Annotated in this window: 42 protein-coding genes; 14 read left to right on the forward strand and 28 right to left on the reverse strand. The window is 70.0% G+C overall.

Annotation, left to right across the window (positions count from 1 at the left end; translation table 11 throughout):
- Positions 1–66: 66 nt before the first annotated feature.
- The gene (locus tag AB0F70_RS24755; RefSeq protein WP_357454945.1) at positions 67–2,373 is read right to left on the reverse strand and encodes an immune inhibitor A domain-containing protein; all 2,307 of its coding nucleotides are present in this window, start codon (positions 2,371–2,373) and stop codon (positions 67–69) included.
- A 255-nt stretch (positions 2,374–2,628) separates the two neighbouring features.
- Here AB0F70_RS24755 and AB0F70_RS24760 point away from each other — a divergent pair, with 255 nt between their 5' ends.
- On the forward strand, positions 2,629–3,837 hold the full coding sequence (locus tag AB0F70_RS24760) for an MFS transporter (protein WP_357454948.1): 1,209 nt from the start codon (positions 2,629–2,631) through the stop codon (positions 3,835–3,837).
- Positions 3,838–3,844: 7 nt separating this feature from the next.
- Here the strand turns inward: AB0F70_RS24760 and AB0F70_RS24765 are convergent, their stop codons facing one another.
- Positions 3,845–4,384: a septum formation family protein gene (locus tag AB0F70_RS24765; protein WP_357454951.1), complete on the reverse strand. Its 540-nt coding sequence runs from the start codon at positions 4,382–4,384 to the stop codon at positions 3,845–3,847.
- A gap of 240 nt (positions 4,385–4,624) precedes the next feature.
- Between AB0F70_RS24765 and AB0F70_RS24770 the strand changes: the two genes are divergently transcribed.
- Both AB0F70_RS24770 and AB0F70_RS24775 read left to right on the forward strand, forming a co-directional pair.
- The gene (locus AB0F70_RS24770; RefSeq protein WP_357454955.1) at positions 4,625–5,923 is read left to right on the forward strand and encodes an endonuclease/exonuclease/phosphatase family protein; all 1,299 of its coding nucleotides are present in this window, start codon (positions 4,625–4,627) and stop codon (positions 5,921–5,923) included.
- Positions 5,924–6,013: 90 nt separating this feature from the next.
- The gene (locus AB0F70_RS24775) at positions 6,014–8,353 is read left to right on the forward strand and encodes a S9 family peptidase (protein WP_357454958.1); all 2,340 of its coding nucleotides are present in this window, start codon (positions 6,014–6,016) and stop codon (positions 8,351–8,353) included.
- Positions 8,354–8,372: 19 nt separating this feature from the next.
- On the opposite strand, the gene AB0F70_RS24780 is transcribed toward AB0F70_RS24775, so the two are convergent.
- The 8 genes from AB0F70_RS24780 to AB0F70_RS24815 form a co-directional block, all read right to left on the reverse strand.
- Positions 8,373–9,653, reverse strand: a complete 1,281-nt coding sequence (locus tag AB0F70_RS24780; protein ID WP_357454961.1) for a glycoside hydrolase family 3 N-terminal domain-containing protein — start codon at positions 9,651–9,653, stop codon at positions 8,373–8,375.
- Positions 9,654–9,712: 59 nt separating this feature from the next.
- Complete coding sequence (locus tag AB0F70_RS24785) at positions 9,713–10,816, reverse strand: beta-eliminating lyase-related protein (protein WP_357454964.1); 1,104 nt, start codon at positions 10,814–10,816, stop codon at positions 9,713–9,715.
- A 66-nt stretch (positions 10,817–10,882) separates the two neighbouring features.
- Complete coding sequence (locus AB0F70_RS24790) at positions 10,883–11,647, reverse strand: ABC transporter ATP-binding protein (RefSeq protein ID WP_357454967.1); 765 nt, start codon at positions 11,645–11,647, stop codon at positions 10,883–10,885.
- The gene (locus AB0F70_RS24795) at positions 11,644–12,465 is read right to left on the reverse strand and encodes an ABC transporter ATP-binding protein (protein ID WP_357455070.1); all 822 of its coding nucleotides are present in this window, start codon (positions 12,463–12,465) and stop codon (positions 11,644–11,646) included. The genes AB0F70_RS24790 and AB0F70_RS24795 overlap by 4 nt, the downstream gene beginning before the upstream one ends.
- A 178-nt stretch (positions 12,466–12,643) precedes the next feature.
- The gene (locus tag AB0F70_RS24800; protein WP_357454970.1) at positions 12,644–13,630 is read right to left on the reverse strand and encodes a branched-chain amino acid ABC transporter permease; all 987 of its coding nucleotides are present in this window, start codon (positions 13,628–13,630) and stop codon (positions 12,644–12,646) included.
- Positions 13,631–13,643: 13 nt separating this feature from the next.
- Positions 13,644–15,047 (reverse strand): branched-chain amino acid ABC transporter permease, encoded by a 1,404-nt coding sequence (locus AB0F70_RS24805; RefSeq protein WP_357454973.1) that lies wholly within the window; start codon positions 15,045–15,047, stop codon positions 13,644–13,646.
- Between the two features lie 391 nt (positions 15,048–15,438).
- Positions 15,439–16,716 carry an ABC transporter substrate-binding protein gene (locus AB0F70_RS24810; RefSeq protein ID WP_357454976.1) on the reverse strand — a complete coding sequence of 426 codons (1,278 nt, stop codon included), beginning with the start codon at positions 16,714–16,716 and terminating at the stop codon, positions 15,439–15,441.
- Between the two features lie 254 nt (positions 16,717–16,970).
- Entirely contained in the window at positions 16,971–17,825 is an 855-nt protein-coding gene (locus tag AB0F70_RS24815; RefSeq protein WP_357454979.1) for an aldo/keto reductase, read from the reverse strand.
- Between the two features lie 247 nt (positions 17,826–18,072).
- Here AB0F70_RS24815 and AB0F70_RS24820 point away from each other — a divergent pair, with 247 nt between their 5' ends.
- Positions 18,073–18,276 (forward strand): cold-shock protein, encoded by a 204-nt coding sequence (locus AB0F70_RS24820; protein ID WP_116677330.1) that lies wholly within the window; start codon positions 18,073–18,075, stop codon positions 18,274–18,276.
- A gap of 190 nt (positions 18,277–18,466) precedes the next feature.
- The gene (locus tag AB0F70_RS24825) at positions 18,467–19,201 is read left to right on the forward strand and encodes a hypothetical protein (protein ID WP_357454983.1); all 735 of its coding nucleotides are present in this window, start codon (positions 18,467–18,469) and stop codon (positions 19,199–19,201) included.
- Between the two features lie 114 nt (positions 19,202–19,315).
- Here the strand turns inward: AB0F70_RS24825 and AB0F70_RS24830 are convergent, their stop codons facing one another.
- A complete protein-coding gene (locus AB0F70_RS24830) occupies positions 19,316–23,242 on the reverse strand; it encodes a TM0106 family RecB-like putative nuclease (RefSeq protein WP_357454986.1) in 3,927 nt (1,308 codons plus the stop codon).
- Between the two features lie 433 nt (positions 23,243–23,675).
- On the opposite strand from AB0F70_RS24830, the gene AB0F70_RS24835 reads away from it, so the two are divergent.
- Complete coding sequence (locus AB0F70_RS24835; RefSeq protein WP_357454989.1) at positions 23,676–24,605, forward strand: excalibur calcium-binding domain-containing protein; 930 nt, start codon at positions 23,676–23,678, stop codon at positions 24,603–24,605.
- 169 nt (positions 24,606–24,774) lie between these two features.
- Here AB0F70_RS24835 and AB0F70_RS24840 read toward each other — a convergent pair whose 3' ends face one another.
- From AB0F70_RS24840 to AB0F70_RS24905, 14 genes are all read right to left on the reverse strand, one after another.
- Complete coding sequence (locus tag AB0F70_RS24840; protein WP_357454992.1) at positions 24,775–26,118, reverse strand: hypothetical protein; 1,344 nt, start codon at positions 26,116–26,118, stop codon at positions 24,775–24,777.
- A gap of 2 nt (positions 26,119–26,120) precedes the next feature.
- Entirely contained in the window at positions 26,121–26,918 is a 798-nt protein-coding gene (locus AB0F70_RS24845; protein ID WP_357454995.1) for a SigE family RNA polymerase sigma factor, read from the reverse strand.
- 159 nt (positions 26,919–27,077) lie between these two features.
- On the reverse strand, positions 27,078–28,487 hold the full coding sequence (locus AB0F70_RS24850) for a hypothetical protein (RefSeq protein WP_357454998.1): 1,410 nt from the start codon (positions 28,485–28,487) through the stop codon (positions 27,078–27,080).
- Entirely contained in the window at positions 28,484–29,059 is a 576-nt protein-coding gene (locus AB0F70_RS24855; RefSeq protein WP_357455001.1) for a SigE family RNA polymerase sigma factor, read from the reverse strand. The genes AB0F70_RS24850 and AB0F70_RS24855 overlap by 4 nt, the downstream gene beginning before the upstream one ends.
- Before the next feature lie 240 nt (positions 29,060–29,299).
- Positions 29,300–30,115 (reverse strand): amino acid ABC transporter ATP-binding protein, encoded by an 816-nt coding sequence (locus AB0F70_RS24860; RefSeq protein ID WP_357455005.1) that lies wholly within the window; start codon positions 30,113–30,115, stop codon positions 29,300–29,302.
- A complete protein-coding gene (locus AB0F70_RS24865; RefSeq protein WP_357455008.1) occupies positions 30,112–31,086 on the reverse strand; it encodes an amino acid ABC transporter permease in 975 nt (324 codons plus the stop codon). Before AB0F70_RS24865 ends, AB0F70_RS24860 begins: the two co-directional genes overlap by 4 nt.
- A 31-nt stretch (positions 31,087–31,117) precedes the next feature.
- Positions 31,118–32,044, reverse strand: coding sequence for an ABC transporter substrate-binding protein (locus AB0F70_RS24870; RefSeq protein WP_357455011.1), 927 nt, complete (start codon positions 32,042–32,044; stop codon positions 31,118–31,120).
- Positions 32,045–32,324: 280 nt separating this feature from the next.
- Entirely contained in the window at positions 32,325–32,501 is a 177-nt protein-coding gene (locus AB0F70_RS24875; RefSeq protein WP_357455014.1) for a methionine/alanine import family NSS transporter small subunit, read from the reverse strand.
- Positions 32,498–34,060, reverse strand: coding sequence for a sodium-dependent transporter (locus tag AB0F70_RS24880; RefSeq protein WP_357455017.1), 1,563 nt, complete (start codon positions 34,058–34,060; stop codon positions 32,498–32,500). Before AB0F70_RS24880 ends, AB0F70_RS24875 begins: the two co-directional genes overlap by 4 nt.
- 43 nt (positions 34,061–34,103) lie before the next feature.
- A complete protein-coding gene (locus tag AB0F70_RS24885) occupies positions 34,104–35,357 on the reverse strand; it encodes a D-arabinono-1,4-lactone oxidase (protein WP_357455020.1) in 1,254 nt (417 codons plus the stop codon).
- Between the two features lie 63 nt (positions 35,358–35,420).
- On the reverse strand, positions 35,421–35,780 hold the full coding sequence (locus AB0F70_RS24890) for an STAS domain-containing protein (RefSeq protein WP_357455023.1): 360 nt from the start codon (positions 35,778–35,780) through the stop codon (positions 35,421–35,423).
- 296 nt (positions 35,781–36,076) lie between these two features.
- Positions 36,077–36,544, reverse strand: coding sequence for a YbaK/EbsC family protein (locus AB0F70_RS24895; protein ID WP_357455026.1), 468 nt, complete (start codon positions 36,542–36,544; stop codon positions 36,077–36,079).
- A gap of 71 nt (positions 36,545–36,615) precedes the next feature.
- The gene (locus AB0F70_RS24900) at positions 36,616–36,945 is read right to left on the reverse strand and encodes a DUF2087 domain-containing protein (RefSeq protein ID WP_357455029.1); all 330 of its coding nucleotides are present in this window, start codon (positions 36,943–36,945) and stop codon (positions 36,616–36,618) included.
- A complete protein-coding gene (locus AB0F70_RS24905) occupies positions 36,942–38,771 on the reverse strand; it encodes a D-alanyl-D-alanine carboxypeptidase family protein (RefSeq protein WP_357455032.1) in 1,830 nt (609 codons plus the stop codon). The genes AB0F70_RS24900 and AB0F70_RS24905 overlap by 4 nt, the downstream gene beginning before the upstream one ends.
- 313 nt (positions 38,772–39,084) lie before the next feature.
- Here AB0F70_RS24905 and AB0F70_RS24910 point away from each other — a divergent pair, with 313 nt between their 5' ends.
- The 3 genes from AB0F70_RS24910 to AB0F70_RS24920 all read left to right on the forward strand — a co-directional run bounded on the left by AB0F70_RS24910 (position 39,085) and on the right by AB0F70_RS24920 (position 40,963).
- Entirely contained in the window at positions 39,085–39,360 is a 276-nt protein-coding gene (locus tag AB0F70_RS24910) for a hypothetical protein (protein ID WP_357455036.1), read from the forward strand.
- Positions 39,361–39,558: 198 nt separating this feature from the next.
- Entirely contained in the window at positions 39,559–40,050 is a 492-nt protein-coding gene (locus tag AB0F70_RS24915) for a hypothetical protein (RefSeq protein ID WP_357455039.1), read from the forward strand.
- A 235-nt stretch (positions 40,051–40,285) separates the two neighbouring features.
- Positions 40,286–40,963: an HNH endonuclease family protein gene (locus AB0F70_RS24920; RefSeq protein ID WP_357455042.1), complete on the forward strand. Its 678-nt coding sequence runs from the start codon at positions 40,286–40,288 to the stop codon at positions 40,961–40,963.
- A 23-nt stretch (positions 40,964–40,986) separates the two neighbouring features.
- Here the strand turns inward: AB0F70_RS24920 and AB0F70_RS24925 are convergent, their stop codons facing one another.
- Complete coding sequence (locus AB0F70_RS24925; RefSeq protein WP_357455045.1) at positions 40,987–41,547, reverse strand: hypothetical protein; 561 nt, start codon at positions 41,545–41,547, stop codon at positions 40,987–40,989.
- Positions 41,544–41,672, reverse strand: coding sequence for a hypothetical protein (locus AB0F70_RS24930; protein WP_357455048.1), 129 nt, complete (start codon positions 41,670–41,672; stop codon positions 41,544–41,546). Before AB0F70_RS24930 ends, AB0F70_RS24925 begins: the two co-directional genes overlap by 4 nt.
- A 351-nt stretch (positions 41,673–42,023) precedes the next feature.
- Here AB0F70_RS24930 and AB0F70_RS24935 point away from each other — a divergent pair, with 351 nt between their 5' ends.
- From AB0F70_RS24935 to AB0F70_RS24945, 3 genes are all read left to right on the forward strand, one after another.
- A complete protein-coding gene (locus AB0F70_RS24935; RefSeq protein WP_357455051.1) occupies positions 42,024–43,568 on the forward strand; it encodes a glycoside hydrolase family 76 protein in 1,545 nt (514 codons plus the stop codon).
- Between the two features lie 135 nt (positions 43,569–43,703).
- Positions 43,704–48,392, forward strand: coding sequence for a DUF3418 domain-containing protein (locus AB0F70_RS24940; RefSeq protein WP_357455055.1), 4,689 nt, complete (start codon positions 43,704–43,706; stop codon positions 48,390–48,392).
- A 127-nt stretch (positions 48,393–48,519) separates the two neighbouring features.
- Positions 48,520–48,717 (forward strand): PspC domain-containing protein, encoded by a 198-nt coding sequence (locus tag AB0F70_RS24945; RefSeq protein ID WP_357455058.1) that lies wholly within the window; start codon positions 48,520–48,522, stop codon positions 48,715–48,717.
- 15 nt (positions 48,718–48,732) lie between these two features.
- Here AB0F70_RS24945 and AB0F70_RS24950 read toward each other — a convergent pair whose 3' ends face one another.
- Positions 48,733–50,232, reverse strand: coding sequence for a hypothetical protein (locus tag AB0F70_RS24950; RefSeq protein ID WP_357455061.1), 1,500 nt, complete (start codon positions 50,230–50,232; stop codon positions 48,733–48,735).
- A gap of 200 nt (positions 50,233–50,432) precedes the next feature.
- Here AB0F70_RS24950 and AB0F70_RS24955 point away from each other — a divergent pair, with 200 nt between their 5' ends.
- Positions 50,433–50,621: a PspC domain-containing protein gene (locus AB0F70_RS24955; protein WP_357455064.1), complete on the forward strand. Its 189-nt coding sequence runs from the start codon at positions 50,433–50,435 to the stop codon at positions 50,619–50,621.
- Between the two features lie 148 nt (positions 50,622–50,769).
- Positions 50,770–51,443: alpha-amylase family glycosyl hydrolase (locus tag AB0F70_RS24960; RefSeq protein ID WP_357455067.1), on the forward strand; the 674-nt coding region annotated here is incomplete at its 3' end.

Raw genomic sequence — 51,443 nt, forward strand, 5'->3', positions numbered from 1 at the left:
GCGTTGAGATCTGCGGCTCGCTCACGATCGCCGCCGGCAAGGTACCCTGCTTCGCGGGTCCTGGGGTCAGTTGACCTGGATGGTCATGTGGCCCTTCTTGGTGTCCTGCGTCAGGACCTTGATGGTGGTGCCGGTGCCACCGACCTTCACCGAGTTACCCGGGTTGGCCTCGTCCCAGTACGCGTCCGGATCGGTGTCGTCGAACGTCGACACCGGCGGCTTCTTGCTCCTGACCAGCGTCGACAGCTCGGTCTCCGACACCTCGCGCTGCAGCGAGAGCGGGTCCGTCCGCTGCAGGCCGAACGTGGCATCGAACGACTGGATCCGGGGGCGGGCGATCGTGCCGTCCGACCACTTCATGGACTCCGGCTGCGCGTCGACCGGGAGCGCCTGGCCGTGGCCCGGGTGCTGCGACACGTTGTTGTCGCCGTACCGGCTGTTCACGTACCAGATCAGCAGGCCGTCCTGGTAGCGGTAGTGCTCCACCCGGCTGCTGTTGCTGAAGGTCCAGCCGAAGTTGTACGGGCCTTCCCTCAGCGTCACGTCGTAGCCACCGTACACACGGTTCTCGGCGACGTAGTAGTGCGAGAACTTGACCTCGTAGGTCCCGTCGGCGCCCACCGTCTGGAATCCGTCGACCGTCCAGTCGGCAGCGTCCTCGAAGTCCTCGGTCAGCGCGGTGCCCACGGCGACGTCGTCCACCATGAAGCCCTTCTCAGTGGTGCTACCGTCGGTCGAGTAGCGGAACCGGACCGACGCCGCCTGGCCGGCGTACGCGGAGAGGTCTGCCGTCAGGTCGACCCAGGCGCCGTCCGAGCTGCCGGTGATGCCGTTACCGGGATTGCTGCCGTTCGGGTCCTCGTTCGTCGAGAGGTTGGTCGGCACGGACGTCCACGAGCCGCCGCCGTCCGTGGAGACCTCCGCGAACGCGTAATCGAAGTCCGCCTCGATGGCGTACTGGACCTTGGCGGCGAGCGAGCCACCCGCCGGTACAGTGAACGACGGCGACGCGATCGTGCTGTTCAGGCCGTCAGCCTTGCCGGAGTAGACGAACTGGCCGTCGAACGGCGCCACCTCCACGTCCTCGTTCGCGACGCCCTCCGGCAGGTTCACGATCACAGCCTGCTCACGCGTCGTGGCGTGGTACGACGGGCCGAGCTTGACCCGCGCCCGCTCGCCGGGCTCGACGGTCTCGTGGTCGAGCCAACCCAGGAACAGCTTCTCGGTGGCGCCCATGTGGTCGGGCGTGGTGCCGATGGTGCCGTCACCGTGGCCCATCCACGAGCCGTTGCTCATGATGTTCCAGAACCCGGTGCCGTTCTCGCCGCCTTCGGTGTCGTAGTAGTCCGGCAGGCCGAGGTCGTGGCCGAACTCGTGCGCGAACACACCGAGGCCGCCGTTTTCCGGCTCCGTGGTGTAGTCGCGGATCCAGAGGTCGGAGTCGCCGATCTTGATGCCGCCGACCTTCTCGAAGCCGGCAGGGCCGTCCGTGCCGAAGCCGTCCTGGTTCACCGCCCAGCGGTGCGACCAGATCGCCGACCTGGGTGCGCCTGCCTCCTCGCCCTCACCGGCGTGGATCGCCTGGAAGTGGTCGATGTAGCCGTCCGGCTCCGACGTGATGCCGTCGCCGTCCAGGTCATAGCGGTCCCAGACGTCGAACGAATTGAGGTACGCGTCGATCTCCCCGGCGGTCTTGCCCGCGGCGACCTGCTGCTCGTACCAGGCATCAGCGGTGTCCTGGATGAACCGCGTCATGTCCTCGCCGGACTCGGTGGTGCCGTAGGACGCGGTGTTGTGCGGCACCGTGACCCAGTCGGACACGTCGCCCTGCAGGTCGAACCGGCCCGACGACATCTCGTCGTACAGGTCGTGGAACGACTCCCCGCCCTGGTCCTCCAGGCCGGTGAAGAACATCTCCTTGTAGTGCTCGCTGGAGAAGTCGGGCTCCCAGTAGGTGGAGTTGTCGCTCCGTACCGGCTCCGGGATCTCGTTGTGCACCGGGCCTGCCGGGGCGTCCGGGTAGCGCTCGTCGGCGTCGTCGCCAAAGTCCACGAGGATGCTGAAGAGCTGCGCCGTCTCCTCGACGCCGTACTCCACATACTCACGCGGCGAGATCTCCACGACCTTCGACGCGCGAGCGCCCTTGCCGCGGATCTCGACCTTGGCCTCGCCAGTGGCGACCAGGTCGACCGCGCGCTGCTTCTTCTGGGTCTGCTTCTCCGCGAGCAGGTCAGGACGGTTGTCCTCCTTCGCGGGCGCCACCTGCTGCGGCACCTCCTCGGCAGGGGACGCTGCCGAGGCGGTGATCGGTACGACGACTGCGGAGAGCAGCAGAGCGGCTCCCGCGCCGACAGCACAGATTCGTTGGTTCATATTTCCTCCGTGATGAGTTGCGGCGTCCGGGACGAGGAGGCAATTCGGGTCGCGGACCTGCGGGACACCTTTGTCCATGGAGGAGGTAACCAGGGAAATATTACGACAATGTTGCCTGGGACACACGATTGGGCCACGGTCCGCGTCTGGACCTGATGCATCGAATCGGTCCGACGCCGCGTAGGTTGGTCGCCGTCCGCCGGGCCCGTTCGTCGTCCGGGTGCACCCACGCCCGCCGAGCAGCCGGAGTACAGCATGACCTCGAGCAGACCTGTCGCCGCCGCGCGCTTCGCCGCGCCCCCGGTGGACCAGCGCCGGGCGGTCATCGCCCTCTTCGCGCTCTCCACGAGCGCGTTCACGTTCGTCACCGCGGAGAACCTGCCGGGTGGCCTGCTCACCCTCATCGCCCCTGACCTGGGCCGCAGCACGTCGGAGATCGGGCTGCTGGTCAGCGCCTACGCCGCCGTCGTCGTCCTCGCGTCGCTGCCGCTCTCACGTCTCACACGCCGGTTCCCGCGCCGCTACGTGCTCGCGGCGACCACCGCGGTGTGCACGGTCGGGACGCTGTGGTCGGCGGTGGCCCTCGGCTACGCCGACCTGATGGCCGCTCGCATGGTCACGGCGCTCGGTCAGGCGCTGTTCTGGTCGGTGGTGACGCCGGCGGCGGCGAGCCTGTTCGCACCCGCCGTCCGCGGCAAGATGATCGCGCGGCTCGCCATCGGCAACTCGCTCGCACCGCTGCTCGGCGTGCCGCTCGGCACCTGGGTGGGTCAGCAGACGAGCTGGCGCACCGCCTTCCTGACGTTCTCCGTGGTGAGTCTCCTCGCGTGCGTCGCGATGGTCATCGCCATGCCGAACGTCGACGCCGAGGAGAGCGGCACGGCCCGCGGCACGCACCCCAGCACACGCCGCTTCGTCGTGCTCATGGTGGTCACGGTGCTGCTGGTGACCGGCGGGTTCATGATGATCACGTTCGTCACCCAGTTCGTGCTGGAGACGGCAGGGTTCGCCGACCGGTACCTGAGCGTGCTGCTGCTGGGCCAGGGCGTCGCGGGCATGGCGGGGACGCTGCTGACCGGCCAGGTGCTCGACAAGCGGCCGTGGCAGACGATGCTCGTCGCGCTCGGCCTGCTGACCGGGTCGCTGGTGCTCCTGTGGGGCCTCGGGCACGTCCCGGCGCTCGCCCTGGTCGGGCTTGCCCTGTTCGGTCTCGCGTTCAGCGCGCTCCCGCCCGCCCTGTCGTTCCTGTCCATGCAGGTCGCCCCGGGCGCCACCGAGTCGGCGACCGCGATATCGAGCTCAGTGTTCAACCTCGGGATCGGCGGCGGGGCGGCGCTCGGGGCACTGGTCGTCGCCACCGTCGGAGTCAGCACGGTGCCCCTGGTAGGAGCGGTGTTCGTGCTGGCCGCACTTGCGGTGGTCGCGACGGACCTGCGGCTGACGGCGCGAGACGCCGCGTCCTGACCGAGTACTACTCCGCTACACCCTTGAGGCTGCCAGTGACCGGCTCCTCAGAGCTGACTACGCACTGCAGGGTGCGGTCGTCGAGCTGGTCCCAGGTGTCCTGGGTCGGGAAGAGTCCGGTGTACCCGTACACCGACTCGTCGTAGGACAGGCCGACGAACTTCTCGAACTCGGCGTAGCACCACTCGTCGAACTTCTTCTCCACGGCCTCGGCGCCCGGGAACTCGTTGCCCTCCATGATCAGCTCGGCGTAGACCTCACCGGTGTGCGGCTCGGCGCAGGGCACCACCGGCACCGACTCGACCTCGAACTCCTCACCCGCGGAGGAGTCGCCATAGCCTTTGAGCGCCAGCAGGTCTATGCAGTCGCCCTTCAGGATCTCGAAGGCGTCCGCCTCGGCGGAAGCCGTGATCTCGCCGCCGGGCTCGTCGCGCGGGGCGTCACCGCCCGACGTGATCTCGTCCAGGAGCGCTCCGCAGCCAGTGAGCATCGTGAGGGACACGGTCACGGCGGCGGTGGCGGCGGCGAAGCGGAAAACTCGGTTCATCGACTCTTCCTCAAGAAGCTGCGCGACGGCGAGCGCCGTCGCCGCGCGGCCGAAATGGCCGCCCCGGAAAACTACCGTTATGTACCCCCTGTGCAGGGCTGTTCATACGCAGTTCACCCGGTCGAACCGACTCGGCCCTACGGTGGCTGACGCGGACCACCCGCACAGATCCCTCGTGCAGGACCCTCATGCACGGCAACCGTGACATCGCGGAGCACGGCACCCGAAGAAGGAGCAGTCATGCGAGCCAGTACCCCCGTGCGCCTGACCAGCGCCGCCGCGGCAGCGGCACTGCTGGCCGGCGCGTTTCTCGCCTCGGCGGGCACAGCGTCGGCAGGCACGGCCACCGTTGGTGCGCCCACGGCCGGCGCGGACCGGTCGAGCGCCGGCCACCCCGGCGTCGGCCACCGGACCCTGCGCGCCGCCACCTACAACCTGTCGCTCAACCGGGCGACGGAGGGTGAGCTCGTCGCCGACCTGTCCACCGGTGACGACGCCCAGGCGGCGACGGTCGCCGAGGTCATCCAGCACGCGAATCCCGACGTCGTGCTGCTCAACGAGTTCGACTACTCGGGCGACGCCGACCCGTACGCCGCGGCGGACCTGTTCCGCGAGAACTACCTCGAGGTGCCGCAGGGCACCGGCAAGCCGGTCGAGTACCCGTACGCGTTCGTGGCGCCGTCGAACACGGGGATCCCGAGCGGGTTCGACCTGAACAACAACGGGACCGTGGGCGGTGGCGACGACGCCTTCGGCTTCGGCCTGTTCCCGGGGCAGTACGGCATGCTCGTGCTGTCCAAGTACCCCATCCAGCACAACCGGGTGCGTACGTTCCAGGACTTCAAGTGGCAGGACATGCCGGGCGCGCTCCTGCCGGACGACCCGGCCACCGCCGCACCCGCCGACTGGTACTCGGCCGAGGAGCTCGCGGTGCTGCCGCTCTCGAGCAAGTCCCACTGGGACGTCCCGGTGCGGGTCGGCCGCGAGACGGTGCACGTACTGGCCGCGCACCCGACCCCGCCGTCGTTCGACGGCGCAGAGGACCGCAACGGGCTGCGCAACCACGACGAGATCCGGTTCTGGGCCGACTACGTGCGCGGTGGCCGTGCCGCCAGCTACCAGTACGACGACGAGGGCTGCCGCGGCGGGCTGCGTCCCGGCTCGTCGTTCGTGATCGTCGGCGACTACAACGCCGACCCCGTCGACGGCGACTCCGTCGACTCGGCGATCGACCAGCTGCTGCGCCACCCGCGGATCACGGACCCGCAGGCGACGTCGGCGGGCGGGCCCGAGGCCTCCGCTCTGCAGGCCGGAGCGAACCTCGCGCACCAGGGCAACCCGGCGTTCGACACCGCCGACTTCGCCGACACGACGCCCGGCAACCTGCGCGTGGACTACGTGCTGCCCTCACGTGACCTGCGCGTCCGGGACGCCGGCGTCTTCTGGCCGGTAGCCGCCGACCCGCTGTCGCGGCTCACGGGCGTCTACCCGTTCCCGAGCAGCGACCACCGCCTCACCTGGACCGACCTGAGGCTCTGACCTCGTGAGTGCGGGATATTTGTCCTTCCAGGCCCGTCTGGAGGGCGGATATCCCGCACTCAACGATGCGCGCGCGGATACGCTTGCGCGGTGCCTGATGCCCTGACTCCTTCAGAGACCGCCCCCTCTACCGCAGAGTCCCCCCTGACGGCGCGCCGCCCGATCGAGCGCACCTTCCACGGCGACACCTTCACCGACGACTACGAGTGGCTGCGCCGCAAGGACGACCCGGACGTCGTCGCACACCTGGAGGCGCAGAACGCCTGGACGCTCGCCCAGCAGGAGCACCTCGCGCCGCTGCGGCAGACCCTGTTCGACGAGATCAAGGGCCGTACCCTCGAGACGGACCTCTCCGTTCCGTCGCGCGACGGTGACTGGTGGTACTACGCCCGCACGGTCGAGGGCCAGCAGTACCCGATCCACGCGCGCTACCGCGCCGCGGGACCGGACGACTGGACGCCCCGCGTGCTCGAGCCCGGCCAGCCGGTCCCCGGCGAGCAGCTGCTGCTGGACCAGAACGTCCAGGCCGAGGGCCACGACTTCTTCGCGCTCGGTTCGCTCGACGTGTCCGACGACGGCGCCCGGCTGCTCCACGCCACCGACACCGCCGGCGACGAGCGTTACACGCTGCGCGTCCGCGACCTGGCGACCGGCGAGGACCTCCTGGACGAGGTGCGGGAGACCGCTCCGGGCGCCATGTTCGCGCCCGACGGCGAGCACATCTTCTACCTCACCGTCGACGACGCCTGGCGGCCGTGGCGGGTGTGGCGGCACCGGCTCGGCACGCCGGCGTCCGACGACGTGCTCGTGTTCGAGGAGCCCGACGAGCGCTACTGGGTGGGTGTCGGTCTTTCCCGGTCGAAGAAGTATCTCCAGATCGAGCTCGGCTCGAAGGTGACGAGCGAGTCGTGGCTGCTGGAGTCCGACGACCCGACCGGCGACTTCCGCGTGGTGTGGCCGCGCCGCGAGGGCGTGGAGTACACGGTCGAGCACGCGGTGCTGCCCGCCTCGATGGTCGAGCCCTCTTCCCTGTCCGAGCCTCCCTCGCTCATCGACGCGCCCGCGCCGGACGCGCCCTCGCTGGTCGAGCCCGTCGAGCCCGTCGAGACCCGCGACGTCCTCCTGATCCTGCACAACAAGGACGCGCTGAACTTCGAGCTGGTCAGCTCACCGGTTCCCGCGCCCGGCGACACTGTGACGCCGGACGTGGCGACCGTCGTCGTGCCGCACGACCCGGACGTGCGGCTGGAGGGTGTGAGCGCGAGCGAGCGCTACCTGGTGCTCTACTACCGCCGCGGGGCGATCTCCCGCTCGGCGGTCCTGTCGTTGGTCGAGCCCGTCGGCACCTCGCAGGCCGAGCCCGTCGAGCCCCCCCGGCTCGCGACGCCCCAGGCCACGTGGAGCTTCCAGGAGATCTCGTTCGGCCAGCCGCTGGAGTCGGTCGGCGCGGGCGTGGGTGTGTGGGAGCAGCCCAACCTCAAGGTCGGCTACACGTCGTTCGTCACGCCCTCGTCGCTCTACCTGTACGACGTCGCCTCGGGCGAGCGCGTCCTGCTCAAGCAGCAGCCGGTGCTCGGCGGCTACGACCCCGGCGACTACGACCAGCGCCGCGAGTGGGCGACTGCCGAGGACGGGACCCGCATCCCGATCTCCCTGGTCTGGCGCAAGGACACTGTGCGGTTCTCGACCACCGAGGCGGGCGCGCCCGCCGAGCCCGCACCCCTCCTCCTGTACGGGTACGGCGCGTACGAGTCCTCGATCGACCCGTACTTCTCGATTCCGCGCCTGAGCCTGCTCGACCGCGGCGTCGTCTTCGCGATCGCCCACGTGCGAGGCGGCGGCGAGATGGGCCGCGCCTGGTACGACGACGGCAAGCTGAAGGCCAAGCGCAACACGTTCACCGACTTCGTGGCCTGCGGCCGGCATCTCGCCGACACCGGCTGGACGGCGTCCGACCGCATGGTGGCCGACGGCGGCAGCGCGGGCGGGCTGCTCGTCGGAGCGGCCACCAACCTGGCCCCCGAGCTGTTCGCGGGAGTGCTGGCCGGTGTGCCGTTCGTGGATGCGCTGACGTCGATGCTCGACCCGACGCTCCCCCTGACCGTCACCGAGTGGGACGAGTGGGGCGATCCCCTGCACGACCCCGAGGTGTACGCGTACATGCGCTCGTACACGCCGTACGAGAACGTGGCCGACGACGCCTCGCACTACCCCCGGATCCTCGCCACCACCAGCTTCAACGACACCCGCGTGCTGTACGTCGAGCCGGCGAAGTGGGTGGCCCGGCTGCAGGCGGCGGGCGCGCCGGCGATGCTGAAGATCGAGATGTCGGCGGGGCACGGCGGCGTCTCGGGGCGGTACTCGGCGTGGGAGCAGATCGCGTTCGAGCACGCGTGGGTCCTGAACGTGCTGAACCTGGCCGACCACTGACCGAAGGCAGTCGGGTCACTCAGAGGGCCGCCTTCGCAGCCACTACCCGGGCCGCCGCCGCGTCCACCTTCGCGGCGAAGTCCGGGTCGTCCCGCGCCGCCTTGATCAGCGCGTCCACCATCGCGGGGGCGACCGACGGCCGTGCCGAGGCGAGCACCAGGTCCACCCCTGCGTCCACCGCACGGACCGCACGCTCTCCCGCCGGCACGCTCGCGACCTGCACCGCCGCCGACAGATCGTCCGAGATGATGACGCCGTCGAACCCGAGCTCGCGCACCAGGCCCACCACGGTGGGGCTGAACACAGCGGGGGCGTCGGGATCGATCCGCGAGTAGATCGCCGACGACATCATGACCAGCCCGGACCCCGCCTCGATACCCGCGTCGAACACGGCGACCGACGGAGCGTCCGGGCCCGTGACCGTGTCGGTCACCCCCGCAGTGTCGTCGGTGTTGCCCGCGACCCGGCCCAGCCCGGGGAAGTGCTTGATCGACGTCTGGACGCCCGCATCGCGCTGGCCCTGCGCGAACGCGTTGCCGTGCGTGATGACGGACTCCGCGGTGTATCCGTAGTTCCGCCCGAAGAACCCGATGGGCGCGTTCGACTCCGCTGCGGCCTGCGGCACGAGGTCCAGCACCGGCGCCAGGTTGAGGTTCACGCCCGCGGCGGCGAGCTCATCACCCCAGACCTCGGACCGCTTCCGCAGCTCGGTCGCCGCGAGCGTCGCCTGGTCGAGCGCGCTCGGGATGTCACTGAAACCAGGGCCGCGGAGCACCTGCACGGCGCCGCCCTCCTGGTCGGTGGCCACGAAGAGGGGCTCCCGTTCCCGGGCCGCCGCGTCGATCGCGGCGTCCACCAGGTTCTTCACCGGCTGCCGGCCCGCCTTGGTGCGGCCGTGCAGGAACACGCCGCCGATCTGGCCGTCGCGGAGCATGTCGAACGTCGGCTGGAACGGGCCGGCGACCGGCAGCCCGACCATGAGGATCTGGCCGACCTTCTCCTCCAGGGTCCAGCCGTCCACCAGCGACAGGTCGGGCTCGCCCGGTGTCGGCTCCGGTGCGGGCCGCGCGCTTGGCGTCGGCCGCTTCGTCGGCGTCGGCAGTGCCGTCGGCGTGGCACTGGTCGTCGGCTCCCCCGGCGACGCACCGCTCGGCGCACCGCTCGGCTGCGCGTCCGACTGGGCGGGTCCGGGGAGCGACGTCGGATCGGGATCCCCCGTCAGGCCGGAGCAGCCGGCAGTCAGGACCGCCAGCGTGAGAACCGCGGCGACGGCGACGGCGCGCGGGCGAAAAAGGGTCATGGCCCTCAGTCTCACCCCATCGCGGGCGGCGCGTGCGGTGACGGCCCGGACCGGTCCGCTCAGACCGTGGCGACGAGCGCCCGTACGAACCCATCGACGTCCGCCTCCGTGGTGTCCCACGAGCACATCCAGCGGACCTCTACCCGGTCCGCCGTCTCGCCAGGAGCCCAGTCGTAGAACCGCGCGTGGGCGCGCAGCCGGTCGGCCGCCGCGCGGGGCAGCGTCGCGAACACGACGTTCGCGTCGGTGGGGCAGGTGATGCGAACCGTCTCGGTGAGCCCCGCCGCCTCGATACCCGCACGCAGGCGCGCGGCCATCGCGTTCGAGTGCGCGGCGTTCCGCAGCCACAGCGGCGCGCCCTCCCCCGTGCCCGACGTCGGCGTGCCTGGCTCGCCGAGCAGCGCCAGGAGCTGCGCCGACACGAACCGGGTCTTGGACGCGAGCTGCATCGTGGCCTTGCGCAGGTACGGGACGGCCTCGCCAAGGTCCGCCGATGCGCCGGCCGCGCCGCCGTCGTCGGACAGCACCACCACCGCCTCGCCCAGCATGCCGCCGTTCTTCGCGGCCCCGAAGGACAGGACGTCGACGCCGACGTCGGTGGTGATCTCCCGCAGCCCGACGCCGAGCGTCGCCGCCGCGTTCGCGAGGCGTGACCCGTCGACGTGCACGCGCAGGCCTGCCGCGTGGGCGGTGTCGGTGAGGAGCTTCAGGTCGGGAGGCGAGTAGACCGTGCCGAGCTCGGTGACCTGGGTGAGGCTCAGGACCGCGGGCTGAGCGCGGTGGACGTTGCCGAGGTCGCCGGCGTAGCGGTCCACGGCGTCGGGCCCGATGCGGCCCGCCACGCTCGGCGCGGCCAGGATCTTGAGGCCGCTGACGCGCTCCGGGGCGCCGTTCTCGTCCGTGTGGACGTGTGCGACGTCGCTCGCGATCACGGCGCCCCAGCGCGGGGCTGCGACCATGAGGCTGATGACGTTCGCACCGGTCCCGTTGAGCACGGGGAAGATTCGGGAGCGCTCGCCGAACACCTCGACCGCCCGGTCCTGGAGGCGGGCGGACACGGGATCGTCGCCGTAGGACACGGCGGGACCGTCGTTCGCCGCGACGATCGCGGCCATGACCTCGGGGTGGACGGGGGCGTAGTTGTCAGAGGCGAACTGCTGCACCCGGCCATTCTCCTCCCGCCCGATGCCGAGGCAGACCTCGCCAGAGGTCTACCTCGGCACAGGGGATCAGGAGGCCTTGTCGACGTCCTCCGCCAGCGTGCCCAGGTACAGCGAGATCACCTTGGGGTCGGCCTGGAGCTCCCGGCCGGTTCCGGTGTGCGCGTCCTTGCCCTGGTCGAGCACGTAGCCGCGGTCGCAGATCTGCAGGCAGCGGCGCGCGTTCTGCTCCACCATCACGACGGAGACGCCCGCCTTGTTGATCATCCGTGTGCGCAGGAACGTCTCGTCCTGACGCACCGGCGACAGGCCGGCGGACGGCTCGTCGAGCAGCAGCACCGACGGGTTCATCATGAGCGCGCGGGCCATGGCGACCATCTGGCGCTCACCACCCGACATGGCGCCTGCCCGCTGCCCGCGCCGCTCGCCCAGCGTGGGGAACAGGTCGGTGATGAACTCGAACCGCTCGTCGAACGTCTTGGGCCGCAGGTACACGCCCATCCGCATGTTCTCCTCGACGGTGAGCGAGGGGAACACGTTGTTGTTCTGCGGCACGAAGCCCACACCCTGCGAGACGAGGGTGTTGGCCTTCTGGTTCGTGATGTCCTGGCCAGCCAGGGTGACGGAGCCGGAGCGCACGTTCACCAGGCCGAACAGGGACTTGAGCAGCGTCGACTTGCCGGCGCCGTTCGGGCCGATGATGCCGACGAGCTCGCCCTTGGCCACCTCGAGGTTGCACCCGTTCAGGATGTTCACGCCGGGCAGGTACCCCGCCACGATGTCGGTCGCCTTGAGCAGGGGCTCCCCCTTGGCGATCGTTGCCACGTCGCTCATCGCTTCTCCTCCTCGGCCTCGAGCCGGGCCAGCACTGCGGGGTCGAGCAGCGAGTCGTCCCCGAGGTCGGTGTCGTGGTGGGCGCCGAGGTAGGCGTCCACGACCGCCTGGTCCTGCATGACGGCGGCGGGCGGTCCCTCGGCGACGATCCTGCCCTCCGCCATGACGACCACCCAGTCCGAGATGTGCCGGACGGCGTGCATGTCGTGCTCGACGAACAGCACAGTCATGCCGTCGTCGCGCAGCGCCTGGACGTGGTGCAGCAGGGACTGCACGAGGGCGGGGTTCACGCCGGCCATGGGCTCGTCGAGCATGATCATGGTCGGGTCCGTCATCAGGGCCCTGGCCATCTCGAGCAGCTTGCGCTGGCCGCCCGAGAGCGACCCCGCGAAGTCGTCCTTCTTGGTGTCGAGCTTGAACCGCGAGAGGATCTCGAGCGCCTTCTCGGTGTTCCGCTTCTCCGTGCCGGACCACAGGGGCCTGAACAGGGAGCGGAACATGTTCTCGCCAGGGTTGTCCATCGCGGCGAGCAGCATGTTCTGCATCACCGTGAGGCGCGACAGCGCCTTGGTGAGCTGGAACGTGCGGACCATGCCGTTGCGCGCCACCTTGGCGGCGCCCATCCCGTCGAGCGACTTGCCCTCGAAGGACCAAGAGCCCTGGTTGGGCTTGTCGAACCCCGTGAGCAGGTTGAAGAACGTCGTCTTGCCCGCACCGTTGGGGCCGATCAGGGCGGTGATGACGCCCCGCTGAACCTCCAGGTGCTCGACGTCGACGGCGGTCATGCCGCCGAACCGGCGCTGCACGCCGTCGGCCATCAGGATCGTGTCCGGCTTGCTGACACCCACCTTCGCCTCGACGGCGGCGAGGACGTGCTCCGCCGCTCTGGCCGCCGCGGAGTCGCTGCGCTCGACGGCGTCCAGCGCCTCAGCGGTGCTCTCGGGCTCGGTCACCTCAGTCACTTTGTTCTCCGTCGTCTCATCGGGCTCCGTCGTCTTATCGGGCATCGAAGGCGAGCTCCTTCTTGTTCCCCAATATTCCTTGCGGACGGAAGATCACCAGCAGCATCAGGGCCACACCCACGACGAGGCCACCGATGGTCTCCACCTGGCTGGGGGAGAGCGAGTCGGCCAGCCCTTCGCGCATGCCGGCACGCAGAAGCATGAAGACCGCCCAGAAGAGCATCGAGCCCAGCACGGGCCCGAACAGGGTCGCTGCACCACCGAGCAGCAGCACGATCCAGACGAAGAACGTCATCGACCGGGCCATGCCGTCAGGCTGGACGGCGCGGGGCAGCACGTACAGCACGCCGCCGAGGGATCCGAAGACGCCGCCCAGCACGAGGGCCTGCATCTTGATGGCATAGACGTTCTTACCCAGGGCGCGGACGGCGTCCTCGTCCTCGCGGACGCCCTTCAGCAGGCGGCCCCACGGGCTACGGGTGAGCAGCCAGACAACCACGAGGGCCAGTGCCACGAGGCCCCAGCCGACGATCCGCACCCACCACGAGTCCGAGCCGTTGTTGAGGTGCTCGAACGGGCCGATGGCCGTGCTCCCGTCGGGCAGGGGCGACAGGGCGGCGAACGTTTCCTTGAACTCGTTGCCGCGCAGACCGGCCTGGCCGCCGGTCCACTCGGCGAGACCGCTGGACCGGCCGAGCATGCGCACGATCTCTGCCGCCGCGATGGTGACGATCGCCAGGTAGTCACCGCGCAGCTTCAGGGTGGGCATACCCAGGATCAGTGCGAACAGGATGCTGGCGACCAGCGCGACGATCACCGCGAGCAAGATGGGCGCGCCCGCGATCGTCGAGATCGCGAAGCCATAGGCACCGAGCAGCATGAAGCCCGCCTGGCCCATGTTGAGCAGACCGGTGTACCCGAAGTGCAGGTTGAGGCCGATGGCGGCCAGGACGAAGGCGGCAGTGGTCGGCGCGATCAGCTCTTCGGCCGACTGCGTGAGGATTCGGCTCAGTTCTTCCATGGGAGTAGTCCTTTCAGCCGATCCGCTCGCGCCGGCCGAGCAAGCCTTGCGGGCGCAGCAGGAGGACGAGAATCAGGATCGCGAGCGCGGAGGCGTAGCGAAGGTCGTTCGGCATGCCGGGGATGAGCGGCGACATCTCGACGACGATGCCGATGACCATGGACCCGGCCAGTGCGCCGAACGCCGTCCCGAGGCCACCCAGCGTGACGGCGGCGAACATCAGCAGGAGGATCTGCATGCCGGTGTTCCAGCTGAAGGTGCCAACGGACAGGCCGTACATCAGGCCCGCCAGGCCGGCGAAGCCGGTGGACATGGTCCAGACGATGCGGATGATCTTGTCCGGGTTGATGCCGGTGGCGGCGGCGAGCGCCGGGTTGTCCGACACGGCCCGAGTGGCCCGACCGATCCGCGTGCGGGTGAGGAACCAGCCGATGAACAGGATCGCCAGCACCGCGACGGCCATCGACGTCCAGGACCACGACGAGAGCGTGATGCCCGCGATGGTCATCGACGTCGGGTTGGCGCTCAGGATGCGCTCCGAGCCGTTGCCGATCATGAGCTGGATCGAGAACTGCAGGACGAGCGAGAGCCCGATGGTGATGATCATGAGCTGCGTCAGCGGTGTGGAGCGCTGTCGCAGCGGCTTCCACAGCACGACGTCCTGCACGAATCCGGTGGCCGTACAGATGGCCAGCGCGAGGGCTGCCGCCACCCAGAACGGCAGATCCCACATGTTGACCCCCATGAAGGCCAGCACAGCCCCGAGGGTGAACTGCTCGCCGTGCGCGAAGGTGGACAGGCCGGTCGTGCCGTAGATCAGGCTGATGCCCACCGACGCCAGAGCCAGGAGCAGGCCGAGGCGGATGCCCAGCCCGAACTTCTGCCACGCGCTCGACCACGAGAACCCGCCAGAGGTCGCCTCTTCGGAGCCCTCCTCGCCGGCGGCGGGCGTCTCCGTGCCCCCGGTCGCGCCTGGATCGGCCGACGGTGTGCTGCCCACCGGCTCGTCGCCGAGCGTGAAGGCGCCGCGCGCGGTCGAGCCTGTCTGCGCTGTCACCTCACGCTCGGTGGGGTCGGGGAACAGCCCGTCGGGCAGCGTCGCCTCGTCCAGGGTGATCGTGTACGTCCCGACCTCCGGCACCTTGACGGAGACGGGGCCTTCCTGGGTGGTGGTCACTTGGGCCTCGAACCCGGCGCCGGAGATGGTGACGCCGACGTCCGGGACGAAGTTGTTCTCCTCGTCCATGACGATCGCCGCGACGCAGGCCGTCGAGGCGTCGGTTGTGCAGTCTGTCGCGACGGGCGCCGTGGCGGCCATGGCTGGCGCTGCGGCGAGCAAGGCCGGGAAGGCCACTGCCGCGAGCGTGGCCACGAGCCTGCGCGCGGCTGTCGCGAGGTTCGGTCGGTCGGCTGTCATCTGCCGGGTCCTCCGTCGGTTCTGGTGTGTGGTGCCCGAGGTCTCGGTGCCGCTCGATGCCAGGATGATTTAGCCCTGCTTAACCAGGCCTGCATCAAACTGATGGCATCAGCGTGCCGGAAGTGTAGCCGCACCATGTGTCACGGATTACACGTGTCGTGTCACACAGGGTTTCGTTGGCCGCAGATGGACCGCCAGGGTGATCTGCACCGTTGCAGACCAGCGTCGGACCGTCGGTAGCGCGGCTGGTGGCGGGTGCCGTGTCCGCTTCGACACCCGCTTGGATCGCAGTTCGACAACGATCGGCCCGGTCACCCAGAGAGGTGGCCGGGCCGATCGTCTTGCAGTCCTGTCATTCAGTGATCAGGAGCGAGGACCAGGAGCGATCAGATCAGCCTGCGACCGAGCCCTCGACGACCTTGGTCCAGATGTTCTTGTTGTCGCCGTCGTACTCGTAGACGCCGATGAACGCGGACGACGGGTCGTTGTCCTCGTTCAGCGGCCCGATGCCGGAGACACCCTGGTACGCGATCTGGTCGCCCGCCTCGAGCGCCTCGACGCCCTCCTCGAACGTCGAGACCTCGGTGGCGCCCTCTTCCGAGCCCGAGACTGCACGGATGTTGTCCGCGATCGTCTGGCCGTCGGTGCCCTCACCGCGAACGGCGGCGAGCGCGACGAGGATGGCGGCGTCGTACGACTCCGCCGCGTACGCGTAGTCGCTCAGCTCCTCGTCGTTCTCCGCCACGTACCAGTCGTTCAGGCGCTGCTTGAACTCCTCAGGAGCGTCGGCGCCGGGGATGGTGCCCTTGACGCCCTCGAGCGTGCCCGGGTCGAAGTCCTTGGAGTAGTCGGCGGTGTTGCCGTCGCACAGGTACGTCTTGCCGGCGAACTCCCACTTCTGGGTGACCAGCTCGGCGATGGCAGCCTTGGTCTCCTCGAAGGCGAAGATGGCGATCGCGTCGGGCTTGGCGGCGAGTGCGTCCGCCACGGGGTTCGAGAAGTTGGTCTCGGCCTGGGCGAACTCGGTGCCCTCGTCGGTGCCGCCGTAGACGACCTCACCGCCGCCGTTCTCGATGGCCTTCTGCACGTTGTCGCGCAGACCGGTCGCGTAGTCGTCCTGCATCGTGAGGAAGGCGACCTTCTGGTGGCCGTCCTCGAGCATGAGCGAACCGAGCGCCTGTCCCTGCACCGTGTCCGGCGGGGCGGTACGCGCGAAGAGCGGGTCGTAGCCCGACAGCGTGGTCGAGGTGTTGGCGGGCGACACCTGGATGACGCTGGCCTCGGTCACCGAGTCGACGACGTTGAGGGTCACCGTCGATGACGCCGCGCCGATGATGGCGCTGACATCCTTGCCGAGCAGCTCGCTGACCGAGTTGGTCGAGACCTGCAGGTTGTCACCGTCGCCGGAGTCCGCGTTCTCGACCACGACATCGTTGCCGAGGACGCCGCCCGCGGCGTTGATGTCGTCTACTGCCTGGCCGACACCCGCGACCTCGGGCGGGCCCAGGTAGGCGAGGTTTCCGGTGAGCGGGAGCAGGGTTCCGATCTTCAGCGGATCGGACGAGCCCTCCCCGTCGCCGCCTCCGGAGGTGGTGGAGCAGGCCGCGAGGCCCACGCTGAGGACAGCGGCGATCGCAAGACCGCGCGCCGCCGTGGAACGTCGAATCATTCTGCTGTTCCCCTTCGAGCGGGAGTGAACCGGACGCGGCGACTTGCCTCGTCGTGGCGTGAACGTAGTCACACTCTGTGTCACCAATGTGTCTAGTCCGCCGCACCGACTCGATCGTTACGAGGATGTTACCCAGGCCACACTGTGCCCCAAGAGCAGGGGTGAAACAGGGTTTGAACCGGCAAGAAACGCGCCGACGGCAGCTCGGCACGGGGCCCTTCCGCACCCCGCACACGCCGCCGTCGGCCCTCAGATCAGTTCCGGAACTGTGTGAACGAAGCAGTCGCCGGGTCCGCGCCGATCCGGCCGTCCGGCGAGTCAAGGGCGTCGATGTCGGCCATCTGCGCCTCGGTCAGCGAGAACGAGAACAGGTCGAGGTTGGTCGCCATGCGCTCCGGGTTCACGGACTTCGGGATCAGGATCACGCCGTGCTGCACCTGCCAGCGAAGCACCACCTGGCCGGGCGTCACGCCCAGCTCGTTCGCGATGCTGAGCACTGCCGGTGCCTCCAGGTCGGCACCCTGCCCCAGGGGCGAGTACGCCTCGGGAACGATGCCGTGGGCCCGGCTCCGCTCGACGGTGGCGGGCTGGCGGAAGGTCGGGTGCAGCTCCACCTGGTTCACCGCCGGCGCCACGTCCGACTCGCTGACCAGCCGGTCTATGTGCTCGGGCAGGAAGTTGGAGACCCCGATGGCCCGCACCGCGCCGTCGGCCAGCAGCTTCTCGAACGCTCGCCACGTCTCTCCGTACAGACCGCGGCCGGGGACCGGCCAGTGGATGAGGTACAGGTCGACGACGTCGAGACCGAGCCTCTGGCGACTGTCCTCGAAGGCCCGCAGTGCGCTCTCGTAGCCCTGGTCGCCGTTGCGCAGCTTGGTGGTGACGAAGATTTCCTCGCGCGGGACGCCGGTGGCCCGGACGGCCGCGCCGACGCCCTCCTCGTTGTAGTAGGCGGCAGCTGTGTCGATGTGCCGGTAGCCGAGCTCGAGGGCCGTCTCGACACACGCCTGCGTGCCGTTGTCGGGCACCTGGAACACGCCAAGACCCACCTGCGGGATCTCGACGCCGTTGTTGAGCTTGACGGACGGGATGTCGGTGGCTGCGTTCATGCCATCCGTTCTAACATCCGCCTCCGACACCGTCGAGACACCGTGGACGAGGCCCCGAAATCCGGGCTTCGGACGCCTCGGAGACAAGTCGGATGCAAGTCACTCGAGATTGGTCGGGCTTTCCTTGCGTCTGGCAGGTAGGGTAGGAACATTGCAGTGCCTCGATCGTTCTTCCGTGAGATGACGACGACACCGTGATTATGCGATCCCGACGGTCGGGGTCGTCGCCTCATGCAAGGAGCAGTACATGGCATTCGGAACCGTCAAGTGGTTCAACGCCGAAAAGGGCTTCGGGTTCATTGCACCCGAGGACGGTGGGCAGGACGTTTTCGCTCACTTCAGTGCGATCCAGTCGGACGGCTACCGTTCACTGGAGGAGAACCAGCGCGTCGAGTTCGACGTGAAGCAGGGCCCCAAGGGCCTGCAGGCGGAGAACATCCGCCCGATCTGATCCCTCAGACTTCGCAACCACCGCGCTGAGCTCATCTGAGCTCGTCGCAGGTTGTACGACGTCGGCCCGGCCACCTTTCGAGGTGACCGGGCCTTCGCCATTTCAGCCCGTGGACCGACGGCTCGATCCGGAACCGTTGGGCCGCGCCGGGCGTTTCCCACCTGGACCGTCACCTACGAAGGACGAGATCATGGGCTTCCTCGACCGACTGCTTGGCCGCGAGCCGCGCGAGCAGACCCCGGGCATGTATCAGGGCGGCAGAATGCCGCAGCAGCAGTACCGGCAGACGTCGGGCCAGACTCCCGAGTACGGCACCGCACCCGTCTACGGCTCCGCCGCGAGCACCGGCCGCAGCGAGGACGAGGTGGCGATCGAGCGCTACCGCTACCTGCTTCGCACCGCACCGCCGGACCGGGTCGAGGAGGCGCATGCCGAGGCGTTCGCGCAACTCACGCCCGAGCAGCGCAACCAGGTCCTGGCCCAGCTCAGCGAGACCGTCCCGCAGAACGAGCGCGCGACCTCGGACGACCCGCGAGACCTGGCACGCATGGCCACCCGCGCGGAGATGCGCAACCCGGGCACCCTGGAGCGCAACTTCGGCCAGAGCCGCGGCCCGGGCTTCGGCTCGATGCTGGGTGCGAGCATGCTCGGCACGATCGGCGGCATGGTCATCGGCTCCGCCGTGGCGGACATGATGTTCGGCAGCTCCTTCGGAGACCCCGCCCAGGACTTCGCCGGTGGCGAAGAGGGTGGCGGTGAAGGCGGCGGCGAGGAAGCAGGTGCCGAGGCTGGCGCAGAGCCGGTCGAAGCCTCTGGTGGGGACGCAGGGGGCGATGCGGGCGGCGACGCCGGCGGCGGCTTCTTCGGAGACTTCGGTGGCGGCGGCGACTTCGGCGGGGGCGACTTCGGGGGCGGCGAGTTCTAACCCTTGCTGGACGGGGCGCCGCCCCGTCGGTCGAGCTTGTCGAGGCCCTGTCAGTCTCGACAAGCTCGACCAGCGGGTTGCTCACCAGCGGATCTTGGTTCGACCGGGCGGCGATCAGCCGCCGATCAGGCGCAGGAATCCGCCCAGCTCCATGAGGCGGCGGACGCCGTCGGCCTCCAGGTCTCCCGGAAGGTAGTCGGTGAGCCGGGGTGACGAGATGACCACCGCGTGCCACTGCGCGCGCGAGACCGCCACGTTGATGCGGTTGCGCGACAGCAGGAAGCCCATGCCCCGCGAGACGTCGTCGGGCGTCGAGGCGGCGAGCGTCAGGATCGCCACGGGCGCCTCCCGCCCCTGGAACATGTCGACGGTTCCGACCGGTACGCCGTCGAGACCAGCTTCGCGCAGCGCCTGGCGGACCAGGTGGACCTGCGCGTTGTACGCGGCGACCACCACCACGTCGTCGGCCCCGAGCTGGCGGGACGGCCCGCCGCCGCCCGGCGTCCACGTGCGCCCGAGCACGTTCCGCACCTGGCGCACCACCTCGGCGGCCTCCTCGGGGGACGACGTCGAGCGCCCCTCGTGCACTACCGGGACGTGCAGCACTCCGGGTGTCACCCCGTCGAGCGATCGCGTGGTCGTGACCGGATGGGCCGAGAGGCGTCCGGCGTACGAGAGTTGGGACACCGCGGCGCAGACGTCGGGATGCATGCGCCACGACTCGGGCAGCAGGTAGCCGAGCCCGTCCGGAAGCACGGCGCTGCCGGCCGCGAGCCAGGCGAGCGCCGACTCGTCAACGGGTTCGGGGTGCTTGCCCTGACTCACCTGCGGCAGCTGTTGCGGGTCGCCGAGCAGCAGTAGCCGCTGAGCGGACCGGCCGACGGCGATCGTGTCGGCGAGCGAGAACTGGCCGGCCTCGTCGATGACGAGCAGGTCGAGCCCTTCGTCGGGCCAGCGCTCGTGCGCGAAGTCCCACGCGGTGCCGCCCACCACGCAACCGCCCAAGCTGTTCGCCGCGAAGTCCGCGAGCTGGGTGCTCGACAGCTCCTCCCACGGCTGACCGCCGGCCTGCTCGGCGCCCTTCGCCCGTTGTTTCTTCGCCACGAGCTCGGCGGGCACGTCCGCCTTGTCGACCACGGCGCTCAGCATGTTCTCGACCGCCGCGTGCGACTGGGCCACCACGCCGACCCGCCAGCCGGCGCCCACCAGCTTGGCGATGACGTGCGAGCCGACATGGGTCTTGCCGGTGCCGGGCGGGCCCTGCACCGCGAGGTAGGAACGGTCGAGCCGCTCGACGGCGGCGTGCACCGCAGCCTCGAGATCGAGACCGCTGTCCCGTTCGTCGCCAAGCTCGGGCAGCACCCCGCCGACCAGCCGTGGCTGCCGTCTGCGCAGGAGATCGACCGCCGCCCCGTCGGGCAGCGTCCGGTCCGTGTCCCACGAGGCGAGTGCCGCACGGGCGGCTTCCTCTACCGCCCGCGCCTGCGCGTCGCGTGCGGGTCCGCACTGCGGCGCCAGAGCGACGGGCGCCTGGTCGTGTGACTCCGCTCCCCCGGACAGCCGCTCACGCAGCACGACGACGTCGCGTCCGCGAGGCCCGTCGCCCCGCTCGCCGGGTTCCCGAACCTCCTGGATCACGCCGCCGGAATGCTCACCCCGCACGGCCCGCGCCTCCAGCTCGCCGACGACGGCCGGCACCGGCTGGTCGTACAGCACGTGCACCGTGTTCCCGACGCCGAGATCGGATCCGTCGACCCGCGAACCGTCGAGCATGCGCCCCACCAGCTCGATCTCACGTGAGGGCAGTCGATCACGCCCCACGACCCCCCAGCCGCGCAGCACGGTCGCATGTTCCACGTGGAACGTCGACCGCCGACCGGGCCATTCGTCGAGCGGAAGCTCGAGTCGCGCGTAGTGCTCCTGCCAGAACGGCTTGTCCTCCCGCTGGTAGTACCCGACGGCGGCCCCCAGCAATGCGAGCGCCTGCACCTCGAGCGACCGCTCCCCACGGTTCTCCCCCACCCGAGCGGAGATCTCGCCAGCCAACGCCAGCCGCCGCTCCTGCCCCTCCCGCCGAGCCACAACCCGAGCACTCTCCTCACCACGCCCCGCCGAACCCTCGACAGACCCGACCACCGGTGGTACCCCCGCCACCCCAACCGCACCCGACGCGGGCTCACCACCCCCAGAAGGCGAGTCAGCAACGAAGGCCGTGGGGAGCGAGAATGCGCGCGCGGATGTATTCCTTCCCGAAGTGGAGGGCCCCCTGGGGCCCGTGAACGCATCCGCGCGCGCGTTCTCGCTCCCCACGGCCGCCCCAGCAGACAAGGCCTCGACGGAATCGACCACGGAGGACCGCGCATCCCTCAACCACTGGAGGAGCCGCAACGTAGACCGGCAGTCGTACTCGTTGTAGTCCAGGATCCGCTGCTTCAGCTCGACCGCCCGCTCCGCCCCGTCAGCGGCCAGCTTCGCGTACTCCGCATACTCCGTGACCGAGGCGGTCGCGCTCGTGACCCCCTCCCGCGCCGGGTCGTCCTGCATGTAGAGCGGTTCGAGCTTCTTGATCGACTTCGACCGGTTCGAGATCCGCAGGCACGACCGGACCACCGCGTAGAGGTCGACCAGCACACCGTCGCGCAGGAGCTGGTCCACCTCGTCCTCGTACACCCCGTGCCGTGCCGCGATCGAGAGCAGATGCGTCTTCTCGTAGGCCGCATAGTGGTAGACGTGCAGGTCAGGGTAGGTCTGGCGGCGTGCGTTGAGGTAGTCCACGAACTGGACCAGCGCAGCGCGCTCGCCCGCCAGGTCGTCGGCCCAGAGGCCGTGGAAGGGTGGGGTCCCGTCGCCCGGACCGGGGCGTTCGACCCAGCCGAACAGGTAGTCGAGCCCCATGGCCCGCGCCTGGTCGTCCCCGGGCAGGCGGGCCTCCTCCCACAGGGGGTCGCCCTCGAAGTCGAAGAACACGTCGCCCGCACTCGGTGCCGGGAGCCGGTCGATGGCCTCCGTCGCGGTGAGCTGCCAGCGCAGCCGTGCGTCGGGCCCGTCCGGGTCGACGCCGTCGGACAGGTGGTCGAGCGCTACCGAGCCGTCGCCGTCGTCGAGCCCGAGCTGGAGGCGCGCCTGGGCGCGCAGGTTCTCGAAGCGGGCGGCGGCCATGCCGTCGGAGGGCTCCTCGGCCGTCGCCAGGGCGTCGATGGTGGAGATCCCGGCCTCCGACAGCTTCGACCGCTGCACGCCGTACACCCCGCCGACCAGCAGGACGTCGCGGGCCTGAGTGGCGGCCTCTGCACAGTCCGGGCAGCTGCGGAGCTTGCCGCAGGCCAGGTAGCGGCCGTCGTCCCAGGTCACCGGGGCATCGTCGGCCACGTGGGCGTCCAGGACCTCGACGAGCCGTGTACGCCGCCTGCGGAAGACGGGTAGCAGGTCGGCCAGCCGGTGCGACGTCGTCTCCCCCGTGCCGAGCACGAGGTGGACCTCGTCGGTCGGGTCGATCCGCGCGTCCATGAGCTGGTCGGCGTACGCGGCGAGCTGGAGCAGGGCGCGCACCTTGGTGCGGCGCGCAAGCTTGGAGTCGTGCACCGCATAGCGCGGCTGAGGTGCACCGACCCCGTGCGCCATCTCGCCGAGCGGGTCGCGGACCAGGAAGTCGGCGCGGCCGTGGAACCGGCCGTCGAAGAACGAGGCCTGGTAGACGACGTCGGCGCCCTGCTCCATCGCGGCCAGCGTGCGCGCGTGCGCCTCGATCAGCTCGTCACGGGCCATCCGCCGCGCGGCCGGGACCTCGAGGACGCCACCCGGGCGTCCGGCGTCGGCCGGGCCGAAGGTGCGGAGGTGACCGTCGAGAACCCGCCGTTCGTGGTCCTCGCCGAGTGCCGCGGTGCGGGCGAGCATCTCGTCCTCCTCTCGCGGCCGGCGCGGGCTGCGCCCCAGGAGCTCGTCAAGGCGTCTCAGCAGGCGGAACTCGCACTCGCCGGCGATCACGAGGTCGCTTGCGGAGTGCACGAGAGTGCCTGCGTCGTCTCGCTCCAGGAGGAACATGCACCCAGGTCTACCAGTGACCCCTGACACAAGCGCGCTACTGTCACCCTCGCAGGCGGTAGATATGTCCGGTTAGACCCCTAGTCGTGGCGCCTGGTTCTGGCGCCGAACCGCCTGGATGGCCGATAGTGGGGCCGACCGTATCGAAGGAGCAACCATGCCCGTGCGCTTCAACCCGCCTCCGGGTTGGCAGGTGCCCCCGGGATTCCGGCCCGATTCCGCCTGGGCTCCCGACCCGTCGTGGCCTCCGGCCCCGCCCGGTTGGAACTACTGGGTCGACCGACCCGACGCCCCGCAGCCCGCAGCCGAGACCCGCGTAGCAGCGCCACCAGTACTACCCGGGCCACCCGCGCCCCCGGTTTCCCCCGGCCCGACCCCGCCGGCCGTCGTCCCGGCGGGTGCAGGAGGTGACACGAGGACCGTCGCGATCCAGGTGATCAGCGCTCCGCCGGCCCGCCCGGCGGCAGCGGTGCCGTCGGCGCCCGGCATGTCGGCGGAGGCGATGGGCTCGACCATGACGATGGCGCCGATCAGCGCTCCCCCGGCCCCGCCACGCCCCGGCTCCGGCCCGCAGCCTGTCTACCCGCCGCATCCCGGGATGGCGCCACCGCCACCACCCCCGGACGGGCCGAAGAAGGGCCCGACGACCGGCATGCTCGCCGCACTCAAGGGTCTGGGCGGCAAGGGTTCCGCCGCGGACGCCGGCCCGTCGGCACCCCCGTCCCGACCCGGCCCCGGCCCGCTGAGCATCGACGATGCGAATCGCACCGGACCCGGCGGGCCGGTGATGTCCGCGCCCGTCGCGGTCGCACCGGCGTCTGCTGGGCCGCGACCCGGCGCGCCCGGACGTCGAGGGCCGCGTCCGCCAGGGGTCGGGATCATGATCGCCGTCGCCGTGGCCGGTATCGCGCTCGGCGTGATCATCGGCGTGATCGTCACCGCCGGCCAGCAGGCTGACGCGAACCAGGCCATCGCCGACGCGCAGAACATCCGCTCGGAGATGGAGGCGAACCAGGCCGAGATCGAGGAGCAGCGCGCCCAGATCGACAAGCAGAGTGACGAGGTGGCAGAGCGCGAGCAGGCGCTGGGCGACCGTGAGGCGCAGCTCGAGGAGCGCGAGAAGGCGCTCGAGCAGCAGCAGCAGGAGCAGGAGCAGCAACAGCAAGAACAGGAACAGCAGCAGCAGGAAGAGCAGGAGAACAACGACAACGACAACGGTGGAGGGGACCCGGGCACCGTCTTCTACTGGAACTGCGACGCGGTCCGCGCGGCCGGCGCCGCACCGCTCCAGAACGGGCAGCCGGGCTACATGCCCCACCTCGACGGCAACGGCAACGGCACGGCCTGCGAGGACGGCGAGTAGGCCGGACGAAGCCGGCTGACGGCCGGCTGGCACCGGCCTGAGACGCGGCCGGGCCGGAACCGGCCGGAGACATGGAACGGGCCGAGGCAGATCCCCAGACTCTGCCTCGGCCCGCTCGTGTGTTCCCGGTCCACGCCATCTCCCCAGACGAGACGCGGACCGGGAAGTCCTAACCCCCGAAGAGTCCCTCCAGGAGTGCGCCGAGGCCGAGGGGATCCTCGTCCTCGGGAGCTTGGGTCGGCTCCTTGCTCGGAGCCGGGCGCGGCGTCACGCCGCCGGGCGGCGGAGCCTCGCTCGTCGAGGCGACCTGCAGTGCCTCGCTCGTGTCGATCAGGCACAGCCGCCAGACGTCGGCGTCCACACCCTTCGGCGCCTGACCGAACGACTTGCCGGTGAGCTGCGGCGGCGCCGTCCACTCCTTGCCGGTGCGCTGCGTGACGCAGGTCTCCATCGCGGGGACCTCGTTCGCCGCCGCGTCCTCGGTCAGCAGCGGGACGAGCTTGGCGACCATCGGCGCGGGTGCGGCGGCCTTTGGCGTCTCAACGGACTCGCCCGCCACGTCGTGGATGACCGCGCACTCGGGAGACGTGCTGTGGCACCACGAGGCGCTCCACGTGTCCTGGTTCGAGTAGACGAACCCGCGTGGCTCCGCCGTCGAACGGTCGACCTGCAGGACCCGCATCCATACGCTGCCGTCGCCGAGCACGTCGAACGGCGTGACCCGGAGCGACGTGCCCGCTTCTGGCGCGCCCGCGGCCGCGTCGTCGGGCTCCGGTGACGCGGGCGCCCCCTGCGCGCCCGCGGCACCACCGGTCGTCGGGTCGTCGAAGACCAGGAACTGGTCCCCTTCCACCGCGCCGGAGAAGCCGAACACGAGCGCCGGTCCGCCATCGGTCGGCAGGATCATGGCGTCGGACGTGACGCCTCGCCACAGCAAGGTCCCGCCGAGGTTCCCCGCGCGGAGGTTCTCGAGGGCGGTGTCGCCACCGGCGAGCAGCTCCAGGTCGGTGGCGCTGTGGCGCCCGTCGATCTTCGCCAGGGTCACCACCGCGAGGTAGCGGTCGTCGCCCCCGGCATCCAGACCGAGGTCGAGCACCACGGTGTCCCTGTCGACGGGGTAGACCGCTGGCGCGGCCACCGTTCGCACGCCTGGTGCGAGGTAGGCGAGCCTCGCCTCCGGATCCTGCAACGGGAGGTCGGTGGGCGACGGCGCGGGCGGGTCGACCATCACCTCGCCCTCGGCCTTCGGTCCCGCGCTGCTGGGCGCGACCTGGACCGGGGCACTGCTCCAGAGACCCGGGATGCCAGGGAGCGCACCTGCGGCCCCCGCGCCCACCGTGGCGAGCGCCAGCGTCGACGCCAGCGTCACGCTCGCGCGCCGTGTGGCCTGCTTACGACGGCTCGACCGCAGGACGCTGTTCAGGTCCAGCGTCGACGCGGGTACCGCAGCGTGCGCCGACTCGCGGACCCGTGCGACGAAGTCGTCGTCCGGGGCGCCGTGGGAGGAGTTCATGTTCATCGGCTTCCGCCCAGTGAATCGATGTCGAGGATCGCGCGCAGGTGGGCGAGGCCGCGCGAGGCGGTGGACTTCACGGTGCCGAGAGGTATGCCGAGCTCGCTCGACACCTCGGACTCCGACAGGTCCAGCAGGTGACGCAGCACCACTACACGGCGCTGCTTCAGGGGTAGGCGCAGGAGGGCGCGCACGACGGCGTCGCGGTCGTCCACCGTGCGCGTGGGCATCCGGGCCGCCGCACGGGCGACGCGCACGTCGTCCTGGGGCAGCTCGTCGGGGCCGGTCAGGACCTCGCGCCGGGTGCGCCGCCAGGCGTCGATGCGCAGGTTGGCCAGGACACGCCGGGCGTAGACGAGCGGATCGCCCGCCCTGGCCTTGTGCCAGTGCCGGTAGCACCGCTCGAAGGTCTGCTGGGTGAGCTCCTCCGCGCGGTGCGCATCACCGCTCAGGAGGAACGCCATCCGGTGGAGGGGATCTCTGGCCTCTCGCATGAACGCGGTGAACTCTTCGTTCTTCGAGATCTGTGCGTTCCTGCGCGCGTGAGTGGCCGTAGGCCGGTCTGTCCGCACGGGCAGCGAGGCTACGTCATCGACGTCCGCCGCCCCACCTCGGACCACCGTGAGCGGCCGGGTGGCGGGAACGGTATCGGTCTTCACCGTAGGGGTCTGCACGGTATGGGTCTTCACTGGGGCGCCGCCCGACACCGGGTCCGGCGTCGTCATGGATAGGGAGTCTGGGGTGTTCTGCTCGGTGGTCACGTTCTCCAGGTCGTCCGCAGAGCTGGAGTCGGCGCGCACGACGTGCAGGGTCACGGGCTTGGGGACCCGGGACTCTGGCGCTAGTGCGCGCGGACTCGTGACTGTCACGAACGGAACACGGGCCGGCGAGGCCGAAGGTTCCATTCCAGCTCCACGAATTTTTTGGGGCCCTGGCCAGAGCCCGCGCGCCCCGCGCCGTCACCGCCGGAAGTCGAGCGTCCCCAGGAAGGTGTGGAGGTCCTTCAGTCCCTGCTCGGTACCGTCGAACTCGACGACCAGGAACAGGTTCTCACCCTGGTCCTCCTGATGGAGGTAGATGTTCAACCAGTAGTAGTCGACCTCCCCGCCCGCGTAGTAGGCGGTCGGCAGGATCTCCGCGTAGTCGGCGCCCGGGACGTCGATCATCTGGGACTGGGGCGCGTCACTGCTCCGGGTCCACCAGTTGCCGCCGGGCTTGCCGCCCTGTACGTAGACGCGTTCTGGCCACTCCGTGTCTTCGGCAGCGCGCGCCTTCTCCTTGGCGGAGGCATCCGTCCACAACTTGAGGGTCTCCGCGTCGACGCCCGGGTCCACGTGCGTGATCGTCGGCCCGGTCCACTCGACGCCCGGTGAGAACTCACCGTCCGTCTTCTTGTCGGCCCACCCCTCGGGCACCGCGAACTTCAAGCCGTTGTGCTCGGCCCGCACCCAGTCGGCAGGTACCCCGCGTTCGATGGCGGCGAGGACCGGGGAGGAGAACTCCGGCTGGTACCAGTCGGGCTCGCCCTGATCCCTGAGCCAGAGGTTCCCCACGAAGTTCCGCAGCATGGCGTCGCCCTGCTCGTTCGCCGCGAAGCGGGTCTCGATGACCCAGCCCTCGTCGCCGCTGCGGAGCCTGACGGTCACCGGGCGGATCTTGCCCTCCGTCTTGTGCTGCTCGATGACCACGAGGTCGGCGCCCTCGACGTCCAGCGTCGTCGCGCCCGAGTCCTTCGCCGGAACGGTCCAGCCGGCGACGTCGAACACGTTCCGCAGCTCGATGGTCGCGTCCATGTCGTCGATCGTGCCGTTCTCGCCGAGGCCGCCGGCCTCCGGGTGCTCCGGGTCCAGCCATCCGGCGACGCCGCCCGCGTTGACGTCGCCGACGGTGATCCAGCCGCCCGGCGGCACCTCGTACCAGAGGCCGCCGAGGATGTAGGGGGCGTGCCCGCCGTCCTCGACGACGCCGCGCTCCACGCCCGGCAGCACCGGCAGCGTCCCGCCGCCGGTCTCCAGGTACTCCGTGGGTGCGGCGTCCGGCTCACCGCTCGGACTGGGCGATGGGCTGGCGCTGGCCGGCGGCTCGGTCGCCCGGGCCGACTCGGCGGTCGTCTTGACCGTGCCGGGCAACGGCCCCTGCCGGTCCGCATAGATCGCGCCGACCGCACCGATGCCCGCGCCGGTGAGCGCGAGCGCCGCCACGCTCGCCGTGGCCGCGACCACCATCCGGCGTCGGCGGACGTTCCGCACCGCGCGCACCGCCATGGTCGTCGGGTCCAGCGAGGTGGGCGGCTCGATGGTCGAGCCGGCCGCGCGGAGGCCGGCCATCATCGCTGCGTCCTGCTTCGAGTGGATGTCGTGCACGTTCATGATCGGCTCCCTTCGCCGTCGGACACCACGAGGGTGCGCAGCCGCGCCAAGGCGCGTGAGGCGGTGGACTTGACCGTGCCGGTGGAGATACCCAGCTCGGCCGCGGTGTCGGACTCGGAACGGTCCAGGAGGTAGCGCAGGACCACCACCCTGCGCTGCTTGACCGACAGTGACATCAACGCACGGACGAGGCGGTCGCGCTCGGCCAGCTGGGCGTCCGACGCCGGTGCGCTCCGCACCCGGGTGCTGCTCGTCGGGTCGTCGGTGAGCACCTCGCGACGGGTGCGGCGCCAGGTGTCGATGCGCGCGGTGGCCAGCACGCGGCGCGCATAGGCGAACGGGTCGCCGTCGCCCACCTTCTTCCAGGCCTTGAACGTCCGCTCGAGGGCGAGCTGCACGAGGTCCTGCGCGCGGTGCTGGTCACCGCAGAGCAGATAGGCGATCCGGTACAGCGCAGGAGTGTTGGCCTGGGCGAAAGCCGTGAAGTCCGCGACGGGGTCCACACCGCTCCGGACGACGACCATCTCGCCGGTGCTCGGCTGCACCCCAGGACTCACCGCTACCTCGCTCATCCCGAGCACCGCCCGGAGCCGTGTCCGGAAACCTGCCCCGGCACTGGTTTGCGGCGCCGTCCGCGTCGCTTCGTCTGCGTCATGCACCATAGACGCAGGCCAGGACCGCCAGGGTTGCGCCCTTTCGGAACGGGTTCTTACGAGTTCCTGACGCCGCCCCGGGGATACCCCTAGTTGAGTGCTGGGTATTTGTGGGCTGAAAGGCTTCAGACCCGCAAATACCCAGCACTCAACGGTGGGTCACAGGACGTGGGAGAGGAAGTTCTGCGTGCGTTCTTCCTGCGGGTCGTCCAGGACCGCGCTCGGCGGGCCCGTCTCGACGATGACGCCGTCGTCCATGAAGACGACGTGGTCGGCCACCTCACGGGCGAACCCGATCTCGTGCGTCACCACGATCATCGTCATGCCGGACTTCGCCAGGTCCTGCATCACCGACAGCACCTCGCCCACCAGCTCGGGGTCGAGGGCCGACGTCGGCTCGTCGAACAGCATGAGCTCCGGATCCATCGCGAGCGCCCGGGCGATGGCGACCCGCTGCTGCTGGCCGCCGGACAGCTGTGCCGGGTAGTGCTCCATCCGGTCGGACAGGCCCACGCGCTCGATGAGCTCGAGCGCGCGCTGCTTCGCCGCCTTCTTCGACATCCCCCGGACCTGCACCGGCGCTTCCATGATGTTCTCGAGCGCCGTCATGTGCGGGAACAGGTGGAACCGCTGGAAGACCATCCCGATGCGCGAGCGCTGCTTCGCGACCGCCTTCGGGTGCAGCCTGTGGAGGGTCCCCTTGGCGTCCTTGCGGTAGCCCATGAGGTCACCGCCGACGACGACGGAGCCTCCGGTGATCTCCTCCAGCTCGTTGATGCAGCGCAGGAGGGTGGACTTGCCGGAACCGGACGGGCCGAGGATGACCGTGACCTCGCCCCGCGCGACGTCGAGGTCGACGCCCTTCAGGACGTGCACGGCTTCCTGGCCGTGGCCGAACACCTTGTGCACTGCGCGTACGGAGACCATGTCCGTGGCGTCCGCCGGAGCGGTCGTGGAGCCTGCGCCGACGCTCATGGCGTGACCTCCCTGTTGACGTCTTCTTTCACGGTCCCGGCAGCGGCGATGGCGGCCTGTCGGCCACCCGGGCCCTTGCCACGCCCGCGCCGCCCGGTGGCGGTGCCGAACCCGCGCCCGTAGTACTTCTCCAGGTAGTGCTGGCCCACCATCAGGATCGAGGTGATGAGCAGGTACCAGAGCGCAGCGATGACCAGGAACGGGATGGTCACGAACTGCCGGTTGCCCATGGCGGACGTCGCGTACGTGAGCTCGAAGGTCAGTGGCACCGCGACCACCAGCGAGGTGGTCTTCAGCATGGAGATGGTCTCGTTACCCGTCGGCGGCACGATGACCCGCATGGCCTGCGGCAGGATCACGCGACGCATGATCTTGCCGTCCTTCATCCCGAGCGCCTTGGCGGCCTCGGCCTGGCCCGGGTCCACGGACGTCAGGCCGGCGCGCATGATCTCGGCGAGGTACGCCGACTCGTTGAACGCCAGCCCGAACAGCGCCAGCCAGAACACGGTGAGGACGTCGTCGGTGCGGAACGAGAAGAACTCCGGACCGAACGGGATACCGAGCGAGAGCCGCGGGTAGAGCACCCCGAGCAGGCCCCAGAAGATCAGCTGCGTGTAGATCGGCGTGCCGCGGAAGAACCAGATCCAGAGCCAGCTCACCCACCGCATCACCGGGTTGTCCGACCGCCGCATCATCGCGAGCGTGACCGCGAGCACCACGGCGATGGCCATGGAGCCGAACGTCAGGATCAGCGTCCACATGACACCGCGGATGATGACGATGTCGCGCAGGTAGAGCCAGACCACGTCCCAGCGAAAGTTGTCGTTGGTGATCAGGGCATTCGCAGCCATGGCGGCCAGCACCAGCACGACCGCGGCCGCGACGAGGCGGCCGGGTCGCGGCACCGGCCGCGCATGGATCCGGTTGGGCACCGGGTCGTTACCCGATGCCAGGTTCTTGCTGGAGCTCATCTCGCCCCTCTTCTCTGTCCGGCGGCGCTGGTCACTCGGCAGGGTTGAGCTCGGCCTCGTCCACGACGACGCCCTCGCTGCCCCAGCCGGCGAAGATCTGCTCGAGCGTGCCGTCGTCGATGAGCTTCTGCAGCGCGGCCTGCACGGCCTCGGTCAGCTCGTCGTCGCCCTGCGCGACGACGATGCCGTACGGCGCCGCGTCGTTGATCTCGCCGATGGTCTCGACCTCGCCGGAGGTCTGCTCGACCGCGTAGGCGGTGATCGGCGAGTCGGCGTACATGGCCTGGAGCTTGCCGCCCACGAGGTTGGTGGTGACGTCGGCCTGCGACTCGTAGCGCACGACGTCGATGGGCTCCGCGCCCTCGTCCTCGCAGTCCTTGGCGGCCTCGGTGAGCTCCTCGTCCTGGATGGTCGAGGTCTGCACGCCGATGGTGCTGCCGCACAGGCTCTCGGGGTCAAAGCCCTCGGGGTTCTCCGCGGCGACGCCGAACTGCGAGCCGGCGACGGCGTAGCTGATCATGTTGGCCTCGGCGGTGCGCTCGTCCGTGATGGTGAACGCCGAGATGCCCACGTCGTACTTGGAGCCGATGGCGGGGATGATCCCGTCGAACGCCGCAGTCTGGACGTCGGCCTCCAGGCCGAGCACCGCGGCCACGGCGTTGATCGTGTCGATGTCGAACCCGACGGGCGTCTCGCCGTCCACGTCGATGAACTCCGCAGGCGCGTACGCCGTGTCGGAGCCGACGGACAGCGTGCCCTTGTCGGCGATCTCCTTCGGGAGCATCGCGGCGATCTCCTCGTCGGCCTTGACGGTCGACGGGTCGAACGATGCCTCGGCATTGGCCTCGTCGCTAGCGGTGCCACCAGTGGGCTGCTGTGACGCGTCGGTGCACGCGGTGAGGACAAGGGCGGCAGCGGTAAGTGCCGCGGCAGCAGTGAAGGCGGGAAGCCTGCGCATCAGGGGTCTCCTGGGTCGGATCGTTGGTGTGTCACGAGGCGCTACGACCCGGCAGATCTCCGTCATCAGGGGAGCAGAGGACCCGACGGCGCACTGGGCGCCTCGTGTGCGAGTCTCACCTAACCGTGACGCCCTCCTGGCGTAAACCCGGAAGATCGAGACCGATGTCACATTGTGATGTTTTGCGCGTCTCGTTAACTTTTAATCCACGTCCATGTGGTCTGGCCTGCGTAAACATCCCCGGCAAGCCGGCCGCAGGCCGACCTGCCGGGGATGTTGCTCAGGTGTCGCGCTCGACGGGCTCGTCCGGCCGGTCCTCCGGACCGCCCTCGTGCTCCCAGCCGTGCGGGAACTCCGTCCGCTCGGGCCGTCGGGCGAGGGCGATGATGCTCACCGCGAGCCCACCCCACACCACGACGAGCGAGACGACCAGGAGTGCGATTGCTTCGCCGCTCATGACTTACCTCCGAACGTGGGCCAGGCCTCGAACCTGTCGGGGTCGACGCGCCACCGCATCCGGGTGAGCACCACCGCCGCGACGACGAACAGGGCGACGGTGCCCCACCCCATGACGTTGAGGTACCACCCCGCGTACTTCTCGTACCCGTCAAGGATCAGGGTGACGATGCGCGAGACCAGCATCGACGTGAGCACCACCGGACCGAGCACCACTATGCAGAAGGTCCACCAGCGACCCACCTGGATCGTGGAGACCCCGTTGAGGTGGAACCGCATCTCCTCGGTGCGGCGCAGCACCCAGCCGATGACCACCGTGGTCACCACCGCGGAGGCGACGATGCCGATGTTGTTGGCCCACTGGTCGACGGTGTCGAGCGCTATCAGGCCGGTGGTGGTGGAGAAGGCCAGCACGGAGAGCACCGCGGCCACCACGCCGATCCGGACCGAGGCCTGGGTGCGCGTCCAGCCGAACTTCTCCTGGAACGACGCCGACACGACCTGCAGGATCGAGAGCAGCGACGTGTAGCCGGCCATCACTAGCGACCCGAAGAACAGCGCCCCGAAGATCCCGCCCGCCGGCATCTGGGAGACGAGTGCGGGGAACGTGATGAATGCGAGCGTCGGCCCGGTGAGCCCTTCGAGCTCTGCGACGCCGACACCCTGCTCGTGCGCGAGGAAGCCCAGCGCCGCGAACACACCGATTCCCGCGAACACCTCGAAGCCGGAGTTCGCGAACGCGACCACGAAACCGGGCGAGGTCAGGTTGGCGCGGCGCTTCCGGTAGGAGGCGTACGTGATCATGATCCCGAACGCGATGGAGAGCGAGAAGAAGATCTGGCTGTAGGCGGCGATCCAGACGTTCGGATCGGCCATCGCACCCCAGTTCGGCGTGAACAGCGCGTTGAGCCCCTCGGCCGCACCCGGCAGGAACAGGGCCCGCACCACCAGCGTGCCGAACGCGAGCAGCAGCAGCGGCATGAAGACGAAGTTGACCTTCTCCAGGCCCTTCGCGACCCCGGCCGCCAGCACGACGATCGTCGCCACCCACACGAGGACCAGCGGGATCAGCACCGCGGGCACGAAGTCGAGCGTGAACCACGGGTCCGCGCCGCCGACGTCGGCCAGCTGGAGGTAGGTACCCGTGAAGAAGCCAGCGGTGTCGTCACCCCAGCGCAGGTCGAACGAGTAGACGAAGTAGCTGAGCGCCCACGCGATGATCACCGCGTAGTAGACGGCGATGACGAAGCAGATCGACACCTGGAACCAGCCCAGGTGCTCCAGCCAGCGCTTGACGCGCCGGAGGGCCAGCGGCGCCGAACCGCGGAACCGGTGTCCGATCGCGTAGTCGAGGAACAGGATCGGGATGCCCGCCGTCAGCAGCGCGATCAGGTAGGGCACCATGAACGCGCCCCCACCGTTCTCGTATGCCACCCCCGGGAAGCGCCAGATGTTCCCCAGCCCGACAGCGGAGCCGATGGCGGACAGGATGAATCCCAGCTGTCCGCTGAACTCCTCCCGCTTCTCGGGCTCCGCGGTAGCTCTCTGCGCGTCGCTCATACCCTGATCCTCCGAGAAAATCCCCCCGAGCGCGAAATCGGGCTCATCGGGCGAGCAGGTCCTCGACGTACCCACCGCGGAACTTGCCCGTCGGATCGAGGCGCGCGGCCAGGTCCGCGAAGTCCTCGAAACGCGGGTACAGGCCCGGCAGGTCGGCCACGGGAACGGTGAACAGCTTGCCCCAGTGCGGGCGCGCACCCAGCGGCAGGAGCGCCGCCTCCAGCTCGGGCAGCAACGCCCGCACGGCCGGCCAGTCCTGCTGCCACGTGAAGTGGAACGCGATGCTGTCCTCGCCGGTGGTGCTGAGCCACTGGTCGTCACCGGCGATCGTGCGGATCTCCGAGGTCAGCAGCAGCGGCCCGATCCGGTCCCCGAGCGCCCGCAGCGCGCGGACGGCGTCGGGCCCCGCCGTGCGCGGCAGGAGGTACTCCGTCTGCAGCTCCTCGCCGAGCGACGGCGTGAAGTCCAGCCGGAAGTGCGGCAGCCGCTCGAACCACGGTCCCGGCACCCCGCCCTGCTCGGTGCACGCGACAGCTGCTACGTCCGGCAGGGGGTGCATGGGCTCGGTCGCCGGCGCGGCCCCCAGCTCGACCAGGAGCGTGGGCGCCTCGCCGCCGGCCGAGACCTTCGACTTGCACCAGACCATCCGAACGTCCGGCTCGAACCAGCTCGTGAAGATGCTGACGGAGTACGCGCTGCCCATGACGGCGTCGAGGTTCTCGAACAACGCGTCCCAGGGCAGGCCGGTGAAGACGTCCTGGCGCACGTCGAACGTCGGCACCGTCGCCAGCTCCACGCGCGTCACGATGCCGAGGGCGCCGAGCGCCACCACGGATCCGGGGAAGTCGGCGTCGCCACGGCGCAGGATCACCACCTCGCCAGAGGCGGTCATGAGCTCCACCCCGACGACGTCGCCCGCGAGCGAGCGTGTCCCGTCACCCGAGCCGTGAGTACCCGTGGCAACCGCACCGGCCACCGAGATGTGGGGTAGCGAGGCCATGGCGCCAAGGGCCCGGCCCTCGGCGTGCAGGCCGGCCGCGAGCTCGCCGTAGCGGAGGCCGGCACGGACCGACGCGACTCCCGTCCCTGGGTCCACCTCGAGGGACGGCCTGCCGTCGTCGAGCAGGTCGAGCTGGACGTGCACGCCCGTCGTGTCGGCGACGTCGCAGAACGAGTGGCGCGAGCCGAGGGCCCGGACGCGGGGCTCACCGGCGACGATGCCGGCGAGCTCCGCGAGGGTCCTGGGACGTTCGATGCGCTCGGAGGAGTAGGTGAGGTTCGCTGCCCAGTTCTTCACCGGTCAAGCGTGCCACTCCTCCGACGGATCGAGTGCGACCGACCAGATGGGTTGGGTTCCGGCTCAGGCGCTGGCCGCGGCGCTGGCCGCGGCGCTGCGGACCACCGGAATCCGCTGACTGATGCCGACCATGTCCAGGACCTCCATCACCACGGCGGACGGCTCACGGAGCAGTACGGGCGAACCCGTCTCCTCACCGAGCACGAACACCTGCAGGATGAAGGCCACCCCGGAGGAGTCGATGAACGTGACATCCCGCGCGTCGACGATGACGGGGTCGGGATCGGGTCGTGCTGCGAGCGTGGCCATCGCCGCGCTCGCGTTCTCGCGCAGCAGCGCGTCGATGTCACCCCAGAGGGTCAGCACCGTGCCCTCGTAGGTGTTCCGGCAGGCGATACCGGATCCCGGGCGACCGGGAACCATGTCCTGCGCTGAGTCTGACGGGAGAGGGTCCATGGGGTCATTCGCTCCGTCCTGCATTGGTCGGGCCTCGACTTCACTAGACACTGACTTACCAACTGACCTTCACTGGCGACTTGGACTCTTCTTGGTGCTCTCTGACCGCTCCTTGGTCGGGAGGGGCAAGAATTGCCTAGGGCGAGTGTTCACCCGTCACATGGCTTCCGTCCACCCCCCAGGAGTTACGGTCACGTTGCACGGAGGCGAACTGCCGGCCTCCGCACCCTCGCGGGCCTGCTCGATCCCGGCCCGAGAACGTCTCAGAGCGGGTCGGTCACGTCCGCAACCGTAGCGTCGAGCGCCGTCGTGAGATCAACGGCGTCAACCGTGGCACCCACACCGCGAGCGCCTCCGCCGATCGACACCGGCCCCGGCTCGCTGAGCCGAGAGTCCGCGACGACGGGCCACCTGTGGAACGACCCGAACGGAGTGATGGTTCCCCTCTCATAGCCCGTGACCTCGAAAGCCACGTCCTTGCTCGGCATCGACAGCCGGGAGACGCCGAGCAGCGCACGCAGCTTGGGCCACGAGATCTGCCGGTCACCCGGGACGAGCACGAACAGGTAGTCCTCGTCCGCCCGGCGCACCACTATCGTCTTGATCAGCTTCGCCGGCTCGACACCGCGCGCTGCGGCTGCCTCAGCGAGGCTAGCGACCTGACCGTGTCGCGTCATCTCGAACGGGATGCCGGCCGCCTCGAGCGCCGCGACGGCACGTTCTTCGCTCATGAAATTTCCTATCCCGAAAAGACGAGTCTTCGTTGTCTCGAAATATGGTCAAGACTTCGCCCGCAGGCAACTCAGACGTCGTACTCGGTTCGCTCGGTACGCCAGTACTCGGCCCCGTCCCGGGTGCGCTGCACCAGACCGTGGTCGACCATCGCACGCCGCATGCCCACCGGGTCGTGCGCGAGCTCGTGCAGCCGGTCGGTCAGGTCGCGTTCCGTCACCGGCTCCAGCAGGGTGGGCAGCACCTGCGCCGCCAGGTAGCGAGTCACCGCCACCTTGTCGCGCCACCTCCGGGGCATCGACTCGAGCCGCCCGGACCGCAGGAACCGTCGCGGGTCGCCGGCGGCGCCTCCCGAGGGAGTCGCCGCGACCCTGTCGCTCGGAACCTGCTCCGCCGTCATGTGGCGATCAGTCCTCGCCGCCTGGCCAGGCTGCGCTCCTCGGGACGGGCCGCCGACAGGGCGGTCGACGTCACCGTGGCCGGGGTCCCGTCGCCACTCGCGTCCGCAGACCCGGCGGGCTCCGTCGTGTCGGCGGCCTTGCCGGCCTCCGAGCCGTCGTCGGGCGCGCACGGGTCGTCCGCCGGCTCCTCGGTCCCGGTGCTCGGCGTGGGCGTCGGCTCGGGGCTGACGCTCGGCTCGGGCGAGGCGCTCGGCTCCGGTTCGGGTTCGCCGCCCGGGCACGTCGGGTCAGACGGCGACGGGCTCGGTGACGGGCTCGGCGAGGACGGAGACGGCGACGGGGTCGGTTCCGTCGGAGTCGGCGTGGGCGTCGGAGTCGGTGTCGTCGACGGCGTGGGTGTCGGCTTCGGCGTCGGCTTGGGCGTGGGCTTCGGCGGCTTCTGCGACGGCGGGTTGTCGCCCGGCCGGTCGGACGGCTTCGAGGTCGGCGGCTTGTTCCCGCCGTCGTCGGAGCCGTTGCTCGGCTTAGGGTCGAGCGCGGGCTTGTAGCGCGGGGTCGTGTCGTCCGACGGCACCCAGGTCCCGACGTCGGACGGGTCGATCGCGCGGTTCGGGATCGAGCCGGCGGCGAAGAACTCGAAGTGCCACGGCTCCGGCTTCGACCCGTCGAGCTGGGCCCACGACGGGTTGTCCCAGCCGTAGTCCGGGCCGTGCAGCCGCAACCAGACGTACTCCGGTGAGCGGCCGCCGGCGATCGGGTTGCCGAGGTCCACCGCGATGCCCCAACCGTGGTTCGACGTACCGGGGATCGCGGCGAGGTGCGGCTTGATGCCGGCCAGGGTGACCTGGGCCTCGTAGGAGCGGTAGGAGTCGGTGATCGGGATCGGGTAGCCGAACTCCTGCTCGAACAGCGCACTGAGCGCGGTCAGCCGTTCGGCCGCGTCGCAGCGCAGCATGTGGCCGGACGCGAAGTCCAGGGGGCACAGCACGTCGGCCGGGATGCGGCCGTTCGCGTATCCGGTGGTGGTCCCGCCGAAGATGCTCACGATGTCGAGCAGGCTCTCGCGCAGCGAGAAGCCCTGGCGCTGGCCGGGCCCGTCCACCTCGACGAGCGCGTTGGGCACCGACGGGTCCAGCATGTTCGCGAGGCGTACCGCGGCGATCACCACCTCGTCATAGGTGATGTAGCCGGCCGTCGGGTCCTCGTCGTGCGAGTCGATCACCGAGGTCTGCTCGTTCGACACCTGCACGGCAGGCGGGGCTTCGTCGTCGGTCCGCGGCTCCGGGCGCGCCTCGCGCTCCTCTGGCTCGTGCTCGGGGCGGTCCTGCTCAGGGCTGTCCTGCTCGTTGTCGGCATCCGCAGCCGGATCCTCTGCGCCCTCCTGGGCGTCGCGCGCCACTGGCGCATCCTCGAGGCGGAGGCCCTTGTTGTTCTCGCCGAAGGCCAGCTGCTGCATCTGGTACGTCGTGTAGAGCATGCCGAGCTCGGCGGCGGCCTGCGCGATAGTGGGGCTGAAGTTAGGTCCCTGTTCCTGCGCCTGCTCCTCGGCCCGCTCGAGGACGGCGACGATCTGGGCGAGCGTGACGCCGTCGGGGGCAGTCTCGGTCTCACCGACCGTGACGCTCTGCAGCAGCCCGTAGAGCCTGATGGGCAGCTCGCCGCCGTTCCCGCCGGCGAGGTGCGAGGCGGGGACGCTCGCGGAAGCGGTGAACAGCACACCCACCGCGATGACGGTGGCGACCGCACCGGTCCAGGCGGTCCGGAAGTACTTGCGCAGACCCGTGCGGGAGCTGTGCGGACTTGGCTTCTTCGCCTCGTCGTTCACGCGTCGCCCCCTCGGTCGGTGCGCCACTTCGTGGTGCGGTACGTGCGTTGTGGGTCCTTGCACAGGCCTATCACGCCCAGGTGAACTCGAGCGGCGTAATTTTCGGCCGCCCAGGGTGAACCGGCCTCCTGGGTCAGGAGCCGGTCCCTGTCACGATGACGCCCCGATCGCCAAGGGTAACGATTCGGGCGTACGGCGCAATGAAACCTTTCGTGGACATCTCGTGATGCTTCACACTGGCCCGCGTCCCAACGGGCGCACCTGCGTCCGCAATCGAACGGCCGGAACAGTGGCCGTGAAAGGAAAGTCCTTCATGAGCGAGACCACGAGCGCACCCGCCGACCAGGGCACGGTCCAGGACCCGAAGGCCAACACCCTGGCGATCGTGGGCTTCATCCTCGCGTTCGTCGCGCCTCCGATCGGGATCGTCGTCTCGGCGATCGCCGCCTCGAAGGCAGGCAAGGCGGGCCTCGACAGCAAGCTCTCGAAGTGGGGCCTGGGCCTCTCGATCGTCTTCACGGTCCTGTACCTCGTGCTCGTCGGCCTCGCCACCTACGCGGCGCTCACGCTGCCTGGTGCCGCGGGCTGATCCGAGCCGGACCCGGGCGCCGCGACGCGCCCCGCGACGCGACCGTGCGTCACCAGCAGCGCAGAGGCTGCCGTTCCCCGGAGGAGCGGCGGCCTCTGCCGCTTGAATGGCTGATACCGGGCTATCCAGGATCATCCGGATACTCCACAATATGGCCTGACATTTCATAAGACCTGCAACCAGGGGAGCACTCCCGACATGACCACGCCCGACACCACGACTCCCGAGGCCGCTGTCGACCAGACAGCGGTAGCCACCACCACCGAGGTCGTGGAGACCGAGCCTGCCGCGCCGGAGGCGACGTCCGAGGCGACGGCAGAGGCCGAGGCCCCGGCAGCCGAGACGGCGCCCCTCGAGACCGCTGCCGCGACGTCCCCCGCTGATGTCGTCACCGAGGCCGCTGTGGCCCTCGCGACCCCCGCGGCCCCCGAGACCGCCGTCGCCGCGCCGGCTGCCGCGGTCGAGGAAGAGGACCCGCAGACCGCGGTCTTCAGCCTCCTCACCTTCTTCCTGGCAGCCCTGCCGGTCATCGGCGTCATCCTGAACGCGATAGCCGTCGCCCGCGCCGGCAAGGAGGGCTTCGACCTGTGGCTCGCTCGCTGGGGCCTCGCGCTCGCCATCATCGAGACGCTCGGCGCCCTCGCCCTGGTGGGCCTCGGCTACTACCTGGGCGTGCTGAGCGCCGGCTGAGCCACCTGAGCCGCTCGACCCCTCAGGGTCCGCCCCCACCCGGTCCCCTCGCGCGGTTTCCCCAGACCCGCCGCGAGCGGCCGGGCGGAGGCGGACCCTGCGCCGTGGAGCGACACGGCGGACTTTGACGACAGACCGGGTGAAATTTCGCTAACCGTCACATCCCGGTCATTTGGACGACACCGCCCAGGCCGACGATGAACGCGCCCTGATCGGTCTCGCGAAAGGTCTGCCCATGTCGCAGCTCGTCGTCCAGCACGAACCTCGGCGAGGGTTTCGCCCCCGCCACCTGATCGCAGCGGTCACGGCGCTGGCACTCGTCGCGCTGCTGATGGTGGTGTTCCCGCAGCAGGCAGGCGCCTACCCGCCGGGACTGCCCACCAAGGCGGTGGCGCAGTCCGAGCTCAACGCGCTCACGGTGCGGGCGGAGGGCGCGTCCGCCCCGTACGACCGCACCCTGTTCCCGCACTGGATCACCGTCAACGGCTGCACCACCCGCGAGACCGTCCTGCAGCGCGACGGCGACGGCGTAGTGGTCGGCAGCGACTGCTACCCGACGTCGGGTAGCTGGTACAGCGAGTGGGACGGTAAGACGGAAACAGCCGCGGGAGACATCGACATCGACCACGTCGTGGCCCTGTCCGAGGCCTGGCACTCGGGCGCCAGCGGGTGGACGACGAGCCGCCGCCAGGACTTCGCGAACGACCTCACCGGCCCGCAGCTGATCGCCGTCACGGACAACGTGAATGTCTCGAAGAGCGACAACGACCCCGCCGAGTGGGTCCCGCCGCTCACCAGCTCGCACTGCGCCTACGCGAAGATGTGGATCCGCACGAAGTACCGCTGGAGCCTCACCCTGGACGCCGCGGAGAAGGCGGCACTGCAGCCGCTGCTCAACACCTGCTCGTCCTGAACGGACCCGTCCGCTGCCCGATGTCAGACGCTCAGGTCGCTCCGGTGACCTGAGGGTCTGACACGGACGTAGGACAGCGCCGCGTACAGCGCCGCCTCGGCGTCGCGCGTGGCCTCGTAGGCGTCCTGACAGGCGGCGTAGCCCGCGCAGGCGACGTCGACCGCGACTATCGCAGCAGACGAAGCGGCTTCGGTCCGTTCCGGGTCGACGTCGATATCGGCGTGTGCGTCACCAGCCGCGATGAGGTCCGCCGCGTGCTGCCGGGCAGCCCGGAGCTGCGCCAGCCCGGCACCGTGCCGGGCCTGTCCCGACTCGAGGGCTGAGGCGTAGGACTCGAGCGCATCAGCCACCGCCCCGAAACCGGGCACCCCGTCCCGCACGGTCCGGGCGCCGACGCGGAGTGCCACGGGGTCCCCCTCCGGCGGACGACTCACTGCCGTGTCCCAGTCGGACGCCGTGATCCGCAGGTCGTCGACCAGGCCCGCGACGTGCTGGGGCGCGTCACCGTGCTCGAATGCCTGCCGGATGCGGCTCAGGCCGTTGATCCGGCTCTCGCACAGAGCGGCGAGCTCACGGGCCGTCATGCCGGCCCGTCGGTGACTGCCCGCCGGACGGGCCGGACGGTGACGGCCACCCGGTGCGTCGTCGGCCATGTGACGCCTGCCGCGTTGAGCCGCTGCACCGAGCGCGCGATGGTCTCGGGGCTCATACCTCCGTGCCTCCGGCCCGAGCGCCCGCACGCACGGTCCGCGGCGCCGTGGGCACCGCGTCCGCATCGGCCGTCAACCTGTCAGTCATACCGCTCCCCTCGGGCATCCCGGTGCACGTCACAGGAATCTCGAAAGCCTACGGAGGCATCGCCCATCGCGATATGGGGAGCCATCCCCATCCCGCGAGCGCCGGTCCCCCACCCGGGCCGCCGACGCTATTGACCTGGTGTCCGTTCCGGGTGAATCTTGTCGGGCCGCGACCCGGACCGCGACTCGGGTCGTGCCGCGTCTGATCGCTCCATCGCTCCACCACTCCAAAGACGAAGCAAGGACGAGCACAGGGAGTTTCGATGACATCGCTGTCAGTACCCTCCGACCACCCACGCCGACATGCCGGCACCCGCCGCGCCGTCGGCTCCGCGACGGCCCTGGCACTTGCCTGCCTCCTGGCCGTACCCCTCTCCCCGGCCACGCAGGCCGATGCCGCACCGCAGGCCGCAGCCGCGCCACGAGCGGCGGCCGCGCCGGACGCCGTCATCTGCGACATCTACTGCGATGCCCGGGACCCCGGGCTCGCCGCGGGCGACCGCACGCCGGTGAGCGCCGCCGTCCACGGCCGGACGCTCCGGCTGCACGTCTCCGACCCCGACGTCATGGGCTGGGGCTCCATCGAGGGCGGCCGGTCGGGCGACGAGGTCTGGCTCGACCGGTCGTTCGACGGCGGCCGGACGTGGGCCTCGGGCAGCAGGCTCGGTGTCACCACGATCCCCGCTGGCTCCACGAGCCGGCGCACCCAGATGTACAACGTGGACGACTGGAACAACGCCGGCATCGGCGCCCTCCGCGTCTGCGGCAAGGCGGGTGACCGGCCGGAGATCGCCTGCACCGGCTGGGCACGTAACGACCGCAACGCCGGGAGCCGCTCGACGGCGGCCGCCACCGCGCTGATGATGCAGTGGGACCGCAACACCGGCCTGTTCGAGACCAACGGCTGGTGGACGGGTGCGAACGCGCTGACCGCCGTCATCGACAACGCGCGGATCAGCGGGATGGGCAGCTACCGGTACGCGATCGCGCAGACGTACGACAAGAACGTCAACGCGCGGCAGGGCCAGTTCCGCAACGAGTACCTGGACGACACCGGCTGGTGGGGTCTGGCCTGGATCGCCGCCTACGACCTGACCGGCGACAGCCGTTACCTGAACACCGCCCGGGCCGACGCCGACCACATGCGCGCCTACTGGACCTCCAAGTGCGGCGGCGGCGTCCAGTGGAACACCGACATCGCCTACAAGAACGCCATCACGAACGAGCTGTACATCCAGCTCAACGCGGCGCTGCACAACCGCATCCCCGGCGACACCGCCTACCTGCAGCGCGCCCGGGAGGGCTGGAACTGGTTCCGCGCCAGCGGCATGATCAACTCCGGCAGCCTGGTCAACGACGGGCTGAACGACTCGTGCGTCAACAACGGGCAGCCGACGTGGACGTACAACCAGGGCGTCATCCTGGGCGCCCTGGCCGAGCTGCACCGGGCCACCGGCGACGCGTCCCTGCTCAGCACCGCCCGGACCCTGGCCAACGCCTCGACGTCGTCCACGTACCTGAACCCGGGCGGGGTGCTGCGCGAGGTGAACGAGGGCAACGACTGCAACAGCGACGGCGCGTCCTTCAAGGGCGCCTACGTCCGCGGCCTGGGCAAGCTGAACGCCGCGCTGGGCGACCGGCCGTACAGCGCCTACCTCGACCGGCAGGCCGACACCGCGTACGCCAACGCCCGCGACCCCCTCCACATGTACGGCCCGCACTGGGCCGGCCCGCGGGTCCCGGTGACCTCCGGGCACGGCTGCCAGCACGGCGCGCTCGACCTGCTCAACGCGGCGCAGGCGAGCTGAATTTCCCGAAGCGTCAGACGCACAGGTCACTCGCCTGACCTGTGCGTCTGACACGTGGCGGGCGCCCGGTGGCAAATGACCTTGCCGTTCCTGGGAGAATGGGGGGTTGTGAGTACCGAGCCTTCTTCCACCCCAGTGTCCGACGGCGATCGCGGCCGCGCGGGCGGAGGCCGGAACCGCCGCCGTGGGCCGGGCAAGCAGACCGACAGGCAGAACCAGCGACCCCGGCGCAGCGGGCCGCAACGCGTCTCCACCGCCCAGCTCGAAAAGGCAGCCGCCAAGCGTGCCGCCGTCGAGGTGCCGCCCATCACCTACCCGGGGCAGCTGCCCGTCTCCGCGCGCCGAGCGGACATCGCCGCGGCGATCCGGGACAACCAGGTAGTGATCGTGGCCGGCGAGACCGGCTCCGGCAAGACGACGCAGATCCCGAAGATCGCGCTCGAGCTCGGGCGCGGACGGCAGGGCCAGATCGGGCACACCCAGCCCCGGCGGCTCGCGGCCCGTACGGTCGCCGAGCGCATCGCCGAGGAGCTCGGCACGGAGCTCGGCGGCGTGGTGGGCTACCAGGTCCGGTTCACCGACCAGTCCAGCGAGGACACGCTGGTCAAGGTCATGACCGACGGCATCCTGCTCGCCCAGATCCAGCGCGACCCGCAGCTGCTCGCCTACGACACGATCATCATCGACGAGGCGCACGAGCGGTCGCTCAACATCGACTTCCTGCTCGGCTACCTGTCCCGGCTCCTCCCCCAGCGGCCCGACCTCAAGCTGATCATCACGTCGGCCACCATCGACTCGGAGCGGTTCGCCGCACACTTCTCCCCCGCAGCCCTGGCCGAACGGGGCGGGGCGCCCGCGTACGTCACCGACGTGCTCCCCGAGCTCGCGCCGATCATCGAGGTCTCCGGCCGGACGTTCCCCGTCGAGATCCGCTATCAGCCGCTGTCGCCGGACGAGGACCCGTCGGGGGCCGACGACTCCTCCGCGAAGGGGTCTCGACCAGCACGACCGGCGGGCGGCGCTCGGCCAGCCGGCAGCGCCCGCGCACCCAAGAACGCGCGGGAGGAGAAGGACCTCGTCACCGGCATCATCGACGCCTGCGACGAGCTGCTGCGCGAGGGCAACGGCGACATCCTGGTGTTCCTCTCGGGCGAACGCGAGATCCACGACACCGCCGACGGGCTCGCCGGCCACCTCAAGGAGCGCGTCCGGGACCCGAAGCATCCGCAGCACGTCGAGATCATGCCGCTGTACGCACGGCTGTCGAGCGCGGAGCAGCACCGGGTCTTCCAGCAGCACACGTCGCGACGCATAGTGCTGGCGACCAACGTCGCCGAGACGTCGCTGACCGTCCCCGGCATCCACTACGTCGTCGACCCCGGTACGGCCCGGATCAGCCGCTACTCCAAGCAGACCAAGGTGCAGCGCCTGCCGATCGAGCCGGTCTCGCAGGCCTCGGCCAACCAGCGCAGCGGCCGGTCCGGCCGTGTCGCCGACGGCATCGCGATCCGCCTCTACTCGGAGGAGGACTTCAACGGGCGCCCCGAGTTCACCGAGCCCGAGATCCTGCGCACGTCGCTGGCGTCCGTGCTGCTGCAGATGATCTCGGTAGGCGTGGTCAGCACGCCCGACGACGTCGCCCGCTTCCCCTTCGTCGAACCCCCGGACACGCGCGCGATCCGCGACGGCGTCCAGCTGCTCACGGAGCTCGGTGCGCTGGAGGAGGTCTCGACAGGCTCGACCGGCGAGGGCGGCTCGACCGGCGAGACGATCACACGCCTCACCGAGGTCGGCCGCACGCTCGCCCAGCTCCCGATGGACCCGCGGCTGGCCCGCATGGTCATCGAGGGCTCGCGGCACGGCGTCGCCCGCGAGGTGGCGATCATCTCGGCCGCGCTCTCGATCCAGGACCCCCGCGAGCGCCCGGCGGAACAGCGCGCGCAGGCCGACCAGCTGCACGCCCGGTTCGCCGACCCGCGCTCCGACTTCCTCACGTACCTGAACCTCTGGGAGTACGTCCGGGAGCAGCAGCACCAGATGGGCAGCTCGGCCTTCCGGCGTCTGTGCAAGTCGGAGTACCTGAACTTCCTGCGCATCCGCGAGTGGCAGGACGTCGTCGCGCAGCTCCGCGAGATGTCGCGGCCGCTGGGCATAGAGATGTCCTTCCAGCCGCGTCACCGCCCAGCGTCAGACGATCGGTCGGGTCCGGTGGAGGGCGACGAGGTCGAGCCGCCTTCGTATCGGCAGCTGTGGGACGAGGACACGATTCACAAGTCCTTGTTGGCCGGCCTGCTCTCGCAGCTCGGGATGCAGGACACCGGCGAGGTGAAGGCGTCCGCCGTCGCGCACCTGCGTGGGACGCAGCGCGAGATAGCGCTGAAGCGTGCCAAGAAGCAGGCGCGGAACGAGTACATAGGCGCCCGCGGGGCGCGGTTCGCCATCTTCCCCGGGTCTCCCCTGTCGAAGAAGCCGCCCGGGTGGATCATGGCGGGCGAGCTCGTCGAGACCAGCCGCCTGTGGGCGCGCGACGTCGCCCGCATCCAGCCCGAGTGGGCGGAGGACCTCGCCGGTCCGCTCGCGAAGCACACCTACTCGGAACCGCACTGGTCCAGCAAGCAGGGCGCGGCGATGTGTACGGAGAAGGTGCTGCTGTACGGGGTGCCCATCGTGGCCGACCGGCGCGTGCTCTACGCGAAGGTCGACCCCGAGGCGGCGCGCGAGATGTTCGTGCGGCATGCCCTCGTGGAGGGCGAGTGGACCACGCACCACCGGTTCTTCCACGACAACCGCGCGCTCCTGGAGGAGGCCGGCGAGCTCGAGGCCCGCTCCCGGCAGCGCGGCCTGGTCGCGGACGAGGACGACCTGTTCGCCTTCTACGACGAGCGCGTCCCCGACTCCGTGGTGTCCGCCGCGCACTTCGACCGCTGGTGGTCGCGTGCCCGCAAGGAGACGCCGGACCTGCTCACCTTCACGATGGAACAGCTGGTCGGTGACGCGTCGGTCGATACGTCCGCGTTCCCCGAGAGGTGGCCCCAGGGCGAGCTCTCCCTGCCGCTCACCTACCAGTTCCAGCCCGGTTCCGACGCCGACGGCGTCACCGTGCACATCCCCATCGCGGTGCTCGCGCGCGTCGTGCCCGACGGGTTCGACTGGATGGTGCCCGGGCTCCTCGAGGAGCTGACCGTAGCGACCATCAAGTCGCTGCCCAAGGCGGTGCGGCGCGAGCTGGTCCCGGCGCCGGACGTCGCGCGTGACGTCGTCGCGTGGATCCGCGAGGAGTGCCCGGCCTGGGAGGACGTCGTCCGGGCCGGCGACATGGCGGAGTCCTACGTCTCCGCGTTCACGCGGGCGGTCCGCGCGCTCCGCGACGTGCTGGTGCCGCCGGAGGTCTGGGACGAGGATCGGGTCGCACGCCTTCCCGGGCACCTCCGGGTGACGTTCCGGGTCGTCGAGGAGCGGGGGCGGGGGCGGGGTGCGTCGGCGATAGTGCTGGACGAGTCGAAGGATCTTTTGCTGCTGCAGCGGAAGTTGGCTTCGCGGGCTGAGGCTGCTGTGCGGTCGGCTGTGCGGGGGGCGGTTGGGGCGGCTCTTGCTGAGGCTCGGGTTGCTTCTGGTGCTTCTGGTGCTTCGGCTGGGGCGGGCGTGGAAGGCGAAGACCCTCGCGCGGACGCGTTCACGGGCCCCAGGGGGCCCTCCACTTCGGGAAGGAATACGTCCGCGCGAGGGTCTTCGCCTTCCGCGCCCTCCGTAGGTCCGTCGCCTTCTGAGGTGGGTGCGCGTAGCTCCAGTGGTGGGGTGGTTGGCGGGGGTGCTGGTGTTGGCGGGGGTGTTGCTGCTGATGCTGTGGGTGTTGTTGTCGGGGAGCAGGTTGGGTTGACCTCTTGGCCTTCTGGGTTGGGGGACGGCGGGGGGCTGCCGCTTTCCGTGTCTACCGGGGTCGGGGCCGGGGTGGTGGTTCGGGGGTTTCCTGCGCTTGTCGAGGAGGTCGCGCCCAAGGTGAAGGGGCAGGCTCGGTCCGTGGGGGTCGCGCTGCGGATCCTGGCCGACGAGACGCGGCGGGACGTGCTGCACGCCGCGGGGGTTCGGCGGTTGCTGGTGTCCGAGGCTGGGCTCGGTACCGGGCGTGTAACGTCGCGGTGGACCGGGACGCAGTCGCTGACGATGGCGGCGTCGCCGTATCCGAATACCGAGGCGCTGGTCGCCGATCTGCAGCTGGCGGCTGTTGTGTCGTTGACCTCGGGTGCGGACTCGGCGCGGTACGACACGCCCTCTGGTGGGCCGGATGCTGCGGCGGTGCGGTCTGCTGGTGCCTACGCCGACGCGCTGGCGTTCGTGCGTCGGCATCTGGAGGACGAGGTGTACCGCGTCGTCGGGCACGTGGTGGCGGCCCTGTCAGCGAGCCGGACGCTCGAGGCGGAGATCCGCGCGTCGGGCAGCCTCGCACTGCTGAACACGCTGCAGGACCTTCGCGAGCATCGCGCAACCCTCATCCACGACGGGTTCGTCTCGGCGACACCGCCACGGCGGCTGCCGCACCTGGCGCGCTACCTGCGCGCGGACTCGCACCGCCTGACGAAGGCGGCGGAGAACCCGGCGCGCGACTCCGACCTCGCCTGGCGGATCGGCGACGTGACCGCCGCGTACGAGAAGGCGCTCGCCACCTACGCGGCAGGCTCCCCCGACGCCGCGCGCGCCGCCGAGCTGGCGGACGTGCGCTGGATGCTGGAGGAGCTGCGGGTCTCGTTCTTCGCGCAGCAGCTGGGTACGGACGGAACGGTCAGCGAGAAACGCATCCGCAAGGTGCTCGTACCGAACGGTTGGTGACCGCCGCAGAAGGGTGGGCCAGGGATGCGGTCGGCACGCATCCCTGGTTGTCTTCTGGGACTGATCAGGGGCAGACCGGGGGGTTACCGGATAGCCCTGGGCCTACGACGGAACTACCGTCGATGACATGAGCACACCCACACTCTTCCGTCCTCGTCAGGGCCGCATGATCGGCGGCGTCTGCGCCGGTATCGCCCGCCGCTTCGGCTGGAACCCCACGACCGTGCGCGTGGTCGCCGTCGCCTCGATCCTCATCCCGGGACCGCAGGTCCTGGCCTACGTGATCGGCTGGATCTTCATCCCGAACGAGCGCCAGGCGGCCTGACCGCCACGATCCTGCTCACAGCGGCTGCGGTCCTGGGAGCAGCACGGGTATCCCGGCGTCGGCCGCAGCGTCGCGCAGGCCCACATAGTCGGAGCAGGCGACGGCGACGTGGCTGTCGTCGGGCAGCACTAGCCAGTGCTTGCCGTCGCGAAGGAGCTGCCCGACACCGCTGATCAGCGCCGTCACGCGGAGGCTGACCTCGGGGAGGGAGCTGTCGAGCGGGGTCAGGTGGACCCGCCCGTCTGACAGGGTGAGGACCATGTCACCGGACGGCACCGTCGTGTTCGGCGATCGGGGGCTGCTCGGGGTCTCGACCCGGACGACGAATCCCGTGCCGTCCCGTCCCGCGTCCTGCCGTCCTGACCGGTGCCAGAGGAACAGCATCAAGCACACCAGCCCGATGAACGCGAGGCCGGTCAGGAACGTGAGGCCCTTCTCCGGTTCCCTGACCATGAGCAGCGCGCCGACCAGCCCGAAGACACCGAAGAAGAACGCGGCACCGAACACTGCTGTCGACCGCGCTCCGTGTTCGGCGGCGCGCGCTTCCCGGATGTTCGAACGAGGAGTGGAACGCGCGACCGGTGGACGGTCAGAGGCGACGTCCCGGATCCGATCTGCCACATCAGCCGTACCGGGTACCCCGTGCAGGAGCTGCCAGCCCATCCACCGGTGCCGCTCCTCGACGTCCTCCCTGGCGAGCCGCTGGGCAAGGAGAATCCGCCGGAAGTTGCGAACCTGAGAGAACACCACGGGCGGCAAAGCGGCCAGCGGGTAGGTGACGAGCAGCAGCCCGTACTGTCCCTGCTCGAGCTCCCACCAGACCGGAGAGATGGCGACACCCGCCAGTGCCACGAAAAAAGCGACCAGCGGCAGGTACACCCGCACCACCTCCCGCCGGCGGACCCGGTCCGTGTGACTGTTGCTGAAGAAGGCCGCTTCGACGAACGGCCGGTCCTCGAGCCGGACGAGCCGCCGGGCCCGGTACGGATGGGTCATCTCGGGGTCCGTGTCGATGTCACGCTCCTCGCCCACGTCGAGAGGTCGCTCGGGCAGCTCCAGGACACGAGGGTCGTGGATCGCCCAGGACCAGGCCTTCCGCAGCTCCCACGCCCGGTTCCAGCTGCGTCGGTACACGACCCACCCGGTCCAGACGACAGCGAGCAGGAACTGGCCGGCCAGGATCCACCGCGTCTCGGGCATCGCTACCGGTGCACCCAGCAGCATCGAGCCGGCGAGCTGCACCAGCGGTACCAGCGCGACGAACTGGAGCACGACCAGCAGGCTGCCGGCGAGCAGCCTGGCCAGTGAGAGGTCCACCCGCTCGGCGCGCCACAGGTAGCCGCATGCGGCGTCGTACCAGTCCCCGAAGGCCCCGACGGGCGGCACCTCGTCCGGGTGCGGCGGCAGCCCGCTGGGCGGGTCGTCGGGTTTGAGGGGGACCACACCCCAGTACGTCGTGCGATCCTTCGCGCCGAGCGGGCCCGCCCATGCGGGCGTCCTGTGGACGTATCCCACCGCTGTCCCTTCCCTCTCCCATCCGAGCCGGGTCTCCGGAGTCCAAGCTCCGGCCGACCGGCGCAGTCAGGCTACGGGCAGTGGATCGCCGTTCTTCGTGGGACTCCGGAATTCACCCTGGGATTCCCAGGGGAAGATCAGGGACCGACCGGGGCATCACCGGATACTCGGGCGCCGGCGACGAACGTAGCGTCGATGACATGAGCACACAGACACTTTCTCGTCCGCGCCAGGGACGCATGATCGCCGGCGTCTGCGCCGGTATCGCGCGCCGATTCGGTTGGGATCCCACGCTGGTCCGGATCCTCACCGTCGCTTCGTTCCTCATCCCGGGGCCGCAGTTTCTCGCGTACATCGCGTTCTGGATCCTCATGCCCAACGAGGACTGAGTCCACACCTCCGACACGCCAGGCCCGGGTCTTTCACCCGGGCCTCTGGCGTGTCGTCGATTGCTCTGCAAGGCTTGCAGCAAGATCCGGAAACGGCCGTGCAACGCCGCACGAGCCTCAGCCCGGGACCACGCCGCAAGGAGCCGCAATGACGCGCCGTCCGAACGCGCCCCGACGATTGCTCGCCACCCTGACGACATTCGCCGCCGCACTCACCCTGGGCCTGACCGTGACCACGGCCACCCCCGCCGTCGAGCCTGCCCGGGCCGCGACCCCCGTGCACGGTGACGGCGACGTCATCCTCAACATGTTCCAGTGGACCTGGGACTCCGTCGCCGCGGAGTGCGCCAACGTCGTCGGCCCGGCCGGGTTCGGCTACGTGCAGGTCTCCCCGCCCATGGAGCACGTCCGCGGCTCCCAGTGGTGGACGTCGTACCAGCCCGTCAGCTACCGGATCGAGTCCAAGCTGGGCACCCGCGCCGAGTTCGCGAACATGGTCGCCGCCTGCGACGCCGCCGGTGTGGGCGTGATCGCGGACGCCGTCGTGAACCACATGGCGGGCGCCGGCCGGTCGGGAACCGGCGTGGCGGGGACCGCGTACTCGGACGACAACTTCGCGGGTACGTACAGCGCCGCCGACTTCAACGACTGCCGCACCGACATCTCGGACTACACGAACCGGTACCAGGTGCAGAACTGCCGCCTGGTCGCACTGCAGGACCTGCGGACCGGCTCCGACTACGTCCGCGGCAGGCTCGCCGCGTACTTCGACGACCTGGTCTCGCTCGGCGTCGACGGGTTCCGGATCGACGCATCGAAGCA

Source organism: Promicromonospora sp. NPDC023805 (assembly GCF_040639635.1).
Classification (GTDB): domain Bacteria; phylum Actinomycetota; class Actinomycetes; order Actinomycetales; family Cellulomonadaceae; genus Promicromonospora.

Excerpts from the sequence above, each read along its gene's own strand:
- AB0F70_RS24755 (WP_357454945.1), bottom strand. The coding sequence starts at position 2,373 with ATGAACCAACGAATCTGTGCTGTCGGCGCGGGAGCCGCTCTGCTGCTC.
- AB0F70_RS24760 (WP_357454948.1), top strand. The coding sequence starts at position 2,629 with ATGACCTCGAGCAGACCTGTCGCCGCCGCGCGCTTCGCCGCGCCCCCG.
- AB0F70_RS24765 (WP_357454951.1), bottom strand. The coding sequence starts at position 4,384 with ATGAACCGAGTTTTCCGCTTCGCCGCCGCCACCGCCGCCGTGACCGTG.
- AB0F70_RS24770 (WP_357454955.1), top strand. The coding sequence starts at position 4,625 with ATGCGAGCCAGTACCCCCGTGCGCCTGACCAGCGCCGCCGCGGCAGCG.
- AB0F70_RS24780 (WP_357454961.1), bottom strand. The coding sequence starts at position 9,653 with ATGACCCTTTTTCGCCCGCGCGCCGTCGCCGTCGCCGCGGTTCTCACG.
- AB0F70_RS24790 (WP_357454967.1), bottom strand. The coding sequence starts at position 11,647 with ATGAGCGACGTGGCAACGATCGCCAAGGGGGAGCCCCTGCTCAAGGCG.
- AB0F70_RS24795 (WP_357455070.1), bottom strand. The coding sequence starts at position 12,465 with ATGGCCGACGGCGTGCAGCGCCGGTTCGGCGGCATGACCGCCGTCGAC.
- AB0F70_RS24800 (WP_357454970.1), bottom strand. The coding sequence starts at position 13,630 with ATGGAAGAACTGAGCCGAATCCTCACGCAGTCGGCCGAAGAGCTGATC.
- AB0F70_RS24805 (WP_357454973.1), bottom strand. The coding sequence starts at position 15,047 with ATGACAGCCGACCGACCGAACCTCGCGACAGCCGCGCGCAGGCTCGTG.
- AB0F70_RS24810 (WP_357454976.1), bottom strand. The coding sequence starts at position 16,716 with ATGATTCGACGTTCCACGGCGGCGCGCGGTCTTGCGATCGCCGCTGTC.
- AB0F70_RS24815 (WP_357454979.1), bottom strand. The coding sequence starts at position 17,825 with ATGAACGCAGCCACCGACATCCCGTCCGTCAAGCTCAACAACGGCGTC.
- AB0F70_RS24820 (WP_116677330.1), top strand. The coding sequence starts at position 18,073 with ATGGCATTCGGAACCGTCAAGTGGTTCAACGCCGAAAAGGGCTTCGGG.
- AB0F70_RS24825 (WP_357454983.1), top strand. The coding sequence starts at position 18,467 with ATGGGCTTCCTCGACCGACTGCTTGGCCGCGAGCCGCGCGAGCAGACC.
- AB0F70_RS24830 (WP_357454986.1), bottom strand. The coding sequence starts at position 23,242 with ATGTTCCTCCTGGAGCGAGACGACGCAGGCACTCTCGTGCACTCCGCA.
- AB0F70_RS24840 (WP_357454992.1), bottom strand. The coding sequence starts at position 26,118 with ATGAACTCCTCCCACGGCGCCCCGGACGACGACTTCGTCGCACGGGTC.
- AB0F70_RS24850 (WP_357454998.1), bottom strand. The coding sequence starts at position 28,487 with ATGAACGTGCACGACATCCACTCGAAGCAGGACGCAGCGATGATGGCC.
- AB0F70_RS24855 (WP_357455001.1), bottom strand. The coding sequence starts at position 29,059 with ATGAGCGAGGTAGCGGTGAGTCCTGGGGTGCAGCCGAGCACCGGCGAG.
- AB0F70_RS24860 (WP_357455005.1), bottom strand. The coding sequence starts at position 30,115 with ATGAGCGTCGGCGCAGGCTCCACGACCGCTCCGGCGGACGCCACGGAC.
- AB0F70_RS24865 (WP_357455008.1), bottom strand. The coding sequence starts at position 31,086 with ATGAGCTCCAGCAAGAACCTGGCATCGGGTAACGACCCGGTGCCCAAC.
- AB0F70_RS24870 (WP_357455011.1), bottom strand. The coding sequence starts at position 32,044 with ATGCGCAGGCTTCCCGCCTTCACTGCTGCCGCGGCACTTACCGCTGCC.
- AB0F70_RS24875 (WP_357455014.1), bottom strand. The coding sequence starts at position 32,501 with ATGAGCGGCGAAGCAATCGCACTCCTGGTCGTCTCGCTCGTCGTGGTG.
- AB0F70_RS24880 (WP_357455017.1), bottom strand. The coding sequence starts at position 34,060 with ATGAGCGACGCGCAGAGAGCTACCGCGGAGCCCGAGAAGCGGGAGGAG.
- AB0F70_RS24890 (WP_357455023.1), bottom strand. The coding sequence starts at position 35,780 with ATGGTTCCCGGTCGCCCGGGATCCGGTATCGCCTGCCGGAACACCTAC.
- AB0F70_RS24895 (WP_357455026.1), bottom strand. The coding sequence starts at position 36,544 with ATGAGCGAAGAACGTGCCGTCGCGGCGCTCGAGGCGGCCGGCATCCCG.
- AB0F70_RS24900 (WP_357455029.1), bottom strand. The coding sequence starts at position 36,945 with ATGACGGCGGAGCAGGTTCCGAGCGACAGGGTCGCGGCGACTCCCTCG.
- AB0F70_RS24910 (WP_357455036.1), top strand. The coding sequence starts at position 39,085 with ATGAGCGAGACCACGAGCGCACCCGCCGACCAGGGCACGGTCCAGGAC.
- AB0F70_RS24915 (WP_357455039.1), top strand. The coding sequence starts at position 39,559 with ATGACCACGCCCGACACCACGACTCCCGAGGCCGCTGTCGACCAGACA.
- AB0F70_RS24920 (WP_357455042.1), top strand. The coding sequence starts at position 40,286 with ATGTCGCAGCTCGTCGTCCAGCACGAACCTCGGCGAGGGTTTCGCCCC.
- AB0F70_RS24925 (WP_357455045.1), bottom strand. The coding sequence starts at position 41,547 with ATGACGGCCCGTGAGCTCGCCGCTCTGTGCGAGAGCCGGATCAACGGC.
- AB0F70_RS24930 (WP_357455048.1), bottom strand. The coding sequence starts at position 41,672 with ATGAGCCCCGAGACCATCGCGCGCTCGGTGCAGCGGCTCAACGCGGCA.
- AB0F70_RS24935 (WP_357455051.1), top strand. The coding sequence starts at position 42,024 with ATGACATCGCTGTCAGTACCCTCCGACCACCCACGCCGACATGCCGGC.
- AB0F70_RS24945 (WP_357455058.1), top strand. The coding sequence starts at position 48,520 with ATGAGCACACCCACACTCTTCCGTCCTCGTCAGGGCCGCATGATCGGC.
- AB0F70_RS24955 (WP_357455064.1), top strand. The coding sequence starts at position 50,433 with ATGAGCACACAGACACTTTCTCGTCCGCGCCAGGGACGCATGATCGCC.